Annotated in this window: 57 protein-coding genes (2 of these 57 running past the window's edge); 25 read left to right on the top strand and 32 right to left on the bottom strand. The window is 72.4% G+C overall.

Annotated features, from left to right (window positions below; translation table 11 throughout):
- Positions 1–1,530, top strand: the 3' portion of a protein-coding gene (locus tag OG455_RS26945) for a glycoside hydrolase family 5 protein (protein WP_266297963.1). The gene continues 423 nt to the left of window position 1, outside the view; only the last 1,530 of its 1,953 coding nucleotides appear in the window; its start codon lies beyond the left edge, outside the window; the stop codon is at positions 1,528–1,530.
- Positions 1,531–1,613: 83 nt separating this feature from the next.
- Positions 1,614–1,901 carry a DUF2087 domain-containing protein gene (locus OG455_RS26940; RefSeq protein WP_266297961.1) on the top strand — a complete coding sequence of 96 codons (288 nt, stop codon included), beginning with the start codon at positions 1,614–1,616 and terminating at the stop codon, positions 1,899–1,901.
- 35 nt (positions 1,902–1,936) lie between these two features.
- Here the strand turns inward: OG455_RS26940 and OG455_RS26935 are convergent, their stop codons facing one another.
- On the bottom strand, positions 1,937–3,052 hold the full coding sequence (locus tag OG455_RS26935; protein WP_266297959.1) for a MerR family transcriptional regulator: 1,116 nt from the start codon (positions 3,050–3,052) through the stop codon (positions 1,937–1,939).
- 206 nt (positions 3,053–3,258) lie between these two features.
- Positions 3,259–4,587 (bottom strand): peptidase S8, encoded by a 1,329-nt coding sequence (locus OG455_RS26930; protein WP_266297957.1) that lies wholly within the window; start codon positions 4,585–4,587, stop codon positions 3,259–3,261.
- 329 nt (positions 4,588–4,916) lie between these two features.
- On the opposite strand from OG455_RS26930, the gene OG455_RS26925 reads away from it, so the two are divergent.
- Positions 4,917–5,222, top strand: coding sequence for a hypothetical protein (locus OG455_RS26925; RefSeq protein WP_266297955.1), 306 nt, complete (start codon positions 4,917–4,919; stop codon positions 5,220–5,222).
- Positions 5,171–5,293 (top strand): hypothetical protein, encoded by a 123-nt coding sequence (locus tag OG455_RS26920; RefSeq protein WP_266297953.1) that lies wholly within the window; start codon positions 5,171–5,173, stop codon positions 5,291–5,293. Before OG455_RS26925 ends, OG455_RS26920 begins: the two co-directional genes overlap by 52 nt.
- A gap of 28 nt (positions 5,294–5,321) precedes the next feature.
- On the opposite strand, the gene OG455_RS26915 is transcribed toward OG455_RS26920, so the two are convergent.
- From OG455_RS26915 to OG455_RS26895, 5 genes are all read right to left on the bottom strand, one after another.
- Positions 5,322–6,203, bottom strand: coding sequence for an SDR family NAD(P)-dependent oxidoreductase (locus OG455_RS26915; RefSeq protein WP_266297951.1), 882 nt, complete (start codon positions 6,201–6,203; stop codon positions 5,322–5,324).
- Between the two features lies 1 nt (position 6,204).
- Entirely contained in the window at positions 6,205–6,804 is a 600-nt protein-coding gene (locus tag OG455_RS26910) for a TetR/AcrR family transcriptional regulator (RefSeq protein WP_266297949.1), read from the bottom strand.
- Between the two features lie 91 nt (positions 6,805–6,895).
- Complete coding sequence (locus tag OG455_RS26905; RefSeq protein WP_266297947.1) at positions 6,896–7,879, bottom strand: serine hydrolase; 984 nt, start codon at positions 7,877–7,879, stop codon at positions 6,896–6,898.
- Between the two features lie 96 nt (positions 7,880–7,975).
- Positions 7,976–8,170, bottom strand: a complete 195-nt coding sequence (locus OG455_RS26900) for a DUF397 domain-containing protein (RefSeq protein WP_266297945.1) — start codon at positions 8,168–8,170, stop codon at positions 7,976–7,978.
- A gap of 94 nt (positions 8,171–8,264) precedes the next feature.
- Entirely contained in the window at positions 8,265–8,909 is a 645-nt protein-coding gene (locus OG455_RS26895; RefSeq protein ID WP_266297943.1) for a LysE family translocator, read from the bottom strand.
- A gap of 130 nt (positions 8,910–9,039) precedes the next feature.
- Between OG455_RS26895 and OG455_RS26890 the strand changes: the two genes are divergently transcribed.
- Positions 9,040–10,116: a hypothetical protein gene (locus tag OG455_RS26890; RefSeq protein WP_266297941.1), complete on the top strand. Its 1,077-nt coding sequence runs from the start codon at positions 9,040–9,042 to the stop codon at positions 10,114–10,116.
- Positions 10,117–10,149: 33 nt separating this feature from the next.
- Here OG455_RS26890 and OG455_RS26885 read toward each other — a convergent pair whose 3' ends face one another.
- On the bottom strand, positions 10,150–10,704 hold the full coding sequence (locus OG455_RS26885) for a PadR family transcriptional regulator (protein ID WP_266297939.1): 555 nt from the start codon (positions 10,702–10,704) through the stop codon (positions 10,150–10,152).
- Between the two features lie 121 nt (positions 10,705–10,825).
- Between OG455_RS26885 and OG455_RS26880 the strand changes: the two genes are divergently transcribed.
- Positions 10,826–12,304, top strand: a complete 1,479-nt coding sequence (locus tag OG455_RS26880; RefSeq protein WP_266297937.1) for an MATE family efflux transporter — start codon at positions 10,826–10,828, stop codon at positions 12,302–12,304.
- Between the two features lie 43 nt (positions 12,305–12,347).
- On the opposite strand, the gene OG455_RS26875 is transcribed toward OG455_RS26880, so the two are convergent.
- Positions 12,348–13,298: a helix-turn-helix transcriptional regulator gene (locus OG455_RS26875; RefSeq protein ID WP_266297935.1), complete on the bottom strand. Its 951-nt coding sequence runs from the start codon at positions 13,296–13,298 to the stop codon at positions 12,348–12,350.
- 256 nt (positions 13,299–13,554) lie between these two features.
- Here OG455_RS26875 and OG455_RS26870 point away from each other — a divergent pair, with 256 nt between their 5' ends.
- The 3 genes from OG455_RS26870 to OG455_RS26860 all read left to right on the top strand — a co-directional run bounded on the left by OG455_RS26870 (position 13,555) and on the right by OG455_RS26860 (position 16,596).
- Positions 13,555–14,880: an MFS transporter gene (locus OG455_RS26870; RefSeq protein WP_266300970.1), complete on the top strand. Its 1,326-nt coding sequence runs from the start codon at positions 13,555–13,557 to the stop codon at positions 14,878–14,880.
- 365 nt (positions 14,881–15,245) lie between these two features.
- The gene (locus tag OG455_RS26865) at positions 15,246–15,941 is read left to right on the top strand and encodes a bifunctional 2-polyprenyl-6-hydroxyphenol methylase/3-demethylubiquinol 3-O-methyltransferase UbiG (protein ID WP_266297933.1); all 696 of its coding nucleotides are present in this window, start codon (positions 15,246–15,248) and stop codon (positions 15,939–15,941) included.
- A 91-nt stretch (positions 15,942–16,032) separates the two neighbouring features.
- The gene (locus OG455_RS26860) at positions 16,033–16,596 is read left to right on the top strand and encodes an NADAR family protein (protein WP_266297931.1); all 564 of its coding nucleotides are present in this window, start codon (positions 16,033–16,035) and stop codon (positions 16,594–16,596) included.
- A 64-nt stretch (positions 16,597–16,660) separates the two neighbouring features.
- On the opposite strand, the gene OG455_RS26855 is transcribed toward OG455_RS26860, so the two are convergent.
- Positions 16,661–18,043 carry a glycine--tRNA ligase gene (locus tag OG455_RS26855; protein ID WP_266297929.1) on the bottom strand — a complete coding sequence of 461 codons (1,383 nt, stop codon included), beginning with the start codon at positions 18,041–18,043 and terminating at the stop codon, positions 16,661–16,663.
- Positions 18,044–18,273: 230 nt separating this feature from the next.
- Here OG455_RS26855 and OG455_RS26850 point away from each other — a divergent pair, with 230 nt between their 5' ends.
- Genes OG455_RS26850 through OG455_RS26835 form a run of 4 tightly spaced genes read left to right on the top strand, consistent with a single transcriptional unit; the run spans position 18,274 to position 21,422 of the window.
- Positions 18,274–19,311, top strand: a complete 1,038-nt coding sequence (locus tag OG455_RS26850; RefSeq protein ID WP_266297927.1) for a metal ABC transporter substrate-binding protein — start codon at positions 18,274–18,276, stop codon at positions 19,309–19,311.
- A gap of 13 nt (positions 19,312–19,324) precedes the next feature.
- Positions 19,325–20,035, top strand: coding sequence for a metal ABC transporter ATP-binding protein (locus tag OG455_RS26845; RefSeq protein WP_266297925.1), 711 nt, complete (start codon positions 19,325–19,327; stop codon positions 20,033–20,035).
- Positions 20,032–20,940: a metal ABC transporter permease gene (locus OG455_RS26840; protein ID WP_266297923.1), complete on the top strand. Its 909-nt coding sequence runs from the start codon at positions 20,032–20,034 to the stop codon at positions 20,938–20,940. The genes OG455_RS26845 and OG455_RS26840 overlap by 4 nt, the downstream gene beginning before the upstream one ends.
- Before the next feature lie 35 nt (positions 20,941–20,975).
- Positions 20,976–21,422 carry a Fur family transcriptional regulator gene (locus OG455_RS26835; protein ID WP_266297921.1) on the top strand — a complete coding sequence of 149 codons (447 nt, stop codon included), beginning with the start codon at positions 20,976–20,978 and terminating at the stop codon, positions 21,420–21,422.
- Between the two features lie 86 nt (positions 21,423–21,508).
- Here OG455_RS26835 and OG455_RS26830 read toward each other — a convergent pair whose 3' ends face one another.
- The 6 genes from OG455_RS26830 to leuA all read right to left on the bottom strand — a co-directional run bounded on the left by OG455_RS26830 (position 21,509) and on the right by leuA (position 26,688).
- Complete coding sequence (locus tag OG455_RS26830; protein WP_266297919.1) at positions 21,509–22,348, bottom strand: isoprenyl transferase; 840 nt, start codon at positions 22,346–22,348, stop codon at positions 21,509–21,511.
- Positions 22,349–22,350: 2 nt separating this feature from the next.
- A complete protein-coding gene (gene recO, locus OG455_RS26825; RefSeq protein WP_266297917.1) occupies positions 22,351–23,097 on the bottom strand; it encodes a DNA repair protein RecO in 747 nt (248 codons plus the stop codon).
- A gap of 250 nt (positions 23,098–23,347) precedes the next feature.
- A complete protein-coding gene (locus OG455_RS26820) occupies positions 23,348–23,968 on the bottom strand; it encodes a TerB family tellurite resistance protein (protein WP_266297915.1) in 621 nt (206 codons plus the stop codon).
- A 239-nt stretch (positions 23,969–24,207) separates the two neighbouring features.
- Positions 24,208–24,459 carry a hypothetical protein gene (locus tag OG455_RS26815; protein WP_266297913.1) on the bottom strand — a complete coding sequence of 84 codons (252 nt, stop codon included), beginning with the start codon at positions 24,457–24,459 and terminating at the stop codon, positions 24,208–24,210.
- Positions 24,456–24,815, bottom strand: a complete 360-nt coding sequence (locus OG455_RS26810) for a hypothetical protein (protein ID WP_266297910.1) — start codon at positions 24,813–24,815, stop codon at positions 24,456–24,458. The genes OG455_RS26815 and OG455_RS26810 overlap by 4 nt, the downstream gene beginning before the upstream one ends.
- An 82-nt stretch (positions 24,816–24,897) precedes the next feature.
- Positions 24,898–26,688, bottom strand: coding sequence for a 2-isopropylmalate synthase (gene leuA, locus OG455_RS26805; protein ID WP_266297908.1), 1,791 nt, complete (start codon positions 26,686–26,688; stop codon positions 24,898–24,900).
- 304 nt (positions 26,689–26,992) lie between these two features.
- On the opposite strand from leuA, the gene OG455_RS26800 reads away from it, so the two are divergent.
- Both OG455_RS26800 and OG455_RS26795 read left to right on the top strand, forming a co-directional pair.
- Positions 26,993–28,042 (top strand): M4 family metallopeptidase, encoded by a 1,050-nt coding sequence (locus tag OG455_RS26800; RefSeq protein WP_266297907.1) that lies wholly within the window; start codon positions 26,993–26,995, stop codon positions 28,040–28,042.
- Positions 28,043–28,191: 149 nt separating this feature from the next.
- A complete protein-coding gene (locus OG455_RS26795; protein ID WP_266297906.1) occupies positions 28,192–28,497 on the top strand; it encodes a protealysin inhibitor emfourin in 306 nt (101 codons plus the stop codon).
- 89 nt (positions 28,498–28,586) lie between these two features.
- Here the strand turns inward: OG455_RS26795 and OG455_RS26790 are convergent, their stop codons facing one another.
- Positions 28,587–30,056 carry a hypothetical protein gene (locus tag OG455_RS26790; protein WP_266297905.1) on the bottom strand — a complete coding sequence of 490 codons (1,470 nt, stop codon included), beginning with the start codon at positions 30,054–30,056 and terminating at the stop codon, positions 28,587–28,589.
- Between the two features lie 174 nt (positions 30,057–30,230).
- Positions 30,231–31,253, bottom strand: a complete 1,023-nt coding sequence (locus tag OG455_RS26785) for a DMT family transporter (protein WP_266297904.1) — start codon at positions 31,251–31,253, stop codon at positions 30,231–30,233.
- 95 nt (positions 31,254–31,348) lie between these two features.
- Here OG455_RS26785 and OG455_RS26780 point away from each other — a divergent pair, with 95 nt between their 5' ends.
- The gene (locus tag OG455_RS26780) at positions 31,349–32,305 is read left to right on the top strand and encodes a LysR family transcriptional regulator (RefSeq protein WP_266297903.1); all 957 of its coding nucleotides are present in this window, start codon (positions 31,349–31,351) and stop codon (positions 32,303–32,305) included.
- Positions 32,306–32,368: 63 nt separating this feature from the next.
- Here the strand turns inward: OG455_RS26780 and era are convergent, their stop codons facing one another.
- The 4 genes from era to OG455_RS26760 all read right to left on the bottom strand — a co-directional run bounded on the left by era (position 32,369) and on the right by OG455_RS26760 (position 35,323).
- Positions 32,369–33,310 (bottom strand): GTPase Era, encoded by a 942-nt coding sequence (era, locus tag OG455_RS26775; protein ID WP_266297902.1) that lies wholly within the window; start codon positions 33,308–33,310, stop codon positions 32,369–32,371.
- 87 nt (positions 33,311–33,397) lie between these two features.
- Positions 33,398–33,550 (bottom strand): hypothetical protein, encoded by a 153-nt coding sequence (locus OG455_RS26770; protein ID WP_266297901.1) that lies wholly within the window; start codon positions 33,548–33,550, stop codon positions 33,398–33,400.
- A gap of 77 nt (positions 33,551–33,627) precedes the next feature.
- Positions 33,628–33,981, bottom strand: coding sequence for a cytidine deaminase (locus OG455_RS26765; RefSeq protein WP_266297900.1), 354 nt, complete (start codon positions 33,979–33,981; stop codon positions 33,628–33,630).
- Positions 33,982–34,249: 268 nt separating this feature from the next.
- Positions 34,250–35,323 carry a Scr1 family TA system antitoxin-like transcriptional regulator gene (locus OG455_RS26760; RefSeq protein ID WP_266297899.1) on the bottom strand — a complete coding sequence of 358 codons (1,074 nt, stop codon included), beginning with the start codon at positions 35,321–35,323 and terminating at the stop codon, positions 34,250–34,252.
- Between the two features lie 222 nt (positions 35,324–35,545).
- On the opposite strand from OG455_RS26760, the gene OG455_RS26755 reads away from it, so the two are divergent.
- The 5 genes from OG455_RS26755 to OG455_RS26735 all read left to right on the top strand — a co-directional run bounded on the left by OG455_RS26755 (position 35,546) and on the right by OG455_RS26735 (position 38,762).
- On the top strand, positions 35,546–36,193 hold the full coding sequence (locus OG455_RS26755; protein ID WP_323185580.1) for a DUF6879 family protein: 648 nt from the start codon (positions 35,546–35,548) through the stop codon (positions 36,191–36,193).
- Positions 36,194–36,302: 109 nt separating this feature from the next.
- Positions 36,303–36,527, top strand: a complete 225-nt coding sequence (locus OG455_RS26750) for a hypothetical protein (RefSeq protein WP_266297898.1) — start codon at positions 36,303–36,305, stop codon at positions 36,525–36,527.
- A complete protein-coding gene (locus OG455_RS26745) occupies positions 36,511–37,032 on the top strand; it encodes a DUF6879 family protein (RefSeq protein WP_266297897.1) in 522 nt (173 codons plus the stop codon). The genes OG455_RS26750 and OG455_RS26745 overlap by 17 nt, the downstream gene beginning before the upstream one ends.
- Positions 37,029–37,880 carry a helix-turn-helix transcriptional regulator gene (locus tag OG455_RS26740; protein ID WP_266297896.1) on the top strand — a complete coding sequence of 284 codons (852 nt, stop codon included), beginning with the start codon at positions 37,029–37,031 and terminating at the stop codon, positions 37,878–37,880. Before OG455_RS26745 ends, OG455_RS26740 begins: the two co-directional genes overlap by 4 nt.
- A 318-nt stretch (positions 37,881–38,198) precedes the next feature.
- Positions 38,199–38,762 carry a hypothetical protein gene (locus tag OG455_RS26735; protein WP_266297895.1) on the top strand — a complete coding sequence of 188 codons (564 nt, stop codon included), beginning with the start codon at positions 38,199–38,201 and terminating at the stop codon, positions 38,760–38,762.
- Between the two features lie 24 nt (positions 38,763–38,786).
- Here the strand turns inward: OG455_RS26735 and OG455_RS26730 are convergent, their stop codons facing one another.
- A complete protein-coding gene (locus OG455_RS26730; protein ID WP_266300968.1) occupies positions 38,787–39,596 on the bottom strand; it encodes a helix-turn-helix transcriptional regulator in 810 nt (269 codons plus the stop codon).
- Positions 39,597–39,743: 147 nt separating this feature from the next.
- Here OG455_RS26730 and OG455_RS26725 point away from each other — a divergent pair, with 147 nt between their 5' ends.
- Positions 39,744–41,222: an MFS transporter gene (locus tag OG455_RS26725; RefSeq protein ID WP_266297894.1), complete on the top strand. Its 1,479-nt coding sequence runs from the start codon at positions 39,744–39,746 to the stop codon at positions 41,220–41,222.
- A 147-nt stretch (positions 41,223–41,369) separates the two neighbouring features.
- Here the strand turns inward: OG455_RS26725 and OG455_RS26720 are convergent, their stop codons facing one another.
- From OG455_RS26720 to hrcA, 9 genes are all read right to left on the bottom strand, one after another.
- Positions 41,370–42,704: a hemolysin family protein gene (locus tag OG455_RS26720; protein WP_266297892.1), complete on the bottom strand. Its 1,335-nt coding sequence runs from the start codon at positions 42,702–42,704 to the stop codon at positions 41,370–41,372.
- 4 nt (positions 42,705–42,708) lie between these two features.
- The gene (gene ybeY, locus OG455_RS26715) at positions 42,709–43,203 is read right to left on the bottom strand and encodes an rRNA maturation RNase YbeY (RefSeq protein WP_266297890.1); all 495 of its coding nucleotides are present in this window, start codon (positions 43,201–43,203) and stop codon (positions 42,709–42,711) included.
- Between the two features lie 14 nt (positions 43,204–43,217).
- Positions 43,218–44,348 carry a PhoH family protein gene (locus tag OG455_RS26710; RefSeq protein ID WP_266297888.1) on the bottom strand — a complete coding sequence of 377 codons (1,131 nt, stop codon included), beginning with the start codon at positions 44,346–44,348 and terminating at the stop codon, positions 43,218–43,220.
- A 168-nt stretch (positions 44,349–44,516) separates the two neighbouring features.
- Positions 44,517–45,434, bottom strand: a complete 918-nt coding sequence (locus OG455_RS26705) for a ribonuclease Z (RefSeq protein ID WP_266297886.1) — start codon at positions 45,432–45,434, stop codon at positions 44,517–44,519.
- Positions 45,435–45,438: 4 nt separating this feature from the next.
- Complete coding sequence (locus OG455_RS26700) at positions 45,439–45,792, bottom strand: histidine triad nucleotide-binding protein (RefSeq protein ID WP_266297884.1); 354 nt, start codon at positions 45,790–45,792, stop codon at positions 45,439–45,441.
- A 104-nt stretch (positions 45,793–45,896) separates the two neighbouring features.
- Positions 45,897–49,316 (bottom strand): S41 family peptidase, encoded by a 3,420-nt coding sequence (locus OG455_RS26695; protein WP_266300967.1) that lies wholly within the window; start codon positions 49,314–49,316, stop codon positions 45,897–45,899.
- A 105-nt stretch (positions 49,317–49,421) separates the two neighbouring features.
- Entirely contained in the window at positions 49,422–50,171 is a 750-nt protein-coding gene (locus OG455_RS26690; RefSeq protein ID WP_266297882.1) for a 16S rRNA (uracil(1498)-N(3))-methyltransferase, read from the bottom strand.
- A gap of 154 nt (positions 50,172–50,325) precedes the next feature.
- Entirely contained in the window at positions 50,326–51,465 is a 1,140-nt protein-coding gene (gene dnaJ / locus OG455_RS26685; RefSeq protein WP_266297880.1) for a molecular chaperone DnaJ, read from the bottom strand.
- A 74-nt stretch (positions 51,466–51,539) separates the two neighbouring features.
- Entirely contained in the window at positions 51,540–52,562 is a 1,023-nt protein-coding gene (gene hrcA / locus OG455_RS26680; RefSeq protein ID WP_266300966.1) for a heat-inducible transcriptional repressor HrcA, read from the bottom strand.
- A 515-nt stretch (positions 52,563–53,077) separates the two neighbouring features.
- On the opposite strand from hrcA, the gene htpX reads away from it, so the two are divergent.
- The 3 genes from htpX to OG455_RS26665 all read left to right on the top strand — a co-directional run.
- Positions 53,078–54,004: a zinc metalloprotease HtpX gene (htpX, locus tag OG455_RS26675; protein WP_266297878.1), complete on the top strand. Its 927-nt coding sequence runs from the start codon at positions 53,078–53,080 to the stop codon at positions 54,002–54,004.
- Between the two features lie 45 nt (positions 54,005–54,049).
- On the top strand, positions 54,050–54,634 hold the full coding sequence (locus OG455_RS26670) for a hypothetical protein (RefSeq protein ID WP_266297876.1): 585 nt from the start codon (positions 54,050–54,052) through the stop codon (positions 54,632–54,634).
- A gap of 115 nt (positions 54,635–54,749) precedes the next feature.
- Positions 54,750–55,396 carry the 5' portion of a DUF3097 domain-containing protein gene (locus OG455_RS26665; RefSeq protein WP_266297874.1) on the top strand. It continues 175 nt past the right edge of the window, so the window shows 647 of its 822 coding nt (coding positions 1–647); it begins with the start codon at positions 54,750–54,752; the stop codon falls past the right edge of the window.

The raw sequence follows: 55,396 nt of genomic DNA, 5'->3' as shown, positions 1-55,396 counted from the left end.
ATCCACGACACCACGCCGGTGCCCGACGGCTCCGTCGCCGCCAACCCCCGACTACGCGGCGACACCCCGCTGCAGGTGTACGACGCCGTGGTGGCCGCGCTCACCGGGGACGGCTTCGCGGTGATCCTCAACAACCACACCACCACGTCCCGTTGGTGCTGCGGGCTGGACGGCAACGAGCGCTGGAACAGCGGGCAGAGTACCCAGCAGTGGGAGGCCGACTGGCTCTTCATGGTACGGCGCTACCAGGGCGACAAGCGCGTGGTGGGAGCCGATCTGCGCAACGAGGTGCGCCGCGACGTCACCGACGATCCCAACTGGGGCCTGGGCGACGCACATGACGAGAACGCCGCCTTCGAGGAGGCGGGGAACCAGATCCTGCAGGCCGACCCCGACATGCTGATCATCATGGAGGGCATCAACTGGCAGGGCATCCCGCTGGCCGGACTGCCGCACGGGCGGCCGATGCTGACCCCGGTGTCGACCCTCTCCAACACGCTGATCGAGTCGGACAAGCTGGTCTACTCGGCGCACTTCTACTCCTACACCGGCCCCGCCAACTCCGGTGCGGGCAGCGGCCTGGGCGCCACCAGCGACCCGCGCTACGAGGACTTCACGCCGGCCCAGCTCGCCCAGGCGGTCGACCAGGAGGCGCTCTTCGTCACGCAGTCCGGGCAGCACTTCACCGCGCCGGTCTGGGTCAGTGAGTTCGGCGCGGCCGGCCGCGGGGAGAGCGACCCCAAGGAGGTCAGCTGGTTCGACGCCTTCACCAGTATCCTCGCCGCCGACGACACCGACTTCGCGATCTGGCCGCTGGTCGGCTGGACCGACAGCACCGGTGCGCCGATGGACAATTGGGCCATGCTCTCGTACGACGCGAGCGGCCGGCAGCTGAGCGTCGAGGACCCGGGCGACTGGCGGGCCGCCGACTGGGACAAGCTGCTCGCCGCGCCGAGCCTGACCGGCCCGGTGCCGGTCGCCACCCGCTGGAACATGCTCGACCTCGACCACACCGACTACGACGTCTCGGCCGCCATGCTCGCGCGACCCGACTGGGATCCCGGTGCCCGCAAGGGCGCCTGCCCCGACAGCGAACGGCTGGTGGGCCTCGGGCGCAGCAGCAGCCGCGGGCTCTGCACGGACGCGGGCGAGCCGGCCGGCAGCGGTGCGCCGTACGTGGTGGTGACGGACGAGCGGTACGTCACCGACGGCGACTGGGCGGTGGGCTACAACAAGCTGCAGTGCCCGGCGAACTCCTTCGCCCTCGGGTACGGCGTGCGCGGCGGCGCGATGTCCTCGCTGCTCTGCGCTCCGGCGGCGCGGGCACTGCCGGGCGGCGGCCGCGACGTCTGGTTCGACCACGGGGACAACCGCCCGGGCAGCGGCGGGTCCGGCGCCGGCGACTGGGCGTCCGGGGACTACAAGGGCCAGTGCGCGGACGGCGAGTACCTCGCGGGGGTCGCGTACACCTGGAAGTGGGTGCAGGAAGGGGTGCCGGACGCGCTGCTCTGCCGGCCGCTGGGGCAGTAGCCGGGGTGGCGAGCGGAAGGCGGTGGTCGCGGGGCCGGAAAACGCGTTGCCCGGCTGCGGTGCTTTGCGGCACCGTTCCGGGCATGGCCGACCTCGACTCCCCCGCCTCCGCGGACGCAGCCCCCGAACTCCGCGCCTTCTTCTCGCAGGGGCGGCTGACCGCGATCCCGCGCAAGCCCGCCCGCCGCGAGCAGCTGCTGCGCCTCCTGGCCCGCTCCCTCTTCGCCCCGGACCGCAGCTACACCGAGCGCGACGTCAACGAGGCGCTGCTGAGCGTGCACGCGGACTACTCGGCGCTGCGCCGGTACCTGGTCGAGGGGCGCCTGCTGGAGCGGACCAGGGACGGCGCCAGCTACCGGCGGCTGGTCTGACGGCCTGCCGCGCGGGCCTTCTCGCGCTCGGTGGCTCAGGCCACCAGGAGGCGCAGGCCGAGCTCTGCCGCGTCGAGGCCGACGAGCTCGCGGTTGCGCTCGGCCCACCGGCCCGAGGCGAGGTCGTCGCGCAGCGCGCTCACCGCCCGCTGCTCGGCCTGCGGCCCGACCCTGGTCCAGACCGACACCGCGCGGCGCACCTGCTCCTCCAGGTACGCCTCAGGCCGACGCCAGTACGCCTCGAAGAAGCCGTCGGCGCAGTCCCACGGGATGAGCACCGGCTCCAGGCGGGCCCCGATCGCGCCGGCCAGCTCGTCGATCGAGGGCCGGCCGACGACCAGGCCGCCGACCTCGGGCAGGTAGTCGCGACTGAGCCAGAACCGGTTGAGCCAGCCGGTGTCACTGGAGTCGTGCGTGAACACCACCACGCGCCGGGCCACCCGCCGCATCTCGCGCAGCCCGGCGATCGGGTCGTGCCAGTGATGGATGGTGCTGAAGGCCATCGCGGCGTCGAAGGACTGGTCCGCGAACGGAAGGCGCTCCGCGGTGGCGGCCACGCACGGCGCCGCGCCCGCGGGACGCTGCGCCCGCATGACCGCCGACGGCTCCACCGCCGTGACCTCGCGGTCGGTCGGCTCGTAGGAGCCGGTGCCGGCCCCGACGTTCAGTACCGTCCGGGCGTCCCCGAGGGCATCCCAGACCTGCGCGGCGATCCGCGGGTCGGTGCGCCGCGTCGCCGGGTAGGCGGACCCGATCTCTTCGTACAACTGTGCGCCGAACACCTTCAGTTGGTCCTCGGGCGTCGTCCTGATCCCCATTGCGCGTCCTTCCAGTTCTCTGTCTATGGCCGTCACCATGGCAGCGGCGCGCTCGCGCTGTTCCACCAGCAGGCCGCGCAGCCGGTGCAGGTGCGCGACCGCGTCGGTGGTCGGGTCGTCGACCAGATCCGCGACCTCGCGCAGTCCGAAGCCCAACCGCCGGTAGGCGAGCACCTCCCGCAGCCGCTCCACGTCATCCGGTGAGTAGGCCCGGTAGCCGGAAGCGGTCCGCGCGGACGCCTGCACGAGGCCGATCTCGTCGTAGTGATGCAGTGTGCGGACGCTCACGCCGGCCAGTTCGGCCACACGCCCCACGGTCAGGTGTTCTTCCACACCCCTGACAATGCGGCATCACGCCACGTGAGGGTCAAGCGCGCCGCCCGCCGTTCGCCATCACCGACGCGGGCCGGGCACGATCGAGGGGCGGTCCCCCGAGGAGACCGCCCCTGATCGGGCATCGGCTCACCGCACTCGCCGGTGCGGCCGCTGAACAGGCTGAACAGGTGGAACGCCGAGGACCTGCCGGAGTGATGGTGACGCTAGAAGCCGGCCAGGCCGTTGGGCGTGCCCAGGCCGGTCGGGCCGTCCCAGCCGGTGCCCGAGACGCACAGCACGGTGCAGCCGCTGTTCGCCGGGGCGTTCTGGCCGAGCGTGACGTCGTTGAACGCCGAGGGCGCGGCGGCGTAGAGGGTGTTGGGCCCCTCGACGTTGGTCAGGTGACCGCCACGGGCGTAGACGCCGGCGATGTATGGGCTGGACTGGCTGGTGCCGCCCACCGCCAGCCAGGACTGCTGCTGGCCGGAGAAGGGGGTGTAGTCGTCGTAGACGGCCGCGCCGGTGGTCGGGTCGGCGTCGGCGGAGACGTCCGCGTCGGCGCGGTGGCCGCCGCAGTTGGCCGAGGCGCTGGTGGGCTGCCCGAGCGCGGGCGGCAGTTCGGCCGCGCAGCCGCTGCCCGAGCCGTCCCAGGCGACCTCGGTGTAGCCGTTGTGCCCGGCGCCCGGCGTCCGGTAGAGCGCGGTGCCGCCGACGGAGGTGACGGTGGGCAGGTTCTGCGGCCAGCCGGAGGGCGTGCCCTCGTAGCCGCCGTCACCGGAGGAGGCGGTGATCGCCATGCCCGGGTGGTAGAAGTCGCGGGCCGCCTGCCCGAGGTCGAGCGTCGCGTCCGGGCCGAACTGGTAGCTGACACTGGCCGACGACGCGCCGAGCTTCGCCGCCGTGTTCATCGCGACGCCGAAGTCCTCGGCCGCCTGGTCCTCGCTGGTGGTCATGTCCCGGTTGACGGTGATCTCCAGGATGCGGCAGCTCGGGCAGGCGGCGGAGGCCATGTCGACGTCCAGCGTGGTCTCGACACCGACCTGCTCGTCGAAGTCCTTCTCGTCCGGGGTCGTGCCCGGGGCCAGCGGTGCTCCGCCGTGCTCGTTGACCTGCTTGAAGCAGCCGTTGGCCGCGGTGCAGGCGGGCAGCCCGTACTGCGTGCGGTAGGCGTTGAGGTTGGCCTCCAGCGTCGGGAAGGCGCCCTCGTCGAGGATCGCGATGGTGTTGGCGGGCCCGGCGTTGCCGGCCGGCAGGTTGTAGGCGGCGGCGAAGTCCGCCGGCCCGTAACCGGCCGGGTTGCTGGTCGCCAGCGCCTTGGTCGAGCCGGGCGCCACGGTGACCAACTGGGCCATGCACCGGTTGTGCGCGATGCCGGCGCAGACCTGGGTCGTGCCCCGGCCGGCGAGTTGCGGGCTGGGCAGGCTCGCCGCCGAGCCGATCCGCGGGCTCGCCAGGCCCTGGGCCTGCGCCGCACCGGCCGGCAGCACGGTCGGTGCGGCGGCCAGCGCGCCGACCGCCAGTGCCGCCACGGCGGCCTTACGGAAGTTCAGCAAAGGGGTTCCTCTCACCGGGCGCACGGCGGGCCGACCCGGTACCGCGGCCGGGGCGCTGGTGCGCAAGCTCGAACCTGATGACGTGGGCATGTCAATACTGCCCTCGCGCATGCGCGCCATACCGACCCCGCACTGACACCGCCGTCTGACTCACTGTCAGAAGCGTTCTCCCCCAGGGGCCGTACGCAGCGCATGGGTCAAGTTTGATGTGTGCATGAGCAGTGTGCTGGTGCAACAGTCACACCGTGGGACCGGCTGCGTCAATAGCTGTCACTGCGGTCGCAGTTCGCCGCACCGGCCGGCCGGGCGGCGCCACCGCCGGACTGCCGGTGAGCGCGGCCCTGCTGCTCGGGTCCACCCTCCCCGACCAGATCGTGCCGGGCAGCGCCCACCGCCTCGCCGCCTGCCTGGCCGACCACTGGGTCCGCACCCTGGAGGGCGGCGCCGCGCACGACGCGGTCAACGTGCCGATCTGGATCCCGCTGGGCCTCTTCGGCACCCTCACCCGCCGCGGCCCGGTGCTGGTCACCGCGCTCGCCTCGGCACCTGGGCCGGGGTCGAACTGTCGCAGACGCTCGACCCGGTGCGCTCCTGCCAGTACCTGGACCGGGGCAACAACACCGCCGGGGTGCTGATCGGCGCGCTGTTGGGCATGCTGCTGCTGCGCCGGCGGGACGGGCGGGAGCAGGGCCGCGCGACCGCCTGAGCGGCGCCAGGCGGCCTTCCGGGCAGCGTCAGCGGACGGAAGTCGCAGGCTGCGCGAGCGGATTCGGGAGCGGCTTCGGGAGCGGGAAGCTGCGGCGCATCACCGCGTCGAACGCGGCGTCCGGCAGCAGTCGGCGAGCCGTCATCACCACCCGGGAGAGCCCGCCGATGGCGTAGCGGGCCCGCGGCCGGGCGGTGGTGGCGGCGCGCACGATGACCCGGGTGGCCACCTTGGCCGGGACCGCGCCGTTGCGCCGGGTGAAGCTCTTGTGGGCGTACAGGTCGGCGAGTTCGGCGCGGAAGGTCCCGTACGGGTCGTCCGCGGCCGGCGGCGCGGCCATGGTGTCCACCGCCGTGCCCGCGAACTCGGTGATGGTGGGGCCGGGTTGGACCACCACGACCTCGATGCCGAACGGCGCCACCTCCAGGCGCAGCGAGTCGCTGATCGCCTCCAGCGCGTGCTTGCTGGCGTGGTAGAAGGCCCCGCCGGGCGGCGAGAAGCGGCCGGCCATCGAGGAGATGTTGACGATCCGGCCGCGCCCGGCCGCCCGCATGCCCGGCAGCACCAGCTGGGTCAGCCGGACCACACCGAAGACGTTGGTGTCGAACTGGGCCCGCACCTCGGCCGGGTCCGCCGACTCGACGGGCTGGTGCAGGCCGTACGCGGCGTTGTTGACCAGCAGGTCGATCGCGCCGTGCTGCCGCTCGATCTCCTGGACGGCGGCGGCCATCGAGGCCTCGTCCGTGACGTCCAGCGGGAGGGTGGCCAGGCCCTGGGCGGCCAGGTCGGCGATCGACTCCGGGCGGCGCGCGGTCGCGAACACCCGGTGGCCCAGGCCGTGCAGGGCCAGCGCGGTCTGCCGGCCCATGCCGGAGGAGCAGCCGGTGATCAGAACGGTCTTGGCGGTCATCTCAGGAGTCCTTCGAGCTGAGGGGGGATGCGCTGAGGAGGGACCAGACGGCCTGCTCGGCCCGGTCGCGTTCGGCCTGGGGCAGGTCGGTGACGGCCGCGGGCCGGATCGCCCGCAGCAGCCCGGCGAAGGCGCCGAGCGCGAGCGCCACCAGGAACTGCGGCTCACCGTCGCGGATCGCCCCGGCCTGCTGGCCGCGTTCGATGAAGTCGGCTGCCAGTTGGTCGAGTTCGGCCGCCAGGGTGCGGCTCTCCTGGTCCAGGAAGGTGTCGTGCTGCTGGTGCTCCAGGAAGGCGAAGGCGGCCGACCGGCTGCCCGCGAAGCCGGTGAACCCCGCCCAGAACTGTCCGAACTCCGCCCTGATCGAGTCGGCGGGCCCGGCCGTGGCCTCGGCGAGGTGGTCGAGCAGGTCGCGCTTGGCGTCCTGGAACGCCGCGTTGCCGAGCGCCTCCTTGCTGGGGAAGTACCGGTAGATGCTGCCGACCCCGACCCCGGCCCGCGCCGCGACGGCGGGCATCTGGGTGCCCTCGTAGGTGCGCTCGGCGAAGAGGGCGATCGCGGCGTCGAGGAGGAGTTGGGGGGTATCGGGGTGTCGGGGCACGGAATGAATATTCATTCCGCTCGGCGTCGATGTCAAGCGACGGCAGGCTGTGTGCGAGGGATCAGTACGCCCCCCGAGCCTCAACCCCCCTTCAGTTCACCGAACCTGCGGCCGCCTGGGCCACCGACTGCACCAGCGAGATCCCACCGGACTCGCTGGGATTGCCGTCCGAGACCGCCGCGATCAGCAGCTCGTGCCCGTCCCGCTCGACCATCCCGATGCTGTTGATCACCCAGAGGCCGGTCGCCGACCGCGGCAGCCAGCCGTCCTTCACCGCGTAGTCGCCGCCGCTCGCCGCCGCGCTCACCCCCCAGCGCTGGTCGCTCTCCACCTGGCCGAGCAACCCCGTGAAGTAGCCGCGCGAGGCGGCCGAGAGCAGCGAGTCGCCGGTGAAGACCTGGCGCAGCAACTGCACCTGGTCGGCGGCGGTGGTCGAGGTGAGACCCCAGTAGCCGTCCGTGCCGCCCGAGGTGGCGGTCAGCCCGAACCGCTTGTTGGCGGCGTTCAGGCCGCCGTCCTGACCGATCTCGTTCCACAGGGCCGTCGCGGAGTCGTTGTCGCTGTTCTCGATCATCGCGGTGGCGAGGCTCTGCTGCGCCGCGGTCAGCGTGCTGCCCTTGTCCTGGGCCTGGAGCAGCAGCGTGGACAGGATGTCGACCTTGACGATGCTGGCGGTCGCGAAGCCGTGCCCGGACGCGCCGTCGGTAAGCGACTGCCCCGTGGTCAGGTCGGTGACCGAGACCGAGACGGAGACCCCGCTGCCGGCCTGGGCGACGGCGTCGCGCAACGCGGCGTCGGGGGTGGGGGTGGGAGTGGGAGTGGGAGTGGGCGTGGGCGTGGGCGTGGGAGTGGGGGTCGGACTGGGCGAGGCGCTTACCGAGGGTTGGGCCGGCTGTCCGGTCGAAGGCGCGGCAGCGGGCGCGATGGAGGAGGCCGCGTCAGCCACGGCGGCAACTCTCGCGTGCCTCCCGGCGACGCCGAAGTGCCCTTGCAGCAGTACGGAGATGATCGCCACGGCTGCGAGGACGGCGGCAGGTGTCAGCATCCTCGCCAGGCTGATGCTTCGCATCGACATGCTGGATGACGCTAGGGAGCGCGGCTTTGAGCAGTCTTAGGACAGGATGGTCGTTTCCTAACGCTTGCCTTCGCGCTCCGGCCCGGCGGACGGCGGTCAGGAGTCCCGGAGACGGCCGGCCTTGAGCTCGGCGAGGAACGCGGCGAAGGCGGGGGCCGGGAAGAGGAGAGCGGGGCCGTGCGGGTCCTTGCTGTCGCGGACGGGGGTGACACCGGTGATCCCGTGGACCACCTCGACGCAATCCCCACCGTTACTGCCGCTGTAGCTGCTCTTGCGCCAGGCTGGAGTCACCGCTGCCCCCGCTGCCCGGCCACCTCCACCGCTCCACCGCTCCGCCGCTCCACCGCTCCACCGGACCCGCGCCGCCGGTGACCGAAAGTCGCCGTCAGGCAATCGCCTTGGGCGCGCTCTCGGTGGCGAGCTTGACGGCCAACGCGCCCAGCACGGTGCCCATCAGGTAGCGCTGCGCCCGCAGCCAGCCCGGACGGCGGGCGAGGAAGACCGCGATGGTCCCGGCGGCTGCGACGATCAGCAGGTTGACCAGCAGGCTGACCGCGATCTGTGCCCCGCCCAGTTCGAAGCCCTGGAGCAGCACGTGCCCGGCCCGGGTGTCGATGAACTGTGGGATCAGCGAGAGGTAGAGGACGGCCGCCTTGGGGTTGAGCAGGTTGGTGAAGAGCCCCATCGTGAAGAGGCGACGCGGCGAGTCGGGCGCCAGCTGCTGCGGCGTGAAGACCGACACCCCGCCTGGCCGCAACGCCTTCCAGGCGAGCCGGAGCAGGTAGCCGGCGCCGGCCAGCTTCACCGCGACGTACAGCGGCGGGACGGCGACGAAGAGCACCGAGAGGCCGAGGTTGGCGGCACTGAGGTAGACCAGGAAGCCCACGGCGACACCGGCCAGTGAGATCACCCCGGCACGCCGACCCTGGGTGATGCTGCGCGAGACCAGGTACATCATGTTGGGGCCGGGCGTGAGCACCATGCCGAGCGAGACCAGCAGGACACTGAGGAGCGCGTTCGTTCCGACCATGGCACCAGGATCGACCGGCACGACCGTTCAGCACCAGCGAAGATCTCTACACCCATCCGGTAAGCAGCGCTACCGGATCCGCGCGGATATCGCTGGCACCGGGCAGCCCCGATGCTCCATGGTGAACGCGATGACGACGACCGAGGGCGACGCCGAACCCGTCTGGTACTACGACGATCCCCGCACCCTGGCCGGCGCCCTGCAGCGCGGGCGGGGCGTCGGGGCGCTGCGGGCGCGGCGCGATCCGGACGCGGCGGCCGAGCTGGTCCGCGCCTGCGTCCGCCGCGACCACCGCTGGTGGTGGCACCTCGACGAGCGCGAGGTCTACCTGGCGCGCCTGGTCCGCGACCTGGGCCTGGGCAGCGCGCCGGTCCTCGCGCGGCTGCGGGAGACCGAGCACGTGCCGCGCGCCGAGCGGGACAACTCCTTCGAGCTGGCAACCGGGGTGCTGGTGGCGCTCGCCCGGGGCGGTGACCGCGAGGCGGCGCTCGGGCTGGCGCACTACCTCGACGACGGCACCCGCTGGATCTCCGTGCTGCAGCGGATCGCGGCCGACTATCCCGCGGACCGGTGGAATCAGCTGCGCCCGCTCGTCCGCAGGCGCCTGACCCGGGAGCTCGCGGCGGAGGCGGAGCAGGAATCGGCGAAGGGGCCGGCGAGCCGGTTCGCGGAGCTGCGGCCGAGCGCCGAACCGTGGCGCACCTGGCGGCGGCACACCTCGAACGAGGAGGAGGCGGAGAGGGAAGTGGCGGCGGAGCCCGAGGAGGAGCCGGGCGACCTACGGGATGTGCCGCAACTGATCGCCACCGCCGTGGAGTTGCGCACGGAAGGCGAGTGGACCGGTTTCGCTCCGCTCGCCGACGAACTGGCCCGGCACGGCGCCGAGGCGACCACCGCGCTGCCGCTGCTGCGCGACCTGTTCGTCTGGACCCCGCACTCCTTCGAGCGGGCCGCGCTGCTGCGGGCGCGACTGGCGCTCGACCCGCACGGCAGCCGACGGGCGCTCTGGCACAGCCTGTGGGACTGCGAGAGCGAGGTCCGACTGATCGCCGTGCGCACGGTGCCGGTGGCTCGCCGCACGGTCGAGCGGCTGACGGCGCTGGCCGGGGACACGATGGAGCGCGCGGACATCCGCCGGATCGCCGCCGCGAAGCTGGCCGCCGCGAAGGCGGGCGCCGCACGGCGGGCGCCGGCGTCCGAGGCCTGAACCGACCGCCGCGCGAGCACCAGGCGTCAGGCGTCAGGCGTCAGCCTCGCCCTCGGCCTCACCCTCCGCCCGCAGCTCGCCCAGCGTCTCCTCCAGCCAGGCCACCTCCGCCCGCCGGGTGGCCCTGGCCATCACCAGCATGCCCCGGCGGTAGCGGTCCGCGGCCTCGCTGATCCGCACCGGCCCGCTGTCCCCGCTGAAGAAGCTCGCGGGCTGCGTGAGGAACTCAAGCCGCCGGCGCAGCAGTTCGGCCTGCCGGTCGGCCCCCGGCAGGTGGCTGAGGAACGCGAGCAGGGTGAAGAACTCCGCGCCGCTGGTGATCTCGCTCTGCTTGGGCTCGGCCAGGCGGCGGACCAGCTCGGCCCGCCCGCTCCCGGTCAGGCGCAGCACCTGACGCGCGGGGGCACCATCGCCCGGCTCGGCCTGCTTCTCCAGGTGCCCGGCCTGGCTCAGCCGGTTGATCGCCGGATAGAGCGCACCGTCGCTCACCGGCCGGTTGTGGCCGATCAACTCCGAGATGTGGCGCCGCAGTTCGTAGGCGTGCATGGGGCGTTCGGCCAGGAAGCCGAGGATCGCGAGAGTCAGCACGGTTCTCCTCAGGTGTCGTGACCACTGTACGAGCAATCCAACAGTACCTCTATCCGAGTCACTCGATTAGAGGTACTGTCGCTCGCGGCCCCGCCACTCCCCGTGCCGGAAGGAAACCGCCGTGCCCACCACCGAACCGTCCTCGCGCGTCACGACCGTCCCAGCCGCCCCCGCACCACCCACCGCACCACCCACCGCACCACCCACCGCACCGCCGCACGCACCGCCCCCCGCACCGCCGCCCGCCGCGACCCGCCGCGCCCTGCTCGCCCTCGGGGTCCCCGTCTACCTGGAGTTGCTCTCCGGCGTGGTCACCGGGCTGATCGACACGCTCTGGCTCTCCCGGGTGGGCGAGGCCGCGGTCGGCGCGGTCGCGGTGGCCACCACCGTCGAGAACGTGCTGCTCGGCGTGATCCTGACGGCCAACATCGGCGCCACCGTGCTGATCGCCGACGCCACCGGCGGCGGCCGCCGGGGCGAACTGCCCGTCATCATGCGGGCGGTGGGCATCCTCTGGCTGGCGATCGCGCCGGTGGTGGCGATCGGCGGGTTCCTCTGCCGGGAGGAGGTCGCGAGCCTGCTGGCCGGGCCGGACGGGGACGTCCACCGGCTCGCCGTCCGGTTCCTCGCCGTCTCCTTCCCCGGCATCGCGGTCTTCTTCGCGCAGAACGTGGTGGACGGCATCCTGAAGGGCACCGGCGACACACGGACCCCGATGCGGATGGCGATCCTGGCCAACGTCCTCGTGCTGGTGCTCGACCCGCTGCTGATCTACGGTCCGGGCCCGCTGCCGCGCCTGGGTGTGGCGGGCGCCGCGCTCGGCATGGTGATCGGCCGAGCCGTCGCGCTGGCGGTCAGCCTGGTGCTGCTCCGCCGCAAGCGGCTGGGCCGCCCACTCGACGACCTTCCCCCCGCAGGTCGTTCACCCGGCCCGACCGGCCGGTACGCGACGCCGGCGGACGACCTCCGCTGGTCCACCGCGCTGCGCCGACTGCTGGGCACGGGCCTGCCGGCCGCCGGGGACTTCGTCCTGCGGATGGGCGTCGCGGCGACCCTGGTCGGCCTGGTGGCCCGGTTCGGCGAGGACCAGTTGGCGGCCTACGGGATCGACGTCAAGGTGATCCTCTTCGCCACCATGGCCTGCTACGCCGTCCGCCAGGCGGCCGGCATCCTGCTCGCCCGCGCCCGGGGAGCCGGGCAGCGCGCCGCCGGGGTGATCGGCCGGCAGAGCGTGCTGCTCGGCACGGCGGTGGGCGCGGGCGGCGGCCTCGCCTTCGCTCTGGCGGGACCGCTGCTGCTGCACGGCTTCACCGACGCCCCGGGCGTGCTGGCCGCCGGGCGGACCCTGCTCTGGTTCCTGCTGCCCTACCTGGCCCTGCTGGGCGGCACGGTCGGGCTCAGCGGCGTCTTCGTCGGCGGCGGGCGCAGCGGTGCGATGTTCTGCGTCACCCTGCTGGGCGCGGCGGTCCAACTGCCGCTGGCCTACGGGCTGAGCACGGTGCCGGCGCTCGGCGTCCAGGGGGTCTGGCTCTCGATGAGCGCCGGCACCGGCCTGCAGTTCCTGCTCGGCTGGGCCCTGTTCCGCCGGACCGAGAGCTGAGGCCGACGGGGGCGCGGGCCCCCAACCCCCGCTCCCCCACACCTCACTTCGCGGCGAGCAGCGCCAGCCGGGCCCGGCTCTCCTCGTCCATCGGGGTGTAGGTGACCAGTCGCGAGCTGCGCTGCGGACCGAGCCACATGTTGGTGAACTCCAGCCTCAGCACGCCGACTTCGGGGTGCACGAAGCCCTTTGTGCCGTTCTCCCGGCCCATCACCTCGTGCCGCTGCCAGCGCTCCTCGAAATCCGGCGAGGCCTGGCGCAACCGCGCCACCAGCGACTTCCAGGCCGGATCGGCCACATGGTCGGCCATCGCCGCCCGCAGCCGTGCCGTCATCTGGGCGCGGGCGCCGTCCAGGTCCAACCAGCGCCGCTGGTAGTCCGGGTCGACGTGGATCAGCCAGAGCAGGTTGCGCTCCTCGGCCGGCAGCTCCGCGAAGCTGCCGAACAGCCGGGTGGACATGTCGTTGTGGGCCAGCACGTCGTAGCGGTTGTTGAGCACCCAGGCGGGCAGCGGGAACAGCTGGTCGAGGATCACCCGCACCGCCGGCGTGACCACCGCGCACTCACCGGTCGGCTCGGGGTCACCGGCGCCGGCCAGGATGTAGAGGTGGGTACGCTCGTTGTGATCGAGCAGCAGGGCCCGGGAGACCGACTCCAGGACCTGCGCCGAGACCTGGATGTCCCGCCCCTGCTCCAGCCACGTGTACCAGGTGACCCCGACGGCGGCGAGCTGCGCGACCTCCTCGCGGCGCAGCCCCGGGGTGCGGCGGCGCCCGGTGCTCGGCAGGCCGACCTGCTCGGGCGAGATCCGCTCCCGGCGGCTGCGCAGGAAGGCGGCCAGCTCCTGGCGGCGCACATCGGGTGCGCTGGGGGCCGCGGCGGCGACGACCCGCGCCGGGGCGGGAGCGGGAGCAGCGGGAGCGGGAGCGGGAGCGGCAGGGGCGACGGGAGCGGAAGCGGCAGGGGCGGTGGAGGAGGAGTTCGCGAGTCGCATGCCCCCAGCATGCCCGCACCGCTCCCAACGGGCGACCCTGGTTCCTGGTAGTCGTTATAACAGGATAACGAGACTCTGGTACCAGGGTAAGAAAAGGCGGATCGTCTTCCTCGTGACTCAGCAACTGGAACGCCCACAGGCCCGCCCCACCCGCTCATCGCACCCGACCGCCGCCGTCTCCGCCGGTGCCTCCCACACCCCCGGGAGCCTGACCACCGCGGGCCTGGTCACCGTCCTGCTCGGCGCCTTCCTGCCGATGCTCGACTTCTTCGTCGTCAACGTCGCACTGCCCACCATCGACCAGCAACTTCTCGCCGGCCCCGCCGTGCTGGAGCTGATCGCCGCCGGCTACGGCATCGCGTTCGCCGTGCTGCTGGTCCTCGGCGGCCGGCTCGGGGACAGCCTGGGCCGCCGCAAGCTGTTCCTGATCGGGATCGCCGCCTTCGCCCTCACCTCGCTGGCCTGCGGCCTGGCCCCCACCGCCTGGACCCTGGTCGCCGCCCGGGTCGCCCAGGGCGCCTCGGCCGCGCTGCTCGCCCCGCAGGTGCTCGCCATCATCACCGCCACCACCGAGGGCGCCAAGCGCGCCCGTGCGCTGAGCGTCTACGGCGCCGTGGCCGGGATCAGCGTGGTGGTCGGCCAGGTGCTCGGCGGCATGCTGGTCCAGGCCGACCTGTTCGGCACCAGCTGGCGTTCGATCTTCCTGCTCAACGTGCCGTTCGCGGTGGTCACCGTGCTGCTGGCGCTGCGCTTCGTCCCCGAGAACCGTTCGGCCACCCCGAGCCGGGTCGACGTCGCCGGCACCCTGCTGCTGAGCGTCGCGCTGCTGAGCCTCTTCGTGCCGCTGATGGAGGGCCGGGCGGTGGGCTGGCCGCTGTGGACCTGGCTGGCGCTGGCCGTCTTCCCCTTCGCCGCCTGGGCGTTCGTGGTGGTGGAGCGGCGCACCGAGCGCGACGGGGGCAGCCCGCTGGTGCCGCTCTCGCTGCTGCGGATCCCCGACATGCGCCGCGGCCTGGGCATCGCGGTGCCGTACTTCGCCAACTTCGGCGCCTTCATGTTCATCATCGCGATCACCCTGCAGCAGGGCCTGAAGCTCAGCCCCGTGGCAGCCGGCTGGGCCCTGGTGCCGCTGGCCGTCGGCTACTTCACCTCCTCGCTGGCCGGCCCGCGGCTGATCGGCCGCTTCGGCAGCCGGGTGATCACGGCCGGCGCGCTGATCAAGCCGCTGGGCACCGTGGTGCTGCTGGTCACCGTGCTGACCGACTTCCAGGGACTGAACGGCCTCACCCTGCTCCCCGGCATGGCCCTGGTCGGCCTCGGCAACGGCCTGGTCGGCACCCCGCTGTTCCGGGTGGTGCTCTCCAAGGTCCCCGGCGACCGGGCCGGCGTGGGCAGCGGCGTGCTGGCCACCACGCAGCAGTCCAGCCTGGCGCTGGGCGTGGCGACGCTGGGCACCCTCTACCTCTCGCTGGTGCCGAGCCTGGGCATGGGCCACGCGCTGGCGGTGATCCTCGGCACCGAGCTGATCGGCGCCGCACTGGTCGCCTACCTCAGCACCCGGCTGCCGCGCAGCATGGGGTGAGCGGCCCGCCTCAGCCGGGGCGCCTCAGCCCGGGGCGAGCCGCCCGGCCGATCAACCCGAAGCCCTCGTCCCTGGTGCCTGGCACCAGGGACGAGGGCTTCGCGCACGGCGGCGACGAGGCGGCGGACACCCGGCGCGGACGCGGACACCGACGCGGACACGAACACCGGCGCGGACATCGGCGCGACCACCGAGCGGCCCTCCGTGGCCGCCCGGGCCCCACCGAGCTGGGCGGCTCCGCCACCGAGCCCGCCGGACGCCGCACCGTCAGGCCGGAGCAGGGGCTCCCAGGATATTCATATATTCCTCTTACTACAGTGATAGGTTGCGCGGCGTCCGTGGAGCCCTGAGGTCCGGGAGGACCCTTGGAAGGTACCGAAGTCCGAAAGCTCGCCGAACTCGAAGACCGCCACTGGTGGTATCGCGAACGCCGGGTGCTGCTCGCCCGCGAGCTCGCGAGGATCGAGCGGGCCGGCACCGCCTTGGACATCGGCGCGGCCGGGGGCGGCAACACCCGGGTCCTGCGGTCCCACGGCTGGACACCCATCGCGATCGAGTACGGCGCGGAGGGCGCGGAGGTGGCCCGCGACCGCGGGTTGAACGTGCTGCGGGCCGACGCCCGCCAACTGCCCGTCGCCGACAACTCGATCGACCTGGTGGTCGCCTTCGACGTGCTGGAGCACATCACCGAGGACGACGCGGCGATGGCCGAGATCGGCCGCGTCACCCGCCCCGGCGGCGTGGCTCTGATAGCCGTGCCCTGCGACATGCGGCTCTGGTCGGCACACGACGAGGCCGTCGGCCACGTCCGCCGCTACACCCGGGACAGCCTGCAGGCCGTCATCACCGGCGGCGGCTTCAGGATCGAGTCGCTGAAGAGCTGGAACGTCCTGCTGCGGCCGGCCGCCGCCTGGCACCGCAAGAGGAGCACCGGCAGCGACCTGGACGAGGTGCCACCGCTCACCAACCGCGCGCTGAGCGCGGTCATCGCCGCCGAGCGCTACCTGCCGGTGCAGGCGCTGCCCGGCGTCTCGCTGCTGGTCCGCGCACGGCGGGCCTGACCGCGCCGGCCCCAGCCCCGGGCCCAGTGGCGCCGGGGCGGCAGTCGAATCCCGCTCGCCCGGCGCCGTCCCGGCCTGGCACGATGCCCGCATGACGCACCCCGCCGAGACCCGGACCCGCCACGATCTCGCCACGCTGGTCGCGGCCGGCGCCCGCCCCAAGTACCTGTTCTTCTGGGGCCACCGGCCGGAGCGGGACGGACGGATCGGCCCCGGGGCGCTGAGCCAGTGGTGGCCGTGCCGCTTCACCGTCGACGGGCTCGGCTATCCCAGCGCCGAGCACTGGATGATGGCGCAGAAGGCCCGGCTCTTCGAGGACCCGCAGACCGAGCGGCGGATCCTCGCCGCCCGCACCCCCGCCGAGGCGAAGAAGCTCGGCCGACTGGTCCAGGGCTTCGACGAGGAGCGCTGGGCCGCCGAGCGGTTCGGCTTCGTGCTGACCGGCAACCTCGCCAAGTTCGGCCAGGACCAGGCCCTTCGCGAGTACCTGCTGGGCACCGCGAACCGGGTGCTGGTCGAGGCGAGCCCGCTGGACCGGGTCTGGGGCATCGGGTTGGCCGCCCAGGACGAGGCCGCGGCCGACCCGGCCCGCTGGCGCGGGCTCAACCTGCTCGGCTTCGCGCTGATGGCCGCGCGCGAGCGACTCGGCGACTGAGCACGCGTCAGGGCCCGTGCCACCGGAGCGGCACGGGCCCTGACGGTCAATCAGAACAGCTGGCTCAGCAGCCGATCAGCCGCGCGCCCAGGTACGCCTTCACCTGGTCGAGCGAGACCCGTTCCTGCGCCATGGTGTCGCGCTCGCGGATGGTCACCGCGTTGTCCTCCAGGGTGTCGAAGTCGACCGTGACGCAGAACGGCGTGCCGATCTCGTCCTGGCGGCGGTAGCGCTTGCCGATCGCGCCGGCGTCGTCGAACTCGACGTTCCACGCGGTGCGCAGGTCGGCGGCCAGGCCGCGGGCCTTCGGGGAGAGGTCGGAGTTGCGCGACAGCGGCAGGACCGCGACCTTGACCGGGGCGAGCCGCGGGTCGAGCCGCATGCCGACGCGCTTCTCCATGACGCCCTTGGCGTTCGGCGCCTCGTCCTCGAAGTAGGCGTCGAGCAGGAAGGCCAGCATCGCGCGGTTGAGGCCCGCTGCCGGCTCGATGACGTACGGGAAGTACCGCTCGCCGGACTCCTGGTCGAAGTACTTGAGGTCCTGGCCGGACCGCTCGCTGTGCACCGTCAGGTCGTAGTCGGTGCGGTTGGCGATGCCCTCCAGCTCGGAGTACTCGGTGCCGCCGAAGTTGAAGCGGTACTCGATGTCCACCGTGCGCTTGGCGTAGTGGGAGAGCTTCTCCTTCGGGTGCTCGAAGAAGCGCATGTTCTCGGTGCGCAGGCCCAGGTCGGTGTACCAGTCCCAGCGCTGCTGGAGCCAGTACTCGTGCCAGGTCTCGTCGTCGCCGGGCTTGACGAAGAACTCCATCTCCATCTGCTCGAACTCGCGGGTCCGGAAGATGAAGTTGCCGGGGGTGATCTCGTTGCGGAAGCTCTTGCCGACCTGGGCGATGCCGAACGGCGGCTTGCGGCGCGAGGTGGTCTGCACGGCCTTGAAGTTGGTGAAGATGCCCTGCGCCGTCTCCGGGCGCAGGTAGGCCAGGCCGCTCGCGTCCTCGGTGACACCCAGGTGGGTCTTCAGCATGCCCGAGAACTCCTTGGGCTCCGTGAAGGCGCCCTTGGTGCCGCAGTGCGGGCAGTTGATGTCGGCCAGGCCGTTGGCCGGCAGCTTGCCGTGCTTGGCCTCGTAGGCCTCCTCCAGGTGGTCGGCGCGGTAGCGCTTGTGACAGGAGGTGCACTCGGTCAGCGGGTCGTTGAAGGTGGCGACGTGGCCCGAGGCCTCCCAGACCTCGCGGGCCAGGATCACCGACGAGTCGAGTCCGACCACGTCCTCCCGAGCCTGCACCATCGCACGCCACCACTGGCGCTTGATGTTCTCCTTGAGCTCGACGCCCAGCGGCCCGTAGTCCCAGGCGGCCTTGGTGCCGCCGTAGATCTCGCTGCAGGGGTAGACGAAGCCACGGCGCTTGCTCAGGCTGACGATCGTGTCGATCTTGTCGGCGGCCACATTGCTCTCTTCGGACGACGCCGCACTGGGTGCGGCGGCACGGTCAAGGCGCGGCTGGTTGCACGCACCCGAATACCTCAGGTTACCGGGGAGGTGGGCCGGGGGTTCAAATCGATAATGTCCGCGCGCGTTCGAGGCGGCGAACAACGGCGGGCGGACGGCGGCCCACCGGGGCACCGCCGATCGATGGAGTTTGACAATCATTTCCAGTAAAGACGACAATGATTTTCATGATGCTCCGACGTGCGCTCCTCCCCCTGACCCTGGCCGCGACCGGCACCGCGCTGCTGACCGCCTGCGGCGGCGGTAGCGGTGGCGGCAATGGCGGCGCCACGAGCGCGGACGGCACGGACCGGCTGGAGGTGGTCGCCTCCTTCTATCCGATGCGGTACCTGGCCGAGCAGATCGGCGGGGAGCGGGTCACCGTCACCGACCTCACGGCGCCCGGCGCCGAGCCGCACGAGCTGGAGCTCACCGCCAAGCAGGTGGGCACCGTCCAGCGGGCCGACGCCGTCCTCTACCTCAAGGGCCTGCAGCCCACCGTCGACAAGGCGGTCGCCCGGTCGCGCAGCGCGCACGTCGTGGACGCGACCGCGTTCTCCCCGCTCACCTCGCCCGACGGCGAGCCCGGCGGCGACCACGACGAGCACGGCCACGACCACGTCACCGACCCCCACCTCTGGCTGGACCCGACCCGCTACGCCGCCGTCGCCCAAGGGGTCGGCGCCGAGTTGGCCAAGGCCGACCCGGCGGGCGCGGCCGGCTACCAGCAGCGCACCGACGACCTCACGGCCCGCCTCGGCGCACTGGACCAGGAGTACCGCGAGGGCCTGCGCGACTGCGCCGACCGGTCCTTCGTGACCAGCCACGCCGCCTTCGGCCACCTCGCCGACCGCTACCACCTGCGGCAGATCGCCATCAGCGGCATCGATCCGGCCGCCGAGCCGACCCCGGCCGAACTGGCCCGGATCCAGCGGACCGCCACGGCCGAGGGCGCCACCACGGTCTTCTTCGAGCCGCAGGCCGGCCCCCGGCTCGCGGCGAGCGTGGCCAAGGACCTGAACCTCAGGACCTCGGTGCTCGACCCGCTCGAAAGCGTCAAGGGCGGGAGTGTCAAGGGCGGGAGTGTCAGGGGCGGCGGTACCGAGGACGGCCGCACCGAGGACGGCGGCACCGGGCAGAGCGGCGCCGACGGTGCGGACGACTACTTCTCGGTCATGCGGCAGAACCTGGACCACCTGCGCGCGGCCCTCGGCCGCGCGAGCTGAGGGGAGACCAGCGATGACGAGCGGGACTCCGGCCGTCCGCCTGCGCGCCGCGCACGCCGCCCTGGGCGGCCGCCCGGTGCTGCGCGGGCTGGACCTGAGCGTGGCGGCGGGCGAGGTGGTCGCGCTGCTCGGGCCGAACGGGTCGGGCAAGTCGACCACCGTGCGCGCGGTGGTGGGCACGGTGCCGCTGCGGAGCGGCGAGCGCGAGCTGTTCGGCGTCCCGGGGGCGCGGTTCCGCGCCTGGCACCGGCTCGGCTACGTGCCGCAGTGCGGCACGGCGGCCGGCGGGGTGCCGGCCACCGTGCGCGAGGTGGTCGCCACCGGGCGGCTGGCACGGCACGGGCTGCGGCCGCCGCGGCGCCGCGACAAGGCCGCGGTGGCGGCGGCGCTGGAGGCGGTCGGCCTGCTGCCGCTGGCCGGCGACCCGGTGGCCGAGCTGTCCGGCGGGCAGCGGCGGCGGGTGCTGATCGCCCGCGCGCTCGCCGGTGCGCCGGAACTGCTGGTGATGGACGAGCCGACGGCCGGGGTGGACCTGGCGAGCCAGCAGGTGCTGGCCGAGACCCTGCGGCGGGAGGCGGCCCGCGGCACCGCCGTGCTGCTGGTGCTGCACGAACTCGGGCCGCTGGCCCCGCTGATCGACCGCGCGGTGCCGCTGCGCGAGGGCCGGGTGGCCGGCCAGGAGACGCCCGCCGACCACGAGAACCGCTCAGGACTGCTGACATGACCGACCTCCTCGCCTTCGACCTCCTCACCTTCGACTTCATGCGCCGCGCCCTGCTCGCCGCCCTGCTGGTCGGCGCCGTCGCCCCGGCCGTCGGCACCTACCTGGTGCAGCGCCGGCAGGCGCTGATGGGGGACGGCATCGGCCACGTGGCGCTGACCGGGGTCGGCCTCGGGCTGGTCTTCCAGACCAGCCCGGTCTGGATGGCGGTGCTGGTCTGCGTGCTGGCCGCCGTCGCCATGGAGCTGGTGCGGGCCCGCGGCAACCAGCGCGGCGACATCGCGCTGGCCACGCTCTTCTACGGCGGGATGGCCTGCGGCCGGCTACTGATCAGCAAGGCACCCGCGGCGGGCGGCTCGACGGGCAGCCTGGACAGCTACCTCTGGGGCTCGATCCTGGCGGTGGACGCGGGCGACCTGCTGACCATCGCCGCGCTCGGCGCGCTGGTCCTCGCGGTCACCCTGGGACTGCGCCGCCCGCTCTTCGCGCTCTGCCAGGACGAGGAGTTCGCCAAGGTCACCGGAGTGCCGGTGCGACTGCTCAACCTGCTGCTCGCGGTGCTGGCGGCGGTCACCGTGACGGTGGCGATGCGGGTGGTGGGGCTGCTGCTGGTGAGCGCGCTGATGGTGCTGCCGGTGGCGGCGGCGCAGCTGCTGGCCCGCTCCTTCCTGGCCACCCAGCTGCTCGCGATCGGGCTGGGCGTGCTGGTCTCGCTCGGCGGGGTGGCCACGGCGTACCGGGCTGACGTGCCGCCAGGTTCCGCGATCGTGCTGCTCGCGATCGCCGTCTTCGCCGTCCTCGGCGCCCTGGCCGCGCCGCTGGCCCGGCGGCGGCACCGCGGCAGGCCCGGGCCCACGCGGGCGACCCGTCAGGAGGACCCGCTCGACAGTGCGAGGCTGGCACAATGAGGGGTGACCCGCCCCGATCCCCAGGAGGAGCACCGGTGACCACCGCAGGCCCGTCGCCACGCGCCCGCTCGACCAGGCAGCGCGCCGCCGTCTCCGCGGCGCTGGACGAGATCGAGGACTTCCGCAGCGCGCAGGAACTGCACGACATGCTCAAGCACCGGGGCGACTCGGTGGGCCTCACCACCGTCTACCGCACGCTGCAGTCCCTCGCCGACGCCGGCGAGGTGGACGTGCTGCGCACCGCCGACGGCGAGGCGGTCTACCGCCGCTGCAGCAGCGGGCACCACCACCACCTGGTCTGCCGCCGCTGCGGCAGCACGGTGGAGGTCGAGGGTCCCGCGGTGGAGCGCTGGGCCAACACGGTGGCGGCGGAGCACGGCTTCACCGACATCGCGCACACCCTGGAGATCTTCGGCACCTGCGCCGACTGCACCGCCAAGCAGCTGGCCGCCACGCAGCAGCAGGAGTCGCGGCAGGTGTAGGTGCCGCAGCAGTCGTACGGCGTTCCGCCCCGGCTCCCCGCCCGCGCCGCCACCACGTGGGCGAGGGTGGCCGGGTAGGCCGCGGCTCAGCGCTGGGTGGGCAGCTCGGCCGCGGGCGGGACCTCGTTGGGCAGCGCGCCGCCGAAGCGTCGGTCGCGCATCGCGAACTGCTCGCAGGCCCGCCACAGGTCGCGCCGGTCGAAGTCGGGCCAGAGCACGTCCTGGAACACGAACTCCGCGTAAGCCGACTGCCAGAGCCAGAAGTTGGAGGTTCGCTGCTCGCCGCTGGGGCGCAGGAACAGGTCCACGTCCGGCATGTCGGGGTGATACATGTACTTCGAGATGGTCTTCTCGTTGACCTTCTTCGGGTCCAGCTTGCCGGCCGCCACGTCGGCGGCGATCGCGGCCATGGCATCCGTGAGCTCGGCCCGGCCGCCGTAGTTGACGCACATGTAGAGGGTGACCAGGTCATTGCCCTTGGTCTGCTCCTCGGCCACCTTGAGCTCCTGGACCACGCTCTTCCAGAGCTTGGGCATCCGGCCGGCCCAGCGGATCCGCACGCCCAGCTCGTCCAGCTCGTCGCGGCGGCGGCGGATGACGTCCCGGTTGAAGTTCATCAGGAACTTCACCTCGTCCGGCGAGCGCTTCCAGTTCTCGGTGGAGAAGGCGTACAGCGAGATGTTCTTGACGCCCATCTCGATGGCGCCCTTCAGCACGTCGAGCACCACGCTCTCGCCGACCTTGTGGCCCTCGGTGCGGGGCAGGCCGCGCTCCTTGGCCCAGCGGCCGTTGCCGTCCATCACGATGGCGACGTGCTCGGGCACCAGTTCGCCCGGAATCTTCGGCGGGCGGGCACCGCTCGGGTGCGGGTCCGGGGTGCGGTACACCCGCTGCTTGCTGCCACCGAAGAGCCGTCGCGCTGCCATGCTCACTTCTCCACGTATCTCATCGAGCGGATGCCCCGCTCCAGGTGCCACTGCAAGTAGGCGGCGACCAGCCCGCTGCCCTCCCGCCAGTACCTGGGTTCGCACGCGTCCGCCGTCCGCCAGTCTCCGGACAGCAGGGCGCCGAGCAGTACCAGCGTCTCAGGGGAGGGTACGGCACAACCGGGCACTCGGCAGTCCGCGCAGAGCACACCGCCGGCCTGGAGCGAGAAGAACCGGTTGGGGCCGTCCAGGCCGCATTTGGCGCAGTCGGTGAAGCTGGCGCCGTAACCGTTGACCGCCAGCGAGCGCAGCAGGAAGGCGTCGAGCACCAGGTGCGACTGGTGCGCCCCGGCGGCCAGCGTGCGCAGCGCGCCGATCAGCAGCAGGTACTGCTGGACCGCGGGCTCGCCCTCGTTCTCGGCGAAACGTTCCGCCGTCTCCAGCATGGCGGTGCCGGCCGTGTAGCGGCCGTAGTCGGTGACGATGCCCCCGCCGTAGGGGGCGATGGTCTCCACCTGGGTGCAGAGCGGCAGCGAGCGGCCGATCAGCTCACTCCCCCGGCTGAAGAACTGCACGTCGACATGGGAGAAGGGTTCGAGCCGGGCGCCGAACTTGGACTTGGTCTTGCGGACCCCGCGCGCCACCGCCCTGACCTTGCCGTGCTGACGGGTGAGCAGGGTGATGATCCGGTCGGCCTCACCGAGCTTCTGGGCGCGCAGCACGACGCCGTCGTCGCGGATCAGACTCATTCCCCCATTGTCCCGCACCGGGCGGGCGCTCCGGCCCGCGGGCGGTCTCCCGGGCCGCGGGCAGCCGTGTGCCCGCACCGGGTACAGGGGGGAGCCGGTGCGGGACGCGGCGGGCCCGGGGGTGGGGGGAGCCTCCCGGCCGACGGCCGAGGAGGGCGAGCCGGGCCCGGCTCAGGGGTGCGGTGGGTCGGTGCGCGCGGCGCGGGCGGGCAGTGCGGGGGTGGTCAGTGCTGGTGGTCAGTGCTGGTGGTCAGTGCGCGGTGCGGGTGGCCGCCTCCAGCAGCTGGTCCACCACGGTCGCGGAGAGCCGCAGGCAGCCGCCCGCCGCGGCCAGGGCGGCACGCTCCTGCGGCAGGTAGCGGCCGTCGGCCAGCGCGATCCTGGCGCCCTGCAGCAGCAGCCGCTCACGGCCCTGCTGGGCCAGGTGCGGGGCCAACGGCTCCAGCGCGGCGTGCAGTTCGACCAGCAGCCCGTCGGTGGCACCCAGGTCGAGCGGCTCACCGGCGTCGACGCCGAGCAGCGCGGCCAGCGCGGCGAGCAGTTGGGCCTCGCCGCCGTCCTCGAAGCCGGCGGCCCGGACGAGTTCGCCGGCCTCGGCGCGGGCCGCCGCCGAGCTGGTCCCGCCCGCCGCGAGCAGGGCGAGCGCGATGGTGTACTGGGCGTCCCGCAGCAGCGCGGTCAGCCGCCCGCTGGTGAGCTGCTCAAGGCTCTCCAGGCCGTACCTGCCAAGGCAGTTGGTGCACTGCACGCCGGCCAGCACCGGGCCGAGCGGCAGTACGGGGGAGCCGAGCAACCGCAGCCACCGTCGACCGTGCTGCCGGCGGTAGTTGCGGTCTCCGCCGCAGCCCGGGCAGAAGAAGTCACCGAGCACATCCGTCCGCCACCGAGGGCGAACACCCCACAACCGTGTCACGGCGCCAACTCCCCAGACCTGGCAAGGCGGCCTGCACGACAACGAGCAGGTCACGCGACCGGAGGCGGCGGCCGTCCCACCGACCCCCGTTTCCGGTTCGTCGATGGTGCCACGGTTGCCGGGCGGTGTCAGCACCTCGAACGGGTGCCGAAGGGAAAAAATGTGGCCCAGGACACATCAGTTCCCAGCGGGTCGAACTACCACGCGGTGATCTGGCGGATGTAGAGGCGCTCGTGCCGAGGAACGATCAGATAGACGAACATCCCGCCCGGCAGCAGAGCGTCCTGGCCCTTCGGGCCATCGCCCTGATAGCCGGTCCCGTCGAGGTAGAACGCCGAGGCTGCCCGCACCAGTTCGTCGGCCAGCTTCTCAACCTCCTTGAGCAGGGCTGACGGCGCCCCGGCCGCCACGTACTCCATGCTGGGGTCGTACTCCCAGGCCCAGCTCACTCCTCCACCGCCCGCCGGGCCTCGTCGAGGACGGCCAGCAGTTCGTCCATGCCCTTCCGGAAATGCGGATCGTCCTTGCCCGAGGTGTGCTGGACGCTCTCCTCCGCACGGCGGCGGCGCTCGTAGAGGTCGGGGCGCCGCTCGATCTCGACCTCGCCGGCCCAGATGGTGAGCCAACCGTGCAGCGGGCCGAGGGTGTCGTACTGCGTGGCGAGGGCGAAGGCCTCGTTCTTCTGCTTCTCCATCTCGGCCAGGCGGTGCGGCGCCAACCTGGCCAGAGCGATCCGCAGCGCGTCCGGCGTCTTCTCGGGCCGCGGGATCCGCTCGCCGGCGAAGTGCTCGGGCTGTGTGGTCATCCGGTCCTCCTGGAGTGGGCCCCGGCCACCCTACGGCAGCGGCCTGCCGCCCGGTACGGACGACAGGCCACGAAGGAATGAGTCAGTGCCGGGCCGTCCGGTTGACGGCGCTGACGATCGCCTTCAGCGAGGCGCGCACCGTGTTGCCGTCGATGCCCACGCCCCAGACCACCTGGCCGTCGACCGCGCACTCGACGTAGGCCGCGGCCTGGGCGTCGCCGCCCTCGCTCAGCGCGTGCTCGGCGTAGTCCAGCACCCGGACGTCCACGCCGATGCCGGCCAGCGCGTGGGTGAAGGCGGAGACCGGGCCGTTGCCGGAGCCGGTCAGCTCGACCTCGGCGCCGTCCACCAGGGCCGCGACCGCCAGCGCGTCGCGGCCGTCCTCGGTGGTCAGGCTCTGCTGCTCGCGCAGCGAGATCCGGCCCCACGGGTTCCCCGGGGTGGGCAGGTACTCGTCCTGGAAGATCGCCCAGATGTCGGCCGGGGTGACCTCGCCGCCCTCGGCGTCGGTCTTGGCCTGGATGGTCTTCGAGAACTCGATCTGCATCCGGCGCGGCAGGTCCAGCTTGTGGTCGTTCTTCAGCACGTAGGCGATGCCGCCCTTGCCGGACTGGCTGTTGACCCGGATCACGGCCTCGTAGCTGCGGCCCACGTCCTTGGGGTCGATCGGCAGGTACGGCACGCCCCAGGTGTACGAGCCGACCGGGACCCCGGCCGCCTTGGCGTCGGCCTCCAGGGCGTCGAAGCCCTTCTTGATCGCGTCCTGGTGCGAACCGGAGAAGGAGGTGTACACCAGGTCGCCCGCGTAGGGGTGGCGCTCGGGGACGTTCATCTGGTTGCAGTACTCGTAGGTACGGCGGATCTCGTCGATGTTCGAGAAGTCGATCATCGGGTCGACACCCTGCGAGAACAGGTTCATCCCGACGTTCACCAGGTCCAGGTTGCCGGTCCGCTCGCCCTGCCCGAACAGGCAGCCCTCGACCCGGTCGGCCCCGGCCATCACGGCCAGCTCGGCGGAGGCGACGCCGGTGCCGCGGTCGTTGTGCGGGTGGGTGGAGAGCGCGACGAACTCGCGGCGCGACAGGTTGCGCGACATCCACTCGATCATGTCGGCGTAGACGTTCGGCGTGCACCGCTCCACCGTGGTGGGCAGGTTCAGGATGATCTCGCGCCCCTCGCCGGGCTGCCAGACGTCCATCACGCCCTCGCAGACCTCCAGCGCGAAGTCCAGCTCGGTGTCGATGAAGATCTCCGGCGAGTACTGGTAGCCGAAGACCGTCGCGTCGCTGCCGGAGCCCAGCAGCTTCTCCGCGTACTCCATCACCAGCCGGGTGCCGTCCACCGCGATCTGCTTGATGTCGTCCCTGCTGCCCTTGAAGACCACCCGGCGGAAGAGCGGCGAGGTGGCGTTGTACAGGTGCACGGTGGCGCGCGGGGCGCCGACCAGCGACTCCACGGTGCGCTCGATCAGGTCCTCGCGGGCCTGGGTCAGCACCGAGATGGTGACGTCCTCGGGGATCGCGCCCTCCTCGACCAGCGAGCGGACGAAGTCGAAGTCGGTGGCACCGGAGGCGGGGAAGCCGACCTCGATCTCCTTGTAGCCCATCTTCACCAGCAGGTCGAACATCTTGCGCTTGCGGGCCGGCGACATCGGGTCGATCAGCGCCTGGTTGCCGTCGCGCAGGTCGGTGGAGAGCCAACGCGGCGCCTTGGTGATCAGCTTGCCCGGCCAGGTGCGGTCGGGCAGGTCCACGGTGCCGAAGGGTACGTACCGCTCGAAGGGCATCCCGGAGGGCTGCTGGCGGACCGTGTCAGCGGTGACCGGGGTCGGCAGCTCGATGAAGGCACGGGCGACGGAGGACTGCTCAGTCATGTGGTGAGACTCTCGGCTTCTCTTCGGATGCGGGCTGGTCGGGGTGGTGCTCACCCGACGGGCCGACTCGTGCGGCGCTCAGCGATCCACGCATGCGCACAACACAGACTCCGCGGCGAGGGAGCCGGCCTCCGATGGTCTTACAGGCCCTCGCCGCGGCAGCTAAGAAGAAGCAGCCCGTAACGCATGATGTGGACCAGAGTAACCGAGGCCCCCGCGATGCCGAAGCGGGCATCGCGACATTTCCACCCCTTGAGACGGCGCCTGCGTGACAGTGGGTCCGGCACTGATCACCCTGGGTGCCATGACCCAGCTCACCGCACCCCTCTGCTCGATCGTGCCGCCCTACCTGCTCGACCGGCTGGCCGACCTCGGCGACGAAGGCGCCCTTCGCTCGCGGGCGGTGGACGCCGCGCTGCGCACGGCCCGGGCCGCCCTCCCCCCGCCCGGCGCACCGGGGGCGACGGCGGGAGCGGCCGAGGCGAGCGGGCGGCCGGGGCGGACCATCGCCGACGCCGGGCACGCCGAGCGGCTGCCGGGGCACACGGTGCGCACCGAGGGCGGCCCGCCGACCGCCGACCCGGCCGTCAACCGCGCCTACGAAGGCCTCGGCGCCACCCTCGCGCTGCTCCTGGAGGTCTACGGCCGCCGCTCGGTGGACGGCGCCGGCCTGCCGCTGCACGCCACCGTGCACTACGGCACCGGCTACGACAACGCCTTCTGGGACGGTCGCCGGATGGTCTTCGGCGACGGCGACGGCACCGTCTTCGGCGACTTCACCGGCTGCCCGGACGTGATCGGCCACGAACTGGCCCACGGGCTGGTCCAGTACAGCGCGCGGCTCGCCTACCACGGCCAGTCCGGCGCGCTCAACGAGTCGGTGGCCGACGTCTTCGGCACCCTGGCCAAGCAGTACGCGCTGGGTCAGCAGGCCGCGGACGCCGACTGGTTGATCGGCGCCGGACTCTTCGCCCCCGGGGTGCGCGCGGTGGCGCTGCGCTCGCTGAAGGCGCCCGGCACCGCCTACGACGACCCCAGGCTCGGACGCGATCCGCAGCCGGGCTCGATGGACGGCTATGTGGAGACGGCCGAGGACCAGGGCGGGGTGCACATCAACTCCGGCATCCCCAACCGGGCGTTCCAGCTGCTCGCGGTCGACCTCGGCGGCGCGGCCTGGGAGCGGGCCGGGCGGATCTGGTACGACGCGCTGACCGGACCCGAGTTGCGCCCGGACGCCGGCTTCGCCGACTTCGCCCGGGCCACCCTGGCCGCCGCCCGGGCCAGGTTCGGCGAGGGGCCGGTGCCGGAGGCGGTGGCCGGGGCCTGGAAGCGGGTGGGGCTGCCGGTGGGCTGACCGGGCCCGCCCGCGGGGCGCGGGCGGGCCGGGCCAGGGCAGCCGGGCCAGGGCAGCCGGGCGGGCGACTTCCCGTGCGACGACACGCAGCTGAGGCGTTCTCAGGAAAATCCCAGCATGGGGAACCGCTGAGTAGCACACTGGCGACCATGCGTATACAGGTGACCAGGAGCGGCGGCTTCAGCGGTCAGACCCTGCGGGCCGAGCTGGACACCGCCGCCCGGATCGACGCGCCGCACGTGCACGCGCTGGCCCGCGAGGCGGTGGCCGGCGCCGCCCGGGCCCCCGGGTACGGGGTGCCGGACGGCTACCACTACGCGATCACCGTGGACGGCCGCACCGTGTACTGCGCCGATCCCCGGCTGACCGACTCGCAGCGCGAGCTGGTCTCGCTGATCCTGCACCAGGGCACCGCCCTGCCGCCCGAGAGCGGTTGGGTCGCCTCACCGGGGTGAGCGGGCCGGCGGGGTCCGCCCGGCGCACGGACGGCCCGGCGGCGGCCCGGCAGCGGCCCGGCAGCGCTCCGGCAGCGCTCCGGCGTCGGTCAGTCCGCCGAGTGGAACGCGCTCGACGGGTAGCGCAGCACCGCCGGGACCGCCGCGTCCACCGCCCGCGCCACCGGGGCCAGCCCGGGGAAGTACTCCGGCAGCACCCCGATCACGCAGCCCTGCACGCCGTACACCACCCGCCCGGCCCCGCGCTCCTCGACGCCGACCACGTCGCGGTAGTCCACCGCGTGCAGTTCGCCGTCCGGATCGCGCAGCAGCAGGCCGCCCTCGCCGCCCCAGAGCCGCATGACGCGGGCCCTCCTGTTGAGCAGCCGGTCCAGCCGGCTCGGCCGCAACGCCCGGACACCGCGCGGCAGCGGAAGGCTCTGGTCGCACCGGTGCGCGGGCAACCCGGCCTGCGCCAGATCGAGTTCGGTGTCGCGGGGGACGACCAGCAGGGCGGTCCGCAACGCCCGGCCGAACGCAGCGGCGATCTGACCGACCGTCAGCTCCTCGACGGTGGCCAGCACTTCCGCTCCGCCGCGGAAGGTGTAGTCGAGCAGCTCGGCGGTGGCCCGACCGCCCACCGCCCCCAGCTCGGCCCGGGGGTCCGCGAAGAGCTCGCGCAGCGCGGTGAGTTCCTCCAGCAGTTCGGCGGGGGTCGGGCCGTCGGCGGCCAGGCGGCGCGCCTCGGTCCAGAGCAGTTCGGCGACCCGCGCCTCCTCGCCCTCCCGCGCGTCCAGGTGGATCACCCGGTCGCCCACATCCACTCCGGTGAGCACCGCGTCGATGCTCACCTCGTAGCTGAGCCCCTGATCGTGCCGGGCCGCCCGGCGCAGCCGCTCGGCCAGCACGGCCAGCGCCAACTGCGCCGCCTGGTCGCCCAGTCCGACGTGGACCGAGAGTCCGACCGAAGGCGCTTCGTCCTGTCGCCAGGAGGGGGTGGCGACAGGCAGCGCCCGGAACGCGCTCCGCTCCGGGCGGACCCCGCCGGGCAGCGGCAGGCGCAGCCCGGCGGGCGGCGGGCCGCTCAGCACCAGGGCGGCGTTGCCCGCGTGGAAGAAGCGGCGCACGTGCTCGTGCAGCGCGTCGAGCGGGATCCGGTCCGGGCCCGGCCCGACGTAGGGGGCCAGCCCCGGCCCCTGGATCCCGTAGCGGTGACTGAGCAGCGCGCCGACGGTGGGATGCGCCGCCGCACTGCCCTCGGCGGCGAGCACACCGGCCTCCTGCGCCAGCCGGTCGGTGGGCAGGTCGGCCAGGGCCAGGCAGACCCGCTCCAGGAAGGCGGTCACCTGCTCGGGGCGGCCGGTGCAGGTGAAGTCGGTGACCTCCAGGTCGACCGAGGCGTTGTGCTCGTGGTGCAGCCTGGGCAGGGTGCTCATCGCCAGGTGCTCGACCAGGTGGGTCACGCCGAGCGTCCGGAAGGTCTCGTCGCGCACCCCGCATCCGAAGACGAGGGCCGCTTCGAGCGGGCCGGGCTGCTCGGACCAGTAGACGGGGACGCCGTCGATCACATTGCGCTGCACTCGATGATGATATGAACTCCTTAACTTTCGTCAAATCCTTGCCAAGAGTTGGTCAAGGGGGGTAAAAATAACTGCGGCCGCGGGGCCAGGGATGAGCCCGCGGCCGCCCACGCGCGGCCGTCCGTCCCTCCGGACCGCCCGGGCGGCCGTCCGACGCGGCTGCCTGGCGGTGTGTCAGCTCTGCTCCCCCGGCACGTACAGAGCCGATGCGAGCGGCCGGGCGGCCGCGCCTGCCGCGCCTGCCCCCTGACGACGACTGCGGCTACTACTGCGGCTGCGGCTCTCGATGGCCTGCCCCCAGTAGGTCCCGGCGACCATGAGCGCCGCACCGAGGGCGGCGAGGACGGTGAACCGCTCACCCCCGAGCCCGATGCCGACAGCGACGGCCCAGACCGGTTCGGTCCCCAGCAGCAGGCTCGCCCGGCTGGCGGAGCCGCGCTGCACCGCCCAGGTCTGGGCGAGGAACGCGAACACGCTGCAGAAGAGCGCGAGGTAGACCAGCTGGGCCCAGACCGGGCCGCCGGCGCGGCCCAGGGCCGGCAGTCCGCCGACGGCGGGCCCGACGAAGAGCGCGGCGCCGACGACCGTCTGCACGGTGGTGAGTTGCAGCGGCCGCACGGCGCGCCCGTCCGTCAGCCGGCCCACGAGTGCGACGTGGGCCGCGCGCAGCACCGCGGCGGCGAGCATCAGCAGGTCGCCGGTCCGCAGCGCGTGGAAGCCGCTGCCGGACATCAGCACTCCGACGGCCAGCAGGCACACGAGGGCGGCGGCGAAGAAGCGCGGCGGCAGCCGGTCCCCGCCCGGCGCACGGTCCAGCAGCGGCGTGAGCACGATGGTGAGGCTGATGATCAGGCCGGCGTTGGCCGCGCTGGTGTGCGCGACGCCGTACGTCTCCGTCACCAGGACGGCCGCCTGGGTGCCTCCCAGCAGCGCCCCGATCCGGATCTCGTCCCGCGAGTAGAGCCCGCGCCCGCGTACACGTCCACGCCGCCGCCGGAGCCCCCACCCCCGCCCGCGCCCGCGCTCACGGCGGGCGGCGACCAGGGCGAGGCAGACGACCGCCGAGAGCAGGTAGCGCGCGAACAGCACCACCAGCACCGGCAGCGCGTGGGTGGCCGTCTTCGCGGCCAGGTAGCTGGAGCCCCAGACGGCGGCGACGAGGAGGAGCACTGCGTCAGTGCGGCGGGTTCGGAACACGGCCCCACGCTGCACCAGGCGGACAGTGAAGCCAAGGGCGAGCTTCTTCAAGGACCTTTAAGTATCCCTGCACCGTCTCTCCCTACACTGTGCGGATGAACGAACGGCAGTTGCGGATCCTGCGGGAGCTCGGCGAGCTGGGCAGTGTCACCGCGGTCGCCGAGGCACTGCTGATGACGCCCTCGGCGATCTCGCAGCAACTGCGCCTGCTGCAGCGCTCGATCGCGGTCCCGCTCACCGAGCGCGAGGGGCGGCGGCTGGTGCTCACCGACGCCGGGCAGGCCCTGGCCGGGGCCGCGATCGAGGTGGAGACCGCGCTGGCGCGGGCGCGCCACACCATCGACGAGTTCGTCGACCGGCCGGACGCGGGCGTGTCGGTGGCGGCCTTCCACAGCGCGGCCTCGACCTTCTTCCCGTTCCTGCTGCGCGGCAGCCGGGTCGCCCCGGGGCCCGGCCCGCGGCTCTCGCTCGCCGACGAGGACGTCGAACAGGACCACTTCCCACGGCTGACCAGGGAGTACGACCTCGTCCTCGCCCACCACCTGGGCACCGCGCCGCCGTGGCCGCGCAGCGTCACCGCGACCACGCTGCTGCGCGAACCCCTGGACGTCGCCATGCCGGCCGACCACCCGCTGGCGACGAAGCGGCGGCTCACCCCGCAGGACGTCGCGGATCAGCCGTGGATCGCCGTGCACGACGGCTTCCCGCTGGTGGCCACCATCGACGCCATCGCGATCGCCGCGAACCGGCGGCTGGAGGTCGTCCACCGCATCAACGAGTTCGCCGTGGTCGCCGAAGTGGTCGCGGCCGGGGGCGGCCTGGCCCTGATGCCGCGCTGGACCACGCGCCCGCACCCCGCGCTGGTCCTCAAACCGCTCAGCGGCGTCCACGCCCTGCGGCACATCGACGTGCTGCACCGCCCCGAGCGCACCGCGCGGAGCGCCGTGCGGACCGTGCTCGCCGATCTGCACCGCGCGGCCGCGGCGATCCGGCACCGGGACGGCGGCGGGCCGGAGCCCCGCCCGGCGCCCGGGATCAGCCCGGGCGCCTGAGGCGACGGCGAAGGCCCCCGGGATCACCCGGGGGCCTTGGCTTCGGCTCGATCCGACGGACCGTCAGAAACCGAGCTTGCGGAGCTGCTTGGGGTCGCGCTGCCAGTCCTTGGCGACCTTGACGTGCAGGTCGAGGTAGACCGGGGTGCCGAGCAGCGCCTCGATGTGCTTGCGGGCCGTGGTCCCCACGTGCTTCAGACGCGCGCCCTTGGCACCGATCACGATCGCCTTCTGGCTCTGCCGCTCGATGTAGACGTTGGCGTGGATGTCGAGCAGCGGGCGGTCGGCGGGCCGGTCCTCGCGCGGGATCATCTCCTCGACCACCACGGCCAGCGAGTGCGGGAGCTCGTCGCGCACGCCTTCCAGGGCGGCCTCCCGGATCAGCTCGGCGACCATGATCTGCTCGGGCTCGTCGGTGAGGTCGCCGTCCGGGTAGAGCGGCTGGCCCTTGGGGAGCAGCTTGGTGAGCAGCTCGGCGACCAGGTCGACCTGCTTGTCGCCGACGGCGGAGACCGGGATGATCTCCGCCCACTCGATGCCCAGCTCGGCGCCGAGCTGGGCGACGGCGATCAGCTGCTCGGCCAGCCGCTTGGAGTCGACCAGGTCGGTCTTGGTGACGAGGGCCACCTTGGGGGTCTTCTTGACCTCGGCCAGTTCCTTGGCGATGAACTTGTCGCCGGGGCCGAGCTTCTGGTCGGCGGGCAGGCAGAAGCCGATCACGTCCACCTCGGCCCAGGTGCTGCGGACCAGGTCGTTGAGCCGCTCGCCGAGCAGTGTGCGCGGCTTGTGCAGGCCGGGGGTGTCCACCAGCACGAGCTGGGAGTCCGGGCGGTGCACGATGCCGCGCACGGTGTGCCGGGTGGTCTGGGGGCGGTCGGAGGTGATCGCGACCTTGGTTCCCACCAGGGCGTTGGTCAGGGTCGACTTGCCCGCGTTGGGTCGGCCGACGAAGCACGCGAAGCCCGAACGGTAGGGGGCTGCCGGGGAGGAGGGGGTGTCGCTCATGGGGACCATTCTCCCTGATCGTCCGGAAGGACCCGGACAGCCCCCGCTCCCCAGCCGCGTCACCCGCCTCGCGCCACTTGCCCGGCGTCACTTGCGGCGCGACTGCAGCGCGCCGATCAGGGTGAACACCAGCAGCGCGATCGAACCGCCCAGCCAGTAGGGCGAACCGGTCTCGTGCCAGCGCCCCATCCCCATCACCACGGCCAGCAGCGCCGCGAAGAACCCGAGTACCCCGAGCATCGCCCACCCCCTCGGAGTGAGAGATTATCCGCTCTTCGTACTTACGCCACGGGGTGTCCGGACCTCATGCCGCTGCCTCACGCCTCGACGCGAACCCGCAGCACCCCGTCCGGCCCGGCCAGCAGCAGGGGCGCGCCGGCCCCGCCCAGGTCCCGCACGGCCGCCAGGTCCGCCTCGGCCGGCCTCTCCCCCGCCGTCACCACGGCCGCCGCCTCCAGCCCCTTGGCACCGCTGGCCACCGCCATCGCCACCGCCGTCCGCACCGCGCTCAGCTTCAGCGAGGCCAGCTCGACCGTCCCGGCCACGTAGGTGCGCCCGGTCTCGTCCCGCACGGCCGCGCCCTCCGCGACGCCGTTGCGAGCCCGGGCGGAGCGGGCGAGGGTGAGCAGCTTCTGGTCTTCGGGATCAAGGTCAGTCATGCCGCCGAGCATAGGCGGGGCGGCCGGAGCGGGGCACGGCAGTCCACCACCCCGAACCAGCGCGCCGCCGCCGTGGGAGGCTACGCGGCGACCTACCGACCAGGGGGAACCGGATGGACCTGCGGACCGGAACCAGCCGCGCCACGGCGGCGGCACTGCTCGTCCTGGCCCTGGCGAGCGGCTGAAGTCATTTCCCGCCACGAACCGGCGAACCACAGCTCTGCGTCGGATCGGGCACGGTGTGCCGCGACGCGCCCGCCAACCCGTGACTGACGGTCCGTCAGGCCGCGCCGAACTCTCCACCCACGACGCCACGGGTGAACGCCGCCCACGCCTGGGCGTCGAACGCCAGCGCCGGCCCTTGCCGGTCCTTGCTGTCCCGCACCGGGACGACACCGTCGAGGTTCAACGCCACCTCGACACACTCGCCGCCGTCGCCTCCGCTGTAGCTGCTGGTCCGCCAGTCCGCCTTGCGGTGCGAGTACAGAACTGGCTGCTGCTGCCTGGGGATGCTCACGTTGTAGAACCCTCTCATCGCGGCGCGGATCAGACGGGCGGAGTCCGGTGCGGACAGTGCCTCCGCCCTGAGTCGATCATAGAACCGCGAACGCTCCTTCAGGGTCTCGGAGTCGGTAACGAAGTACCCCTTGCTCATGGTCTCCGAATAGGCCCACTCCTCCGCTCCCGGGAGGGTCAGGAGGGTCAGGCTGTTGCTCATGCCGGTCCGCTCCTCCATACCGAAGTGGGCGACCTGGATGATGACGTTGGGGCAGTGCTCCCCCACGTCGAGCAGGTTCTGGAGCTGCTCGCGCATCACCGTCAGACCGCCGACGGGACGCCAGAGCGTCGCCTCGTCAAGGACGGCCACCAACTGCGGGCCGTCCTTGACGAGAAAGCGCTTCTGTCGACTCATTCGAGCAGCGACGCTGGCCGCGATCTCCCGCTCGTCCGCGTCCGGCCGACTGAAACGGAAGAGCGCCCGCGCATACTCAGGCGTCTGCAGCAGGCCTCGAATCCGCTCGACGTCATACCCCCTCACCAGGACCGCCGCCGCCTCCAGCCGGGCGTACAGCTTGAACCAGTCCGGGTGCACCACCTCCCGGTCCCAGTCCACATCGCGCCACGCCCGCAGCAGGAACCCGCCCGCCTCCAGCAGTTCGTCCAGCCGCACCACGTAGTCCTCGCGCGGGAACCGCTCCGCCGCCTCGAAGCGCGACAGCAGCGAGGCGTCGCACGGGATCAGCCGCGCCAGCGGCGCGATCTTCATCTTCCGGAACTCCCGCCAGTCCCGCAGGAGCCAGCCGAAGGCCTCGGGCGTCAGCGGCAGGTGCTCGGTGGAACGTCGACTCGCCATGGGCGTACCTCTCGCTCATGAGATCCGCTGGGCACGCGGACGCCAACCTGCCTCCGGAGAAGCGGAATTCATCACCGCGCCACCCACTGCAAGCAATTGGTAGCAGTGCGCAACAACCACGCGCAGCGGATGGCCGAAAGTACACCCGTTCGGAGTAGGGATGCCCCACACGCCCACTACGAAGACATCGACGCCGGGGAAGTACTGGTGCAAGGTGAAGCAGTGACCGACCCCGATGAGGTGACCCAACTCCACAACGCCAAAGCCGGGGAGGGACTCGTCATCGTGCCACGCGAGCTGCTGGCCGACTTCCCGCCGCGCGACGCCGATCGAGAGCCGATGCTGATCAGCTTCGAACAGTTCGACGACATGTTCGAGACATTCGAGCACACGGCCTTCCGACTGGAGACGCGTCGCCGGCACCGCTCCGACGAACGGACCGACATCTGCCGGCGGTTCACCGCGAGTCAGCCGGCGGGCTGGGACCTGGACGACGCCTGGCGCCGCTCGCGCCGCGAACAGACCGCCTCGGGGAAGCGATTCGAGCGTGTAAGGATCATGGACAGCCCTCCGACCATGGGGCAGCGGTACCTTCTCGACAACGCCGAACGGAACAGCGCTGTCGGAGAGGACATCCGTTACCTCTGGCGTGCCGATGCCGACCGGCTGCGCCTTCCGGACGAAGACGCCTGGCTGTTCGACTCGCGCGTTATCGCGCTGCTCCACTTCGACGCCGATGACGATCTGACGGGTGTGGAGCTGATCACGGATCCAGTGCAGGTGGCTCGTGCCTGCCAGGTCCGTGACGCAGCTTGGCACTTCGCCGCACCTCACCGGGACTTCAGAGCTGAAGCACCATCCGGCGAGTGAGCACCGACTTCCGAACGCCCGATTTCGCGTTGCCACAACACACCGGCCTTGCCCCGGGCGTACCAGAGCCGAGAGCATGGGCCCGGAACGCCGACTTGAGGAGAACAGCGTGAAGCTGAAAGAGCTGGCGAGCGAGTGTGAGCACGGGCCATGTCCGACCGTGTGGGCCATCGACACGGATCCGAGGATGGCGGAACCCGAAGACGTGATCGTGCAGGGGTTCAAAGTGGACGACCCGGACGCACTCGACACGATGCGGCTCCCCGATACGGAGACGGCGGTGCGCATCCCGTTGTCACTCCTGAAGCGGGTGGCGCGTGAATATCTCACCTGAGGCCTTCGGAGCGCTTTTCGACGGCTTCCAGCGGGAGGCGTTCCGCCTCGAAGGTCTGGATGACTACACCGGTTCTTCGAGCGTCGACAACCTGCGGGCGTACCTCGCCGGCGAGCAGAAGCCGGACGATTACAATTCCGCGTGGTTGGCCCAGGTGAAGCGCAACACGGACGCCGGGCGGCGCATGTACCGGGTGCACGTGCTCTCCCGTCCCCTCAGTCCTTACCTGAGGTACGAGCTGGACTGGGGGTACCGGACCAACCAGACAGCGGGCGAGGAATTCTTCATCCTGGACGTCACGAACGGATCCAATCCGCTCGCAGGCGTACTCGATTTCTGGATGTTCGATGATTCCTCGATCGTCTCCATGGCGTATGGTGAGGGCGGTTCCTTCCGTGGCGCCGATCAGGAGTCTGATCTCGAACAATGGCAGCGTTGGCGTGATGTGGCGATGGCCCACGCCGAGCCGTTCACCGACTGGTGGGAGCGGTACGGAAAAACGTGACCGCCGATATGGGCAGCACGCTGCGGGAACTGCGGCAGGCCAGCGGGAAAGAGGCCAAGGCAGTCGCCCGCAGCGCTGCCATGTCGCCGTCCAAACTGAGTCGGATCGAGACCGGCAAGCTCAGCCCGAGCGTCATGGATGCCGACCGCATCCTGACGGCCCTGGGCGTCTCGGACGAGGTCCGGGCCGGGCTCATCGAGGTAGCCCGCCGGGAAGCCACCGAGGCGATCGCATGGCGCTCCTACCGGCGCACCGGTCTTCACCACCATCAGGACGCCATCCGCGCCGTGGAATCCGATACGACGGTTCAACGCGTGTTCCAGCCCTCCTGCATCCCCGGGCTGTGCCAGACGCCCGAGTACATCCGCGCCATTCTGGATCGCAAGGAGCTGACCGAGGACATAGTGACCCGGACGGTGGCAGCGAGACTCCACCGGCAGTCCGCACTGTTCGACTCCACCAGGTCCTTCCGGTATCTGATCACTGAGTCCGTGCTCCGCTGGCGGCTGCTGTCACCGCCAGAAATGGCGGTACAGCTCGACCGGCTGACCACTCTGTCCAGGCTTCCAAATGTGTGGCTGGGGATCGTGCCGCTCTCCGCACCGATGAGCGAGGTGTCAACATCATCGTTCATTGTCTACGACAGCCGTCTGGTGATCGTTGAGATTCCGCATGCCGAGATCACGACGACCGAGCCGAAGGATATCGAACTGTACCGCGCGAAGTTCGACAACTTCGAACTGTCGGCGATTGTCGGAGATGCCATGCGGAACATGATCGAAGGCATTCGGGACGAGTTCTTGAAGGAACAAGAAACCGCCTGGAACCGGAGACCCGAGAGCGCTTGACTTGACTTCCCAACCACGGAAGTCGAGAGCTACCGGGATGACGATGCCGCCCCCTGGCCCCACCCGACCCCCGGGACCGGGCCCGATGCCGCCGAAACGACACCACCTCACCGAGTAGGAGGAACCAGCGATGAGCACCTTTACCACGATGAAGCACAAGGGCGACCACAAGGCTCCGCCCAAGCACCGTGGCAACCCCGCGCCGGAGAACCCCAGCCCCAACCCCGGCCCGAGCCCGCAGAAGTAGACGCCCCTGATACAGCGGCAGGTCCCCCGCCGCACTACGGCGGGGGACCTGCCTCCTTCGGAGGAGAGATCATGGTCAGCCCTGACCGGCTCCATATCGAATACACGACACGGCAGTTCGCCGACGAGACGTGGACCGCACGCGCTGATCGTTGGCACATCAGCTTCTACGTGCCGGATGAGACAGTGGGCACAGCCGTGATCACCCGAGTGATCCCAGGTGCCACCCCCGACCCGCGCCGAGCGCTGGAGGCGGACCCGGGAATGCTCGACCGCATCCCCCGCGTGATCTTCACCGAGGACGGCGGGCTCGCGCCGGCCGTCGACGCGATGGCCCCGAGGATGCTCCTGCTACTGGAGTCGGTCGAAGTTGAGGAGAAGTGGCGTGGCCAGAGCGTGGGGATGAGCCTTGCGCTCACCGCGATGCGTCGCATCGCGGTGCCCGGCACGGTGGCTGTGACCTATCCCGCGCCGATCCACCTCCAGCACGGCCCCGGGGAGGTGTGCAGTTACGAGTCCGATGACCCCGAGGTCCGGTGGCCGGACGAGGAAGCATCGGAGAAGCTGCGGCAAGCGTGGGAACGGCGTGGCTTCCGACCGATCGGTGAAGCCGTCTACGCCATGGTTCTGGACTGATCCGCCGGGCGCCCCTGCGCCCCCTCACACCGCCGGGCGGATCGTGGTCCGGCGGCCCTCCGGGGTGGCCAGCCACTCCAGTTGCTCCGCCGTTCCGGTGTCCGGCAGCGGGGTGTGCAGGACGATGGTGAGGTCGGAGCGGGCCGGGACCCGCAGTTGGGTGGACTCGAAGTGGAGTTGGCCCGCGGTCGGGTGGTTGACCACCTTGCCCAGTTGGCCGGCCGCGTGGACGTCGTTGCGCTCCCAGATCTCGCGGAACTCCGTGCTCTGCGCCATCAGGTCGTCCACGATCAGCTGGTAGCCGGGGTCGCCGGGACGCTCCGAGGCGGCCACCCGGAACTGGCCGACCACGGCGGCCGCGTTGCGGTGCCAGTTCGCGTCCCGCTCGCGGTAGATCGGGCTCATGAAGTAGCTGACCAGGCAGTTGGTGTCCGCCTCGCCGTAGCCGAAGACCATCCCGGCGGCGTCGTTGAACGCCACGGTGTTCCAGTACGGGTCCAACACGTGGGCGGGGAAAGGCATCCAGGCCTCGATCAGCCGCCGCAGGCCGTCCGAGACCGGGGCCTGGACGGCGGCGGGCAGCGGCGGGTTGAGGCCGGCCAGCAGGTAGAGGTGGCGCCGCTCGGCCTCGTCCAGCCGCAGCACCCGGGAGACCGCGTCCAGCACCTGGGGGGAGACGGTGATCTCCCGGCCCTGCTCCAGCCACTGGTACCAGGAGACGCCGACCCCGGCGAGCACCGCCACCTCCTCGCGGCGCAGACCCGGGGTGCGGCGCCGGCCGCCACCGTCCGGCAGGCCGGCCTCGGCGGGGGTCACCCGGGCCCGGCGGCTCATCAGGAACTCGCGCAGACAGCTGCGGCGGCCGGTGGCCGGGTTGCTGGTGGTGGCGGGCTGAAGGGCGGCGGCATCCTGACTGGTGGTCATACCAACAGCATAAAGAGACACTCTCCACGGCAGCGAGGGCCGCCCGAGGATGGGTCCATGGCAGTCACCGACACGGCACCCACCACCACACCACAGACCCCGCCACAGACCCCGGCCCCGGCCTCGGCCCCGGCCCCGACCGGGCTCAGCGTCCGGGCCAAGCTCGTCCTCTTCGTCCTCTGCGCGGCCCAGTTCGCGGTCGCGCTCGACTTCTCGATCCTCAATGTGGCGCTGCCCGCGCTCGGTTCCGACCTCGGGCTGAGCCAGGCCAACCTGCAGTGGGGCGTCACCGCCTTCGCGCTGCCCTCCGGCGGGTTCCTGCTGCTCTTCGGCCGGATCGCCGACCTGATCGGGCGGCGCCGGCTCTTCCTGATCGGCCTGGCCGCCTTCACCGCCGCCTCGGTGCTGGCCACCGCCGCCTGGGATCCGACCTCCTTCCTGGTCGGCCGGGTGCTGCAGGGGCTGGGCGCGGCGATGATCGTGCCCTCCGGCATGGCGCTGCTGACCACCACCTTCAAGGAGGGGCCGGAGCGCGACCGTGCGCTGGGCGTCTCCGGGATGCTGATGTCACTGGGCTTCACCGTCGGCATGCTGCTGGGCGGGGTGCTGACCCAGGCCTTCGGCTGGCGCTCCACGATGGCGCTCAACGTGCTGATGGGCGCGGCCGTGCTGCTGGGCGCACCGCGGCTGCTGACCGAGAGCCGGGTGCCCGAGCGGCCGCGGATCGACGTGCCGGGCGCGGTGACCATCACCGGCGGCCTGCTGGCCCTGATCTACGCCCTCTCCACCGCCGCCCAGAGCGGCTTCGGCCGCCCCGACGTGGTCATCGGCCTGAGTGCGGGCGTGCTGCTGCTGGCCGCCTTCGTGGTGATCGAGTCGCGCACCGCGCAGCCGCTGGTCTCGCTGCGGGTGCTGCGCCGGCGCACCGTGGCCTGGGGCAACATCGGCGGTCTGGTGACCTTCTCGATGATGAGCGCGGTGATCTTCCTGACCACCCTGTACCTGCAGCAGGTGCGGGACCTCAGCCCCGGTGCCAGCGGCCTGGTCTTCGGCGTGATCGGGCTGGCGGCGGCGCTCGGCGGCTCGGTGGCGCCCAAGGTGGTGGGCCGGCTCGGTGCCGCCCGGACGCTGGTGGCCGGGCTGGTGATCCAGTCCGCCTGCACCGCGGCGATGGTGCTGGTCGGCGCGGGCGGCGGCACCTGGCTGGTGCTGCTCTTCGGCTCGCTGGGCTGCTTCGGGCACCTGTGGGCGATCGTCGCCTACAGCATCACCGCCACCTCCGGCCTGGCCGACACCGAGCAGGGCCTGGCCACCGGCTTGGTGACGAGCACTCAGCAGGTCGGCCTGACGGTGGGCATCCCGCTGCTCAGCGCGCTGGCCGCATCCCGGATCGACGGCCTCAAGGCGGCCGGCGACTCCTTCGCCCGGGCGACCCTGGGCGGCGTCCGGCTGGGCCTGGGCACGGACGCCGTGGTGGTCGCGGCGGTGGCGCTGCTGGTCTCACTGGGGCTGCGGGTCTGGCGCAGGGCCGACTGAGAGCGACCGGCGAACGGTGGGCGGCCCGGCTCGGTCCCGCTCTCACCCCCTGGGGGGCGAGGGCGGGACCTGCGGGTACCACGGCACGACCACGGCACGACCGCTGCACCACCACGGCACGACCGCGGCACGACCGATGGCGGCCGATCAGGCCGACTCCGCGCCCTCCGCCCGTTCGAGCGCCTCCCGCGAGCCGACCGGCGCGGCCACCACGGTGCCGATCCGGTTGCGCCGCCCCGCCGAGCTCTCGGCGGTCAGCCGGATCGCCGCCAGCCCGCTCGCCCCGTCCTCGGGCACCGGGATCTCGCAGGCCGAGCCGGGGATCGGCACCCGGCCCAGGAGCTTGGCGAGCAGGCCGCCGACCGTCTCGACGTCCTCGTCCGCCAGCTCGATGCCGAACAGCTCGCCGAGGTCCTCGACCAGCAGCCGGGCGGTGATCCGGAACGAGCCGTCGCCCAGGTCCTCGATGGGAGCGATCTCCCGGTCGTACTCGTCGGTGATCTCGCCGACGATCTCCTCCAGGATGTCCTCGATGGTGACCAGGCCCGCCGTGCCGCCGTACTCGTCGATCACGATCGCCACGTGCGAGCGCATCTGCTGCATCTCGCGCAGCAGGTCGTCGACCGGCTTGCTGTCCGGGATGAAGACGGCCGGGCGCATCACGGTGTCGACCTGGTCGGCCTCCGCCTCGGGGTTCACGTGGGTGCGCCGCACCAGGTCCTTGAGGTAGACGATGCCGACCACGTCGTCCTCGTTGTCGCCCACCACCGGCATCCGCGAGAAGCCCGAGCGCAGCGCCAGGGTGAGCGTCTGACGGACCGTCTTGTGCCGCTCGATCATCACCAGGTCGGTGCGCGGCACCATCACCTCGCGCACGATGGTGTCGCCCAGCTCGAAGACGGAGTGCACCATCCGGCGCTCGTCGTCCTCGATCAGGTCGTCCTTCTCCGCCAGGTCGACCAGCGCGCGCAGCTCGGCCTCGGAGGCGAACGGACCCTCCCGGTAGCCCTTGCCCGGGGTGAGCGCGTTGCCCAGCAGGATCAGCAGCCGCGGGATCGGCCCGAGGATCCGGGCCAGCGGCAACAGCACGAAGGAGGCGGCGGTGACGGTGGTCAGCGGGTGCTGGCGACCGATGGTGCGCGGCGAGACGCCCACCGCCACGAAGGAGACCAGCACCATCACGCCGAACGCCAGCAGGACGGCCTGCCAGGTCTCGTGCAGGTTGCGCACGCAGACCACGGTGACCAGCACCGCGGCCGCCATCTCGCTGGCCACCCGGATCAGGGTGGCCAGGTTGAGGTAGCGGATCGAGTCGCTGGCCAGGGTGAGCAGCCGGGTCGCGCCGCGCCGACCGGCCCGCACGGCCTCCTCGGCCCGGAACCGGGAGACCCGGGAGATGCCGGCCTCGGCGCAGGCGGCCAGCCAGCCCAGCACGACCAGCAGGCAGGCCCCGACCAGAAAGCTCGTACTATCACCACTCATCGGATCAGTGGGTGGTGGGAGCCGGGGAGATCCCCGAGAGCCCGCGACCGGCCCGCCAGTCGTCGAGGATGCGCTTCTGGAGGGCGAACATGATCTGCTCCTCCTCCGGCTCCTCGTGGTCGTAGCCGAGCACGTGCAGCACCCCGTGGACGGTGAGCAGCTGCAGCTCCTCGTCCATCGAGTGCTTGGAGGGGGCGGCCAGGCCCTGCGCCGTGGCCACCTCGGGGCAGAGCACGATGTCCCCGAGCAGTCCCTGCGGCAGTTCCTCGCCCTCCTTGCCCGGGCGCAGCTCGTCCATCGGGAACGACATCACGTCGGTGGGCCCTGGCAGGTCCATCCACTGGATGTGCAGCTGCTCCATCGCCTCGGCGTCCACGAGGATCACGGACAGTTCGGAGAGCGGGTGGATCCGCATCTTGTCGAGGGCGAAGCGGGCGACGTCGAGGATGGACTCCTCGTCGGCCTCCCAGCCGGATTCATTGGCGATGTCGATGGACATGGAGCGGTGTCGACTCAGCTTTCGGTGCGATGGGGTTGGCGGGGCGCGCGGCTGCGGGGGCCCCGGGGGGCGGTGGTCTTGCGCGGAGGCCGGTCCGCGGCCGGGGCGCCGCCGTCCTCGCTGTTCTCGGCGTCCCAGCGCTCGTAGGCGTCCACGATCCGGCCGACCAGCTTGTGGCGGACGACATCGGTGCTGGTCAGGACGGAGAAGTGGATGTCCGGGACGTCGGCCAGGATCTCCTGGACCACCTTCAGACCGCTGCGGGTGCCGCCGGGCAGGTCGATCTGGCTGGTGTCACCGGTGACCACGACCCTGGAGTTGAAGCCGAGGCGGGTCAGGAACATCTTCATCTGCGCGGGCGAGGTGTTCTGCGCCTCGTCCAGGATGATGAAGGCGTCGTTCAGGGTGCGTCCGCGCATGTAGGCGAGCGGGGCGACCTCGATGGTGCCGGCCGCCATCAGCCGCGGGATCGAGTCCGGGTCCATCATGTCGTGCAGCGCGTCGTAGAGCGGGCGCAGGTACGGGTCGATCTTCTCGTAGAGGGTGCCGGGCAGGAACCCGAGCCGCTCGCCGGCCTCGACCGCCGGGCGGGTCAGGATGATCCGGTTGACCTCCTTGGCCTGCAGCGCCTGCACGGCCTTGGCCATCGCCAGGTAGGTCTTGCCGGTGCCGGCCGGGCCGATCCCGAAGGTGATGGTGTGCCGGTCGATCGCGTCGACGTAGTTCTTCTGGTTGACCGTCTTGGGGCGGATGGTGCGGCCCCGGTTGGAGAGGATGCTCGCCGTGAAGACGGCCGAGGGGCTCTCGGCGTGGCCCTGCGGGTCGGCGGCGGCGTTCTTCAGCATCGCGATGGACCGCTCCACGGAGTCCTCGGTCAGCGGCTGGCCGGTGCGCAGCACCAGCATCATCTCGCTGAAGAGCTGCTTGACCAGGTCGATGTCGGAGCTCTCGCCGGTCGCGGTCACCTCGTTGCCCCGGACATGGATGTCGGTGTCCGGGAAGGAGCGCTCGATCACCCTCAGGAGGGAGTCGGTGGCACCGAGCAGGGTGACCATCGGGTGCTTCTCGGGGATCACGATCCGGGCGGTCGAGCCGTTGCCGCCGTGGGTGCTGCCCGCGGCGCCGGTCTGTGCGGTGTCACTCATCGGTTCGCTCATGGGTCGGCGCTGAGGCCTGCCTCATCCCATCCGTGTCTCGGGGTGCCGCTCGGTCGGTTCCGGGGTCACCAGGGTACGCCGCGCACGTGTTCGCTGTGACGCGGCCCGATCGATGGTGGGCCAGTTCCCCCTGGGGCGCCACCCGATTTCGGCCCGTCACCGGCGCGGTGGCACCGGGACGCGGGCCAGGTCCTCGGCGATCACCAGCTCGCCGTCGAAGTGCGCCCTGGCCTCGGCGAGGTGGCCGGCCAGGTCGGGGTAGCGCTGGGAGAAGTGGGTCAGCACCAGCGTCCGCACGCCCGCCTCGGCGGCCAGCCGCGCGGCCTGCCCGGCGGTGAGGTGGCCGTGCTGCTCGGCCAGGTGCGCGTCGGCGGCCAGGAAGGTGGCCTCGGCGACCAGCAGGTCCGCGCCCTCGGCCAGCGCCTCGGCGCCGGGGCAGAGCCGGGTGTCCATCACGAAGGCGAAGCGCTGCCCGCGGCGCACCTCGCTGACGTCGTCCAGGGTGATCCGGCGCCCGTCCAGCTCGACGCTCCCCTCGCGCTGCAGCCGCCCCACCGCCGGGCCGCGCAGGCCGAGCTCGGCCAGCCTGGCGGGCAGCAGGCGGCGGCCGTCGGGCTCGGTCAGCCGGTAGCCGAAGGCCTCCACGGGGTGCGAGAGCCGCATCGCCTCCAGCGTGAATCCCGCGCCCTCGGCGGCCAGCACCCCGGCCTCGGTGATCGGGTGCTCGGTCAGCGCGACGCTCTGGTGGAAGGCGGTGGCCTGGCTCAGCCGCTCGAAGAAGACCTGGCCGCCGGCCGGGTAGTAGGCGTGCACGGGGTGCGGGACCTGGTCCAGGTTGATCCGCTGGATGACCCCGGCCAGGCCCAGGCTGTGGTCGCCGTGGAAGTGGGTGACGCAGATCCGGGTCAGGTCGGTGGCCGAGACCCCGGCGTACTGCATCTGCCGCTGGGTGCCCTCCCCCGGATCGAAGAGCAGGCCCTCGCCGTCCCAGCGCAGCAGGTAGCCGTTGTGGTTGCGGTGCCGGGTGGGCACCTGGCTGGCCGTGCCGAGGACGACGAGTTCGCGTTGTGACACCGGGTCAGACCATTCCCTCGCGCAGCGGCCTGCCGCCCAGCACGTGGACGTGCGCGTGGAAGACCGTCTGGCCCGCTCCGGCGCCGGTGTTGAAGATCAGCCGGTAGGCCTCGATGCCCTCGTCGGCGGCGACCGCGGCGGCCTCGGTCAGCAGCTCGGCGGCGACCTGCGGCTCGGCGGCGGCCAGTTCGGCGGCGTTCGGGTAGTGGGCGTGCGGGACGACCAGGACGTGGGTCGGGGCCTGCGGCTTGATGTCCCGGAAGGCGAGGGTCCGCTCGGTCCTGCGGACCACCGTGGCCGGGATCCCGCCCGCCACGATCTTGCAGAACAGGCAGTCCGCCTGCGGCTCGCCGGCCATCACACGCTCCTCGCACTCAGCTACTGGGATCTGACGGTACTGGGATCTGACGGCTCGCAGCCTAGCGCCTGCGTGGAAACGCCAGGCGGCGAGCCGTCGGTGCGTCACAGCTCGGGCAGCGGCGGCGGGGTCTTGGCGGGCGTGGCGGCCAGCCGCTCCAGCGCGATCCGCACGCCCTCGGCGAGCTGCGGGTCCTCGCCGGCCGCCCAGTGGTGCGGGGCGATCGCCACCTCGACGTCCGGGGTGACGCCGCGGTTCTCCAGGTCCCAGCCGTAGCCCTCCAGCCAGACCGCGTACTTCGGCTGGGTCACCCCGGTGCCGTCGACCAGGCCGTACTTGCCGTCGATCCCGATCACCCCGCCCCAGGTGCGGGTGCCGACCACCGGGCCGATGCCCAGGGCCTGGATCGCGGCGTTGACGATGTCGCCGTCCGAGCCGGCGTGCTCGTCGGCCAGGGCGACCACCGGGCCGCGCGGCGCCTCGCCCGGGTAGGGCTCGGCGGTGGCCAGCCCTCGTCCCACACCCCAGCCGACGATCCGGCGGGAGAGCTTCTCGATGATCAGCTGCGAGGTGTGGCCGCCGCGGTTCTCCCGCAGGTCGACCAGCAGGCCCTCCTTGGCCAGCTCGACCCGCAGGTCGCGGTGGAGCTGGGCCCAGCCGCCGCTCAGCATGTCCGGGATGTGCAGGTAGCCCAGGCGTCCGGCGGAGAGCCGGCGCACCTCGGCCCGGCGGCCGGCCACCCAGTCGTGGTAGCGCAGCGCCTCGTCGTCGGCGATCGGCACGGCCACCGGGTACCGCACGGTCCCGTCGGCGTGACGGACGGTCAGCTCGACCGGCTGCCCGGCGGTGCCGGCCAGCAGCGGGGCCGGGCCGGTGACCGGGTCGACCGGGCGGCCGTCCACCGCGAGCAGCGCGTCGCCCGCCCGCACCGCCACCCCGGGGGCCAGCAACGGCGACCGGGCCCTGGGGTCGGAGGACTCGCCGGGCAGGATCCGGGCGATCCGCCAGACCTCGCCGTCGCGCGCCAGGTCGGCACCGAGCAGGCCCTGCGGGCGGGAGGCGGCGGCGCCGCGGGCGTGCGGGGTGACGTAGGCGTGCGAGGTGCCCAGTTCGCCGACCACCTCCCAGAGCAGGTCGACCAGCTCGTCGTGCGAGCCGAGCCGCGCGACCAGCGGGCGGTAGCGGTCCAGCACGCCGGGCCAGTCGACGCCGCCCAGGTCGGCCCGCCAGTAGTTGTCGCGCATCAGGCGGCCGTTCTCCTCGAACATCTGCCGCCACTCGGCCGCCGGGTCGACGGTGACCCGCAGCCGTCCGAGGTCCACCCGCACCTCGTCGTCCTCGCCGGCCTTGCGGTCGGCGGGGACGATCCGCAGCTCGCCGCCGTCCAGCACGGCCAGCCGGCTGCCGTCGCCGCTGACCGCGAAGGCCTCCAGACTCTCCACCAGCTGCTCGGCGCGCTGCTTGGCCAGGTCGAAGCGCTCCAGCACCGGGCCGGGCCGCTCGTCCTCGGGGGTGGCGGCGTCGTCGCCGAGTTCGCCGACCACCGGGAACCGGGTCCACAGCACGCCGTCCTTGGTCGTGCGCAGGCTGCCGAACCGGCCGCCCTCGACCGGGAACGGGACGATCCGGTCGGCCAGCCCGGTCAGCTCGACGGTGGTGGCGGGCACGTCCGACCGCTCGGCGGCGCCGGTGCCGTCGGCGGCGTCGGCGTTGGTGTCGGCGTTGGTGTCGGCGTCGGTGCCGTCGGTGCCGTCGGTGCCGTCGGTGCCGTCGGCGGACTCCGCGCCGGTGGGCTCGACGCTCTCGTCGGGCTTCTCGGCGGGCGGTGCCTCGGCCTCCTCGGCCTCCTCGGGCGCCTGCGCCACCGCCTCGGTCATCACCTCGTCGCCCTCCTCGCTCCCGTCGGCGGGGCGTCCGCCGCGCCGGGGGCCGAACGGTGAGGGCGTCTCGGCGGCCAGCGTGATCAGGAACGGCCGGGCGCCGGTGGGGAAGCCCAGGTCGAAGCTGTGCGCGTCGTAGACCGGGTCGAAGTTGCGCAGCGAGAGGAAGGCGAGGTGCTTGCCGTCGGCGGTGAACGCGGGCGATGTGTCGACAAATCGCTGCGGAGTGGCCTCGCTGACCGTGCCCGAGGCGAGCTCGGCGAGCATGATCTGCCGCAGCGACCAGGGCCCCAGGGCCGGCTGGGACCAGGCCAGCCAGGCCGAGTCGGGGCTGAAGGCCAGCCCGGTGGCCTCGCCGTCGATGCTGCGGGCCAGCTCCCGCACCGCGCCGTCGGCCAGCGCCACCAGCAGCACCCGGCCGTCGGCCGCGGCCACCGCGGCCTGCCGCCCGTCGGGGGCGATCAGCAGGCCGAGCACCCGGCCCAGCTCGCCGGCCGCGAGGCGGCGGCGCTCGGCGCCCAGCACGTCGGGGGCGTACTCCAGGGCGTCCTCACCCTCGGCGTCGGTCACCCAGAGCGCGCCCTGCGGACCGCCCTCGGCGGCGGCCGGCACCACCCGGGCCAGCCGGGCCCGCGTTCCCGGGGTCTCGTCCAGCACGCGGGCCGGGCCACCGCGGTGGGTCAGCCAGTGGACGGTGCCGCGCACCACCACGGCGGCGGCGCGCGCGGTGGTGTCCGGGGCGGCCGAGCTGATCCACCCGGCGGCGGGCAGCGGGTAGGCGCGGCGGCCGGTGCGCGGGCCGGCCGGGCGCACGTCGAGCCGCCGGGGCTCGGCCTCGCCGTCCAGCCGGTCCAGCAGCCACAGGTCGCCGCCGCTGTGCCAGACCACCCGGGTGCCGTCGGTGCTCGCGTTGCGGGCGTAGAACGGCGCGCCGAGGTCGGTGTGGCGGCGCAGGTCCGAACCGTCGGGGCGGCTGGAGTAGAGCTGCCCGCTGCCCTCGTGGTCACTCAGGAACGCGATCCGCTCCCCCACCCAGAGCGGCGACTCGACGTTGCCGTCCATCCCCTCGTGCACCCTGGCGAACTCGCCGCCCTCGGTGCCCAGCCAGAGCCGGCCGGCGGTGCCGCCCCGGTACCGCTTCCAGCGGGCCGGCTCCATGCTGACCACGGAGAGCAGCAGCACCCGGTCGCCGCCGCCCGGCTGCTCGAACGCCAGGTCGCCGATCGGCCCGTACGGCAACCGGCTCGGCTGCCCGCCGTCCAACGGGACCGCGAACGACCAGGTGTGACGGGACGTCGACTGCCCCGCGCTGGTGATCGCCACCGGCTCGCCCCGCGGGGTCCAGCCGCGCAGCCGACTGCGGCCGGTGTGGCCCCAGTGGGTGAGCCGGCTGGCGTCGCCGCCGTCGACCGGGGCGACGTAGACCTCCGCCGAGCCGTCCCGGGTGGAGGTCCAGGCGATCAGGCGGCCGTCCGGGGAGAAGCGGGGATGGGAGACCGGGGAGCGGTCGGCGGTCAGCCGCCAGGCCCGGCCGCCGTCCAGCGGGCCGAGCCAGATGTCGTCCTCGGCGACGAAGGTGACCAGGTCGCCGTGCAGGTGCGGGTGGCGCAGGTAAGCGCTCGCTGAGGTGCTCTCGGGTTCCATCACCGCGCCAGGTTATGCAGGGCGGGGCGACCGGGACCAGCGGTTCCGAGGAGACGACGGAGACGGCGGTGGCCGCGGAGGCAGCGGCGGAGGCAGCCCGGCGCGTCAGGACCAGCGGCCGGTGCGGCCGAGCAGCAGCGCGCCCGCCGCCACGCCCGCCGTGGAGGTGCGCAGCACCGAGGAGCCGAGCCGGTAGGGCTTGGCACCGGCCTCGGCGAAGGCGGCGAGCTCCTCGGGGCTCACCCCGCCCTCCGGGCCGACGATCAGCACCAGGTCACCGCTGTCCGGCAGCTCGGCGGTCGCCAGCGGCTCGGCGCCCTCCTCGTGCAGCACCGCGGCGAAGGCGGCGCCGGCCAGCAGCGGGGCGAGCTGACGCGTCGTCATCGGCTCGCGCACCTCGGGGAAGCGCAGGCGGCGCGACTGCTTGCCCGCCTCGCGCGCGGTGGCCCGCCACTTGGCCAGCGCCTTGGCACCGCGCTCGCCCTTCCACTGGGTGACGCAGCGGGAGGCCGGCCAGGGGACCACCACGTCGACGCCCACCTCGGTCATGGTCTCGACCGCCAGCTCGCCGCGGTCGCCCTTGGGCAGCGCCTGGACCACGACGATCCGCGGGCTCGGCTCGGCCACGGCGGCGAGCCCGGTGAGCGTGACCTCCAGCGCGTCCTTGCCGTGCACGGCGGTGACGGTGCCGTGGCCGCCCAGGCCCAGCCCGTCGGTCAGGGTGACCGCCTCGCCGACCTCCAGCCGCTTCACGGCGGCGGCGTGCCGGCCCTCGGGCCCGTCCAGGCGGACCGGGGTGCCGGGCACGGCGCCGGCCAGCCGGGCGGTCTCGACGACGAAGACGGGTGCGGTCATGGCGCGCTCTTCTCACAACGGGTCAGGCGGGCGGCGGGGCTGGCCGGCGGGCGGGCGGCGGGGTGGGCCCGAAAACGGGACGGGGCGGCCCGGGAACGGGCCGGGGTGGGCCGGTAGCCCGGCCCACCCCGATCGCGATGGTGCTGGTGACCGCTCAGCGGCCGTTGAAAGCGTCCTTCAGGCGGGAGAACAGCCCCTGCTGCCCCGGCGCGAAGTGCCCCGAGGGCCGCTCCTCGCCGCGCAGCACCGCCAGGCGGCGCAGCAGGTCCTCCATCTCGGGGTCGAGCTTGGTGGGCGTCTGCACCTCGACATGCACTATCAGGTCGCCCCGGCCGCCCCCGCGCAGGTGGGTGACGCCCCGTCCGTGCAGCGGGATCGACTGGCCGGACTGGGTGCCCGGCCGGATGTCGACCTCCTCCAGGCCGTCCAGGGTCTGCAGCGGCACCTGGGTGCCGAGCGAGGCGGCCGTCATCGGGATGGTGACCGTGCAGTGCAGGTCGTCCCCGCGGCGCTGGAAGGTCGGGTGGCTGGTCTCGGCGATCTCCACGTAGAGGTCGCCGGCCGGGCCGCCGCCGGGGCCGACCTCGCCCTCGCCGGCCAGCTGGATCCGGGTGCCGTTGTCGACACCGGCGGGGATCTTGACCGTGAGGGTGCGCCGGGCCCGAACCCGGCCGTCGCCCGCGCACTCGGGGCACGGGGTCGGGACCACGGTGCCGAAGCCCTGGCACTGCGGGCACGGGCGCGAGGTCATGACCTGGCCCAGGAAGGACCGGGTGACCTGGGAGACCTCGCCCTTGCCGCGACACATGTCGCAGGTCTGCGCCGAGGTGCCCGGGGCCGCACCCTCACCGCTGCAGGTGGTACAGGTGACGGCGGTGTCGACCTGGAGTTCCTTGGTGGTGCCGAAAGTGGCCTCCTCCAGGGTGATCTCCAGGCGGATCATCGCGTCCTGGCCGCGCCGGGTGCGCGAGCGCGGGCCGCGCTGCCCGGAGGCCGCGCCGAAGAAGGCGTCCATGATGTCGGAGAAGCCGAAGCCCGCCGCACCCGCGCCGAATCCGCCCGCGCCACCGCCGTTGGGCGACAAGGGATCGCCGCCGAGGTCGTAGACCTGCCGCTTCTGCGGGTCCGAGAGCACCTCGTAAGCGGCGTTGATCTCCTTGAACCGCTCCTGCGTCTTGGGGTCCGGGTTGACGTCCGGGTGCAGTTCACGGGCAAGGCGCCGGAACGCCTTCTTGATCTCGTCCTGCCCCGCGTCCCGTCGGACGCCGAGTACCGCGTAGTAGTCCGTGGCCACCAAATGCTCCGCTTGTTCCGCCTGTAGAAGGTCCTGCTGCGACTGGTCTGTCTACTACATGTAGTAGGGGTGCTCTATGACTCGGCCAGGATCTGCCCCACGTACCGGGCAACCGCCCGGACCGCCCCCATCGTGCCGGGGTAGTCCATCCGAGTGGGACCGATCACTCCGAGTTTGGCCACACTCTCCTCGCCCGAACCGTAACCGACCGAGACGACCGAGGTGGAATTGAGGCCCTCGTACTCGTTCTCCCGACCGATCCGCACCATCATGCCGCTGTCCGCGGTCTCGCCGAGCAGGCGCAGCAGCACCACCTGCTCCTCCAGGGCCTCCAGGACCGGCTGGATGGTGAGCGGGAAGTCGTGGCCGAAACGGGTCAGGTTGGCCGTGCCGGCCAGCATGATCCGCTCCTCGTTCTGCTCGACCAGCGACTCGAAGAGGGTGGAGAGGACGGTGGAGACGATCGGCCGCTCGGCGGGCTCGAAGGCCGCCGGCAGGTCGTCGACCAGGGCCGGGACGTCGGGGAAGCGCTGGCCGCCGGCTCTGGCGTTCAGCCGGGCGCGCAGGTCGGCCAGGGTGCTCTCGTGGACCGGGGCCGGGCAGTCGAACACCCGCTGCTCGACCCGGCCGGTGTCGGTGATCAGCACCAGCATCACCTTGGCCGGAGCGAGCGCGACCAGCTCGACGTGGCGCACGGTCGAGCGGGAGAGCGAGGGGTACTGGACCACGGCGACCTGGCGGGTCAGCTGGGCGAGCAGCCGCACGGTGCGGGCCACCACGTCGTCCAGGTCGACGGCGCCGTCCAGGAAGTGCCGGATCGCCCGGCGCTCGGGGGCGCTCATCGGCTTGACCTCGGCCAGCCGGTCGACGAAGAGCCGGTAGCCCTTGTCGGTCGGGATCCGGCCGGCGCTGGTGTGCGGCTGCTGGATGTAGCCGTCCTCCTCCAGGGTGGCCATGTCGTTGCGCACGGTGGCCGGGGAGACGCCGAGGTTGTGCCGCTCGACCAGGGCCTTGGAGCCCACCGGCTCCTCGGTGCCCACGTAGTCCTGGACGATGGCACGCAGTACGGCGAGCTTGCGCTCGTCGAGCTGGCGGATCTCCAGCCTGCTGACCTCGGCACTCTTGACGGCGCGGGCGGCGGGCGCGGGCCTGCCGGCCGGCGCGGACTTGGCGGCTGCCGACCGGGCCGGACGCGCGGCGGGCGCGGGCCTGCCGGCCGGCGCGTCGCCGGCCGAGTCGCGGCCGGTGGGACGCGGGTCGGAATCGGGTTCGTCGAACATGGCACGCACCTCCCTCTTCGCGCGTTGTCCAGGTACTGGGTCGGGCACTACGGGTACTGGGTCAGAATTGGCCTGGCACTCTGCACAGTGGAGTGCCAAAACCGTACCTGCCAGTGTAGGGCCCGGGTCCGACGGCAGGAACGCCCTGGCCGTGGATGCCGCGCGGATCACTCCGCGAGGCTCCCCGGCCGACCGGCCGCGACGCGCGTCACGCGACCGCGCCGGACCAGGGTGGTGCCCGCCGCCGGGCGAAGTGGCAGCATCGATAGCAACTGGGACCGAGGCGGTACGACCGCCCCGGTCTGGAGACCTGATGGACACAAGGAGCAGCCATGTCGGCGTCCGGCCCCCACACCCGCTTCGCGCCCGACCGTGGACTGTCCACGCGGATGGTCACCACGATGTTCCTGATCGGGCTGCTGTACGTCGGCTTCACGGGTGTGCTGATCGTCCTGCTGAAGGGCGCCTGGCCGCTGATCGTGCTGCTGATGGGCGGGCTCTTCGTCGCGCAGTTCTGGTTCAGCGACAAGATCACCGAGCGGGCGATGGGCGCCCACGCGGTCACCCCGGAGCAGTATCCGCAGCTGCACGGCACCATTGACCGGCTCTGCGCGCTGGCCGACATGCCCAAGCCGCGCGTCGCGGTCGCCGACAACGACATGCCCAACGCCTTCGCCACCGGCCGCAACCCGCAGAACGCGGTGGTCTGCGTGACCACCGGCCTGCTGCGCCGGCTGGAGCCGGAGGAGCTGGAAGGCGTGCTGGCGCACGAGCTCTCGCACGTCGCGCACCGGGACGTCGCGGTGATGACCATCGCCGGCTTCCTCGGCGTGCTGGCCGGTGCGATCACCCGGATCGCGCTCTACAGCGGCATGATGGGCGGCGGCAACCGGAACAACAACAACAATGACAACGCCGCGTTCGTGATGATCGCCGTCACGCTGGTCAGCGTGGTGGTCTACGCGCTCAGCTTCCTGCTCACCCGGGTGCTGTCCCGCTACCGCGAGCTGGCCGCCGACCGCGCCGCCGCCCAGCTCACCGGCCGGCCCAGCGCGCTCGCCTCGGCGCTGACCAAGGTGACCGGGCAGATCGCCGCGATCCCGACCCAGGACCTGCGCCAGTCGCAGGCCTACAACGCGTTCTACTTCGCCCCCGCGCTGAGCGCCCGCGAGACGGCCACGCAGCTGCTGTCCACCCACCCCAGCCTGGAGCAGCGTCTGGAGCAGCTGGGCAAGATCTCCGCCGAGCTGGGACGCTGACCCCCAACAGCTGCTACTGACGCTGCCACTGAAAGGGAACGACCCGTGGGATTCCTGGACGCGCTGCTCGGCCGCAGCAAGCCGGTCAAGCCGGACCTCGACCAGCTCTTCGGCGTGCCGTCGGCCGCCCTCACCCTGGAGGCCGCCGCCGGCTTCACGCCCACCGGGCTCGGCTCGGTCTGCTTCGCGGCGGTCGAGGGCGGCGCGTTCGGCGAGGTGGAACGGCAGGTGCGGGCCCTGCTGGACGCCGACACCGCGGGCGGCGGGACCCCGGTGGAGGCCAGCCGCGACGAGTACGGCTACTCCTGGCTGCTCGCCCGGCACACCCCCGAGGAGCTGCCGGACCTGGTCAACGACCTGCACGCGGTCAACAGCGAGCTGGAGGCCAACGGCTTCGGCCCGCAGTTGCTCTGCTCGCTGGTCGGCTTCCGCAACGAGGCGGGGCAGTCGCTGGCGCTGGTCTACCTCTACAAGCGCGGCTCCTTCTACCCCTTCGCCCCGATGCCCGGCGGCGGCGAGAAGCGCAACAGCCCGCTGGAGCTGCAGGTGAAGGCGATGCTAGGCAACGACCTGCGGTTGGAGGCGGACCTCAGCCGCTGGTTCCCGGTCTGGGGCGCGCCCGGGCTGTGAGGCCGGCCCCCGCTTGAGCCCGGACCTGTGAGCCCGGACCTGTGAGCTGGTGAGCTGGTGAGCCGACGGCCCGTTGCACCCTGACGGGCCGTCGGCTTTTCCTATAGTTCCTCCCATGCGCAGCACTCAGTACAGCTCCGACCTCACCCCGCCCTGGAAGCGCCAGCAGCCCGCCCCGGAGGTGCCCGCCGAACGGGACCTCGTGGTCGAGGAGGCCGCCAGCGGCTTCTGCGGCGCGGTGGTGCGCTGCGAGAAGACCGCCGAGGGCCCGACCGTGACCCTGGAGGACCGGTTCGGCAAGCACCGGGTCTTCCCGCTGGTCCCGCGCGGCTTCCTGCTGGAGGGCAAGGTGGTCACCCTGGTACGGCCGAGCGGCCCGGCACCGGCCCGGGGCCCCGGGCGGACCGCCTCCGGCTCGATCGCGGTGCCCGGTACCCGGGCCAGGGTCGCCCGGGAATCGCGGATCTACGTCGAGGGCCGGCACGACGCGGAGCTGGTCGAGCGGGTCTGGGGCGACGACCTGCGGATCGAGGGCGTGGTGGTCGAGTACCTGGAGGGTGTCGACGACCTGCCGGCGATCGTGGCCGAGTTCGCCCCCGCGGGCGGACGGCGGCTCGGCGTCCTGGTGGACCACCTGCTCCCGGGGACCAAGGAGCACCGGATCGCCTCGGCGGTCACCGGGGACGCCGTGCTGGTGGTGGGGCATCCCTTCATCGACATCTGGCAGGCCGTCAAGCCGGAGAGCGTGGGCATCGCGGCTTG

Origin of the sequence: Kitasatospora sp. NBC_01287 (assembly GCF_026340565.1) — a bacterium.
Taxonomy (GTDB): Bacteria; Actinomycetota; Actinomycetes; order Streptomycetales; family Streptomycetaceae; genus Kitasatospora.
This window is presented reverse-complemented; position numbering and strand designations above follow the sequence as displayed.

Bases quoted from the DNA above. Each gene is read 5' to 3' on its own strand.
- OG455_RS26870 (WP_266300970.1), top strand. From the start codon at position 13,555: ATGCTCGACTTCTTCGTCGTCAACGTCGCACTGCCCACCATCGACCAG.
- OG455_RS26905 (WP_266297947.1), bottom strand. From the start codon at position 7,879: ATGTCGATGCGAAGCATCAGCCTGGCGAGGATGCTGACACCTGCCGCC.
- OG455_RS26810 (WP_266297910.1), bottom strand. From the start codon at position 24,815: ATGACCACACAGCCCGAGCACTTCGCCGGCGAGCGGATCCCGCGGCCC.
- OG455_RS26895 (WP_266297943.1), bottom strand. From the start codon at position 8,909: ATGGTCGGAACGAACGCGCTCCTCAGTGTCCTGCTGGTCTCGCTCGGC.
- ybeY (WP_266297890.1), bottom strand. From the start codon at position 43,203: ATGTCCATCGACATCGCCAATGAATCCGGCTGGGAGGCCGACGAGGAG.
- OG455_RS26720 (WP_266297892.1), bottom strand. From the start codon at position 42,704: ATGAGTGGTGATAGTACGAGCTTTCTGGTCGGGGCCTGCCTGCTGGTC.
- OG455_RS26700 (WP_266297884.1), bottom strand. From the start codon at position 45,792: ATGGCCGGCGAGCCGCAGGCGGACTGCCTGTTCTGCAAGATCGTGGCG.
- OG455_RS26795 (WP_266297906.1), top strand. From the start codon at position 28,192: ATGCGTATACAGGTGACCAGGAGCGGCGGCTTCAGCGGTCAGACCCTG.
- OG455_RS26850 (WP_266297927.1), top strand. From the start codon at position 18,274: ATGATGCTCCGACGTGCGCTCCTCCCCCTGACCCTGGCCGCGACCGGC.
- OG455_RS26875 (WP_266297935.1), bottom strand. From the start codon at position 13,298: ATGCGACTCGCGAACTCCTCCTCCACCGCCCCTGCCGCTTCCGCTCCC.
- OG455_RS26915 (WP_266297951.1), bottom strand. From the start codon at position 6,203: ATGACCGCCAAGACCGTTCTGATCACCGGCTGCTCCTCCGGCATGGGC.
- OG455_RS26940 (WP_266297961.1), top strand. From the start codon at position 1,614: ATGGCCGACCTCGACTCCCCCGCCTCCGCGGACGCAGCCCCCGAACTC.
- OG455_RS26735 (WP_266297895.1), top strand. From the start codon at position 38,199: ATGGTCAGCCCTGACCGGCTCCATATCGAATACACGACACGGCAGTTC.
- OG455_RS26710 (WP_266297888.1), bottom strand. From the start codon at position 44,348: ATGAGTGACACCGCACAGACCGGCGCCGCGGGCAGCACCCACGGCGGC.
- OG455_RS26760 (WP_266297899.1), bottom strand. From the start codon at position 35,323: ATGGCGAGTCGACGTTCCACCGAGCACCTGCCGCTGACGCCCGAGGCC.
- OG455_RS26840 (WP_266297923.1), top strand. From the start codon at position 20,032: ATGACCGACCTCCTCGCCTTCGACCTCCTCACCTTCGACTTCATGCGC.
- OG455_RS26860 (WP_266297931.1), top strand. From the start codon at position 16,033: ATGACGCACCCCGCCGAGACCCGGACCCGCCACGATCTCGCCACGCTG.
- OG455_RS26780 (WP_266297903.1), top strand. From the start codon at position 31,349: ATGAACGAACGGCAGTTGCGGATCCTGCGGGAGCTCGGCGAGCTGGGC.
- htpX (WP_266297878.1), top strand. From the start codon at position 53,078: ATGTCGGCGTCCGGCCCCCACACCCGCTTCGCGCCCGACCGTGGACTG.
- recO (WP_266297917.1), bottom strand. From the start codon at position 23,097: ATGAGTCTGATCCGCGACGACGGCGTCGTGCTGCGCGCCCAGAAGCTC.
- OG455_RS26800 (WP_266297907.1), top strand. From the start codon at position 26,993: ATGACCCAGCTCACCGCACCCCTCTGCTCGATCGTGCCGCCCTACCTG.
- OG455_RS26765 (WP_266297900.1), bottom strand. From the start codon at position 33,981: ATGCTCGGCGGCATGACTGACCTTGATCCCGAAGACCAGAAGCTGCTC.
- OG455_RS26725 (WP_266297894.1), top strand. From the start codon at position 39,744: ATGGCAGTCACCGACACGGCACCCACCACCACACCACAGACCCCGCCA.
- OG455_RS26890 (WP_266297941.1), top strand. From the start codon at position 9,040: ATGACGACGACCGAGGGCGACGCCGAACCCGTCTGGTACTACGACGAT.
- OG455_RS26770 (WP_266297901.1), bottom strand. From the start codon at position 33,550: ATGCTCGGGGTACTCGGGTTCTTCGCGGCGCTGCTGGCCGTGGTGATG.
- leuA (WP_266297908.1), bottom strand. From the start codon at position 26,688: ATGACTGAGCAGTCCTCCGTCGCCCGTGCCTTCATCGAGCTGCCGACC.
- OG455_RS26830 (WP_266297919.1), bottom strand. From the start codon at position 22,348: ATGGCAGCGCGACGGCTCTTCGGTGGCAGCAAGCAGCGGGTGTACCGC.
- OG455_RS26690 (WP_266297882.1), bottom strand. From the start codon at position 50,171: ATGACCGCACCCGTCTTCGTCGTCGAGACCGCCCGGCTGGCCGGCGCC.
- OG455_RS26695 (WP_266300967.1), bottom strand. From the start codon at position 49,316: ATGGAACCCGAGAGCACCTCAGCGAGCGCTTACCTGCGCCACCCGCAC.
- OG455_RS26845 (WP_266297925.1), top strand. From the start codon at position 19,325: ATGACGAGCGGGACTCCGGCCGTCCGCCTGCGCGCCGCGCACGCCGCC.
- OG455_RS26730 (WP_266300968.1), bottom strand. From the start codon at position 39,596: ATGAGCCGCCGGGCCCGGGTGACCCCCGCCGAGGCCGGCCTGCCGGAC.
- era (WP_266297902.1), bottom strand. From the start codon at position 33,310: ATGAGCGACACCCCCTCCTCCCCGGCAGCCCCCTACCGTTCGGGCTTC.